The sequence below is a fragment of the Phenylobacterium sp. genome (assembly GCF_016793225.1).
Lineage (GTDB): Bacteria > Pseudomonadota > Alphaproteobacteria > Caulobacterales > Caulobacteraceae > Phenylobacterium.
Genome location: NZ_JAEUMN010000048.1, coordinates 1 through 51,132 on the forward strand (window position 1 = coordinate 1; position 51,132 = coordinate 51,132).

A 51,132-nucleotide genomic window follows, 5' to 3' on the forward strand; every position below is an offset into this window, starting at 1 on the left:
CACGATGGACGACGTGACGATGAACCACATCTTCCTCAAGGACTGGGCCGACTACGCCGCCATGAACAAGGTCTACGCCGAGTACTTCCCGGGCGAGAAGCCGGCCCGGTTCTGCATCCAGTGCGGACTTGTCCGACCCGATTTCCTGGTCGAGATCGCCACCATCGCTCACATCGGAAAGCGCTAGGTCCGTGACCGTCACCGCCAATGGCCGCACGGCCGAACACGACGTCGACCCGATCTTCCTCCAGCGCTGGTCGCCCCGGGCGCTCACCGGCGAACCCATGCCGCACGAGGCCCTGATGAGCCTGTTCGAGGCGGCGCGCTGGGCGCCATCGGCGTTCAACGGCCAGCCCTGGCGGTTCGTCTACGCCCACCGGGACACCCCGGCCTGGGACGACCTCTTCGGACTCCTGGTCCCGTTCAACCAGTCCTGGGCCCAGCGGGCGTCGGCGCTGGTCTACGTGCTCTCCGACCGCTTCCGCAGGACGCCGGGGCAGCCGCCGGCGCCCGTGCGCACCCATGCGTTCGACACGGGCGCGGCCTGGTCCAACCTCGCGCTGCAGGCCGCCAGGATGGGCTGGGTCACCCACGGCATGGCCGGGTTCGACGTGGCGCGGTCCTACGAGGCCCTGGGCGTCAGCCCGGAGGACTACGAGGTGCACGCCGCGATCGCGATCGGCCGCCTGGGCGACCCCGCGATTCTCGACGAGGCCTACCGGGCGCGGGAGGTCCCCAGCGGCCGCAAGGACTTCGCCGAGTTCGTGTTCGAGGGCCGGCTGGCCGGCGGCTGACCTCAGCCCGGGCTCCATCCCGGCGGCGCGAGGTCGAAACCCTCGAAGCGGAATCCCGGCGAGACGATGCAGGCGACCAGGCCCCAGCCGTCCGTCGCCGCGGCCGACTGCCACTCGTCCTTGCGGACGAGATGCTGGGGGACCTCGCCGGGCCCCGTGCCCAGGGCCACCGTGGCGACCGAGGCGCCCCTGGCCGTGGAGAGCCGGACCGGCGCGCCGCCCTGGTGGATCCACAGCTCCTCGGCGTCCACGCGGTGCCAGTGCGACCGCTCGCCCGGCGCCAGCAGGAACAGGATCGCCGTGGCCGCCGCCCGGCCGTCGGCGTCGGCGCAGGCCTCGGCGCGCCAGGTCTCGCGATACCAGCCGCCCTCCGGGTGCGGCTTGAGGTCCAGGCGCTGGATCATCTCGGCGGCGGTCGTCATGGGGCCAGAGGACCGCAATCCGCCGCGCCGCGCCAGCGGGAGCTTGACCGCGCGGCCGGCGTGCGGCGGGCTTCCGCCATGGGACGATTCCTCGCCAGCCTGGCCTTGGCCCTCGCCGTCGCCGCTCCCGCGACCGCCGCGCCGCCCGACCTCTCGAAGATGGGAGCCGCCGAGCTCTCGGCCTTCCTCCGGTCCTTCCCCAAGGGCGGCGAACTGCACAACCACCTGGGCGGCGGCATCCCGGCCGAGGACCTGCTGGCGTGGGCCGTCGAGGACGGCCTGTGCGTCGACGCCGTCGAACTGGCGATCCGTCCGACCTGCGCCGGCGAGAACCTGCGTCCCGCGGCGGACTACCAGGGCAACGAGGCCCTGCGCTCGGCGCTGATCGACAGCCTCACCACGCGCGCCCCGGGGTTCCGGGGGCGTTCGGGCCACGACCAGTTCTTCACCGCCTTCGGCCGTCGGGGCATGAGCCCGCTGCGCGCGGGCGACGGCCTGGCCGAGACCCTGGAGGGGCTGGCGCGCCAGAACACCTTCTACGCCGAGCTGATGTTCACGCCGCAGTTCGTCGCCTCGCGCGCGGTCGGCGCCCGCGTGGGCTGGAAGGGCGATCCCGCGGCGACGAAGGCGGCGCTGTCGGCGGCCGGCCTCGAAGGCCTGGTTCCCGCCGCGCGCGCCGACGCCGACCGGGTGCTGAACCGCGCCCGCGAGGTCATGAAGTGCGACACACAGCAGGCGAGGCCGGGCTGCCAGGTGACGGTCCGCTTCCTGTTCCAGGCGATGCGCGAAGGTCCGCCCGAGCAGACCATGGCGCAGCTCCAGCTGGGCGTCGCCACGATCGCCGCCGACAACCGGTTCGTCGGTCTGCAACTGGTGGCGCCCGAGGACAGCTTCGACGCCACCCGCTACTACGACACCCACATGCGGATCGTGGCCGAGCTGACGGACCAGGGCCGCCGGACGCCCGTGGCGCTGCACGCCGGCGAGGTCACGCTGAAGCTGGTCACGCCCAAGTCGCAGAGCCATCGGGTGCGCGACGCGGTGTTCGTGGCGGGGGCCCGCCGCATCGGCCACGGCGTGGCGCTGCCGCAGGAGACGGACGCCGACGCCACCGCCGCGGAGATGGCCCGCCGGGGCGTTCTGGTGGAGGTGCAGATCCTGTCGAACCAGGTGATCCTCGAGGTCGATCCTGCGGACCATCCCTATGCGTGGCTGCGGAAGAAGGGCGTCCCGGTGGCGCTCTCGACGGACGATTCCGGCATCACCCGCACCGAGCTCTCGGGCGACTACGTCGCCGCGGTTCGCAACGGCGCGACCTACGCGGACCTGAGGACGGCGGCCCGCAACGCCATCGCCTTCAGCTTCCTGCCGGGGGAGGGCCTGTGGCTGGATCCCAACGGCTATCGGCGGCCGGTGGCGGCCTGCGCGGGGCAGGTGGGCGCCGCCGAGCCGAAGGGCGCCTGCGCGGCCTTCGTCGCCGGCAGCGAGAAGGCCCGCGAACAGTGGCGGCACGAGCGCCTGCTGCGCGAATTCGAGGCCCGGTTCTAGCGCCCGGGGGGCTAGCCGCCCGCGCCGCGCTGGAAGCTCTCGACGAGACTGCCGCAGACCAGGCGCCAGCCGTCCACCAGGACGAAGAAGATCAGCTTGAAGGGCAGGCTCACGACCACGGGCGGGAGCATCATCATGCCCATGCTCATCAGGACGCTGGCCACCACCAGGTCGATGACCAGGAAGGGCACGAACAGCAGGAAGCCGATCTCGAACCCGCGCTTCAGCTCGCTGATCATGAAGGCCGGCGTGACCACCCGCAGCGGCGTGTCCTGCACGTTCGCCGGCCGCTCGATGCGCGACAGGCGCACGAAGAGGGCGAGGTCCTCCTGCTCCACCTGCGAGAGCATGAACTGCTTCACGGGGCCGCCGGCCGCGTCGAACGCCGCGGGCAGCTCCATCTGCTGGTCGAGGAGCGGCTTGACGCCCTCGTTGTAGGACCGCTCGAAGGTCGGCCCCATGACGATGGCGGTCAGGAAGAGGGAGAGGGAGATCAGGACGGCGTTGGGCGGGCTCTGCTGCAGGCCCAGCGCGGTCCGGAGCAGGGACAGGACCACCACGATGCGCACGAAGCTGGTGGTCATGATGACGATGGACGGGGCGAGCGACAGCACCGTCAGCAGGCCGACCAGCTGCACCACGCGTTCGGTGAGCCCGGCGCCGGTGCCGAGGTTGACGTTCAGCGTCTGGGCCATGGCCGCGACGGGCAGGGCCATCCCGACCAGCCCGGCCAGCGCGGAGATGAGGAACGCCCGCCGCCAGTCCCGGGCGGGCAGGGTGCGGAGGGCGTGCAGGAAGCTCATCGCGCTTCGCCCCGCGGCAGCTCGGCCAGCACCCGGCCTTCGCCCAGCATGACCAGGCGCTCGACCCCGTCGCACTCCACGATGATCAGGCGCCGGGTGGGATCCAGGACCAGGCTCTCCACCACCTTCAGGCGGCGTTCCTTCTTCGGCGTCTGGAGCCGGGCCACCGCGTCGGGCCCGTAGCGGCGCAGCGCCACGGCGGCGAGGCCGATGAGGCCCAGGGTCAGCGCCAGCGCGAAGGTGGCGCGCAGGAGGCTCGGGAAATCCATGAAGACGCTACGCTCTCGAGTGCGTCCGCAGTTCGCGCCTGAGTCTCTTAAATGCGGATTAACCCTGTTTCTTCAGGATCGGCCCCCATGAACCTGGCCGAAATCCCGCTCTTCTCGATGCTTCGTGGCCGGCTGGGGTACCTCAGCGAACGCCAGAAGGTCATCGCGCAGAACGTCGCCAACGCCGACACGGCCCGTTACACGCCCGAGGATCTGAAGCCCTTCAGCTTCGACGCCAAGGTGCAGATGGCGCGCGCCGGTCAGACGGCCGGCGGGGTTGCGCCGATGGCCGCGACGCAGGCCGGCCACCTGGCGCCCAAGTCCCAGCCCCGCGGCCTCGGCTCGCAGTGGAAGACGACCAAGACGCCCGACTCCGAGACCACGCTCAACGGCAACTCCGTGGTGCTGGAGGAGGAGATGATCAAGATGAGCGACGCGCGGCTGCACTACGACGCGGCCATCAGCTTCTACCAGAAGTCGCTCAACATGCTCCGCCTCGCGGCGAAGCCGCCCGGCCGCGCCTAGGAGCCCGCTAGATGCCCGAGATCAAGCCCACCGGCGGCGTCGCCCAGTCCATCGCGGCCTCGGCCCTGCGCGCGCAGCAGGCGCGGATGCGGATCATCGCCGAGAACCTGGCCAACGCCGACACCACGTCGAAGACGCCGGGCGGCGATCCCTACCGCCGCCAGGAAGCCATCTTCGAGCCCACCCGCATCGGCGGCGCCAAGGGGGTGCGGATGAGCAAGGTGGAGCCGGACACCAGCGCCTTCCGTCAGGAATACGACCCCGGCCACCCCTCGGCGGACGACAAGGGCTACGTGAAGCTGCCCAACGTGAACAGCCTGGTGGAGGCTCTCGACATGCGCGAGGCCCAGCGCGCCTACGAGGCGAACCTCAACGTGATCGAGACCAGCCGCGCGCTGCAGCTGCGCACGCTGGACCTCCTGAAGAAGTAGGGGCCTAGGCCATGATCACCCCGCTCGCCGCCGCCAAGGCCTACGCCAGCGCCCAGAAGGCCATGGGCGTCGAGGACGGCCTGGGCATGGGCTCGGCCGCCGCGCCCGCTCAGGGCGGCTTCGGCGACCTCGTGAAGGCCGCCATCAGCGACGCCTTCTCGGCGTCCAAGACGGCCGAGACGCAGATGGCCGCTCAGGTGGCCGGCAAGGCCGAGCTCATCGACGTGGTCACGGCCATCTCGGCCGCCGAGGCCAGCCTCGAGACCGTCATGGCGGTGCGCGACCAGGTGATCTCCGCCTACCAGGAAATCATGCGCATGCCGATCTGAGGCCGGCGCCGCGGCGGCGTCTCGCCGCCGACCGGCGCCTACCGGATCTCGGCGCAGGCTACGCGCGCCCCCGCGCCGCCGATGGGCTGGCTCTTGTGGTCGTCGGCATTGGCGTGAATCACCACGGCCGAGCCGTCGGCGTCCTTCAGCCTGTCCAGGGTCACCAGCGTCGTGAACACCTCGGCCGCGGCGGCTCCGTCGGCGCCGGCGTGGATGTTCGGCAGGTCGCCCAGGTCGTTCGCGGCGGGGTTCAGCAGGCCGTGGACCGCCGCCTCGGGCCCGTGGACGTGCGCGCCCGCCGTCGTGAAGTCCGACTTCGAGCAGTCGGCCTTCTCGTGGAAGTGCAGGCCGTGCCAGCCGGCCGTGAGACCCTTGGCCTCCACCTTCATCAGCACGCCCTTCGGCGCCGCCGTCAGCGTGACCGACCCAATCGTCTTCCCGGCGCCGTTCTTCAGGTCGGCCGAGGCGGTGGCCGGCGCCTGGGCCGAGGCGGACGAGGCGACAAGCAGGGCGGCGAGGACGGCGGGAAGGCGCATGGGAGAACTCCTTGGGTGTCGGGGAAGTCTAGACTGCTCGGGCGAGGCAACCCAAGCCGTGCTAGGTCTGTTCCATGGCCGTGCCCGCGATCCGCCTGTCCGACGTCGCGCTCCGCTACCCGAACGGCGTTTCGGCGCTGGAGGATATCGACCTCGAGGTCGCGCCGGGCGAGTTCGTCGCCCTGGTCGGCGGCTCGGGCTCGGGGAAGACGTCCCTGCTCAAGACCGTGAACGGGCTGGTCCGGCCGGCGACGGGCCAGGTGGCGGTGTTCGGGGAAGGCGTGGCGTCCACGCCGCCGCACGTCCTGCGCCGCCGGATCGGCTATGTGTTCCAGGACATCGGCCTCTTCCCCCACCTCACGGTGGCCGAGAACATCGCCATCACGCCCAAGCTGCTCGGCTGGGACCCGGCGCGCCGCGCCGCGCGCGCCGCCGAGCTGCTCGAGCTGGTGGCCCTGCCGGCGGACGTGGGCGGGCGGCCGCCCGCCGCGCTTTCGGGCGGCCAGCGCCAGCGGGTGGGCGTCGCCCGCGCGCTCGCCGCCGAGCCGCGGCTGATGCTGATGGACGAGCCGTTCGGGGCCCTCGATCCCGTCACCCGCGACGCGCTCGGCGGCGAGTACCGCGCGCTCCACGAACGGCTCGGCCTGACGACGCTGATGGTGACGCACGACATGACCGAGGCCGTGCTGCTCGCCGATCGGATCGTGGTCCTGCAGTCCGGCCGCATCCTCGGCGACGGACGGCCCGCGGCGCTGCTCGACGCTTCGGCCCATCCGCACGTGCGCGACCTTCTGGAAGCGCCCCGCCGGCAGGCCGAGCGCCTGCGGCAGCGGCTCGGCGCGTGAGGCCGCACTGATGGACCCCCAGCTCGCCGCCGCCTTCGAGCGCCTGCCCGAGTACCTCGCGTGGCACGTGCTGCTGTCGGTGAGCGCCCTGGCCCTGGGGCTGGCGATCAGCCTGCCTCTGGCGGTGGCGGCGGCGCGGCGGCCGCGCCTGCGTTGGCCCGCCCTCGCGTCCGCCAGCCTGATCCAGACCATTCCCAGCCTGGCGCTCCTGGCGCTCTTCTATCCCCTGCTGCTGGCGCTTGCCGCGCTGTCGGAGAGCCTCTTCGGGCGCGGGTTCTCGGCCCTCGGCTTCCTGCCGTCGCTCCTCGCGCTGACGCTCTATTCGGTGCTGCCGATCCTGCGGAACGGCGTGGCCGGGATCACCGGGGTGGATCCTGCCATCGTCGAAGCGGCCGACGGCGTGGGCATGACGCCGCGCCAGAAGCTGCTGCAGGTGGAGCTGCCGCTCGCCGCTCCGGTCATCATGGCCGGCGTCCGCACGGCCGCCGTCTGGACCATCGGCGCGGCCACCCTGGCCACGCCGGTGGGGCAGACCAGCCTCGGCAACTACATCTTCGCGGGCCTGCAGACCGAGAACTGGGTGTCGGTGCTGTTCGGCTGCGCCGCGTCCGCCGTCCTGGCGCTGACCGCCGACCAGCTGATCGGCCTTGTCGAGACGGGCGTCCGCAGGCGCCGTCGCGCGTTCGTCGTTGCGGGGGCCGTGGGCCTGGTCGCGGGCGCGGCGGTGGCCATGGCGCCGCTGGTGACGCGGCTCGAGGGGGGGCGCAGCTATGTGGTCGGCGCCAAGAACTTCTCCGAGCAGTACATCCTGGCCGAGCTGATGGCGGTGCGCCTCGAGCGCGCCGGCGCCGCCGTGCGCCGCAAGGAGGACCTGGGCTCCGCGGTCGCCTACCGGGCGCTCGCCGCCGGCGAGATCGACGTCTACGTCGACTATTCGGGCACGCTGTGGACCGCCGTGCTCGGGCGCAGCGACAACCCCGGCCGCAAGGCGGTCCTGGATCAGCTCACCGCGGAACTCGCGCGCCGCGACGGCGTGCGGGTGCTGGGCTCGCTGGGCTTCGAGAACGCCTACGCCTTCGCCATGCGCCCGGACCGGGCGCGGGCGCTGGGAGTCGCCTCGCTCGACGACCTGGCCCGCGTCGCGCCGCGCCTCACGCTGGGAACCGACGTGGAGTTCCTGTCACGGCCCGAGTGGAAGGCGGTGGAGGCCGCGTACGGGCTGCGGTTCCGGAACAGCCGCTCGTTCCAGCCCACCTTCATGTACCGCGCTCTGGGCTCGGGGGACGCGGACGTCATCAGCGCCTTCTCCTCCGACGGCCGGATCGCCGCGGACCGGCTGGTGGTCCTCTCGGATCCCCGGGGCGCGATCCCGCCCTACGACGCGGTGATCCTGGTGTCCCCGAAGGCGGCCGGCGACCGGCGGCTCGTCGAGACGCTGACGCCCCTCGTCGGATCCATATCCGTCGAAGCCATGCGGGCGGCCAACCTCCTGGTGGATCGCGACACCGCCAAGATGACGCCCGCGCAGGCCGCGGGGACGCTCGAGCGGCGCTGAATCGCGCGGGCGGGCCGAAAGATCACGCCTGGGAGGCGAAGGCGGTTGCCGAAGCGTCACGCAGTTCCTCTAAGTCTGGGTGACGATCCCGGCCATGTGGCGGCCGGGGCAGGGGCCGACTGCGGCCCGGATTTGTGGGGGTAGGACATGAGGTTCACACGGCTTGCCGGAGCGGCGCTCGCGATGTCGCTCGCCATGGGCGGCACGGCCCTGGCTCAGGGGACCATCAACAGCGTCGGCGACGGGTTCTCGGCCGGCGTCGGCGCGAACGGCGAGCTTTACAATCCCGGCGATGGGACGGGCTTCCGGCGCAACGGCGACGGCTATGATCCGATCTCTCCGGGCACGCCGCGCGATTCCTGGGGGATCGCCGTGGTCGGCGGCGGCGGCGCCTATGGCGACCAGGCCTTCTTCGGCTCCTCCAACATCGTCGGCACGACCTCGGTCTTCAGCGGCGCAGGCGCCCTCGTCACCACCACGACGAGCCTGGGGCTCACTGTCGAGCAGGACTACAGCTTCGTCTCCGGCGGCAACATCCTGCGCATCCTCACCAGCGTCACCAACACCGGCGGCGACCTGGGCGAGGTCCTCTTCCAGCGCAACGTCGACTGGGACATCGCCCCTAACGAGACGGATGAGCGCGTGACCGGCCCCTACGGGGCGTTCGGCGCCGTGGTGGATTCGAGCTACCTGGGTTTCGAGGATCCGGATCCCAACACGCCCTATGGCTTCAGCTGCTTCGCGGGCTGTGACGCCACGGGCGATCTCGGGGGTGGGATCAAGATCAGCCTGGGCAGCCTCGCGGGCGGCGCGACGGCGCGGTTCGTCTACTACTACGGCCTCAGCGACGCGGGGCAGTCGACCGAGGACCTGATCGCCGAGGGCCAGGCGGCCGGCGCCCGCTACCTGATCGCCGGCGCCAGCCAGGGCGGCGAGAACTCGGCCTTCATCGGCGTCGGCGCCGTGGTGCCCGAGCCCGGCGTCTGGGCCATGATGATCCTGGGCTTCTTCGGCCTCGGCTCCATGCTGCGCCGCCGGCAAACCGCGGCGGCCTGACCGCCGGGCGTGGGCGACCTAGCCTTTCGTTAACCATGACGGGCCAAGAGTGAGCAGCCGCGGCGTGCGCCGCGGCGTGCTTGCTTCCCGTGAGGTTTCCGCATGAACGGCGCCGAAGTTCTGGACGTCGGACGCGACGCCATCTGGCTCACGATCCAGCTGTCGGCCCCGGTCCTGATCGTCGGCCTGATCGTCGGCGTCGGCATAGGCCTGCTCCAGGCGCTGACGCAGATCCAGGAGCAGACGCTGGTCTACGCCCCGAAGATCGTCGCCATCTTCGTCTCGCTGCTGCTCTTCCTGCCCCTGATGGGCGCCCTGATGAGCGGCTTCATGCGCAACATCGCGGCCCGCATCGCCGGCATGTAGGGCGGCGCGGCCGTGGAATCCTACGCCACAGCCCAGCAGGTCTTCGCCGCCGGCCTCGTCTTCGCGCGCCTGGGCGCCATCGTCATGCTGCTGCCGGGCATGGGCGAGACGTTCATCCCGCCGCGGATCCGCCTGGCCTTCGCGCTCGCCTTCACGCTCATGCTGTTTCCCCTGCTCGCGGGATCCGTGCCGCCCCTGCCGGCGGACGCGGCGGGGCTCTTCGGAGCGGTGATCAAGGAAGTGCTGATCGGGCTGATGATCGGCGGCATCCTGCGCCTGTTCATGAGCTCGCTGGCCACGGCGGGCGAGATCGTCTCGCTGCAGACGACGCTCTCGTTCGCCCAGACCGCGAACCCGTCCCAGGCGCAGCCGTCGACCACGCTCAGCACCTTCCTGGGCCTGATCGGGATCACCCTGATCTTCGCCACCGACCTGCACCACCTCTTCGTGGCCGCGATCGTCGAAAGCTGGGACCTGTTCCCGTTCTCGCGCGACGTGCCGATCGCCGACGCCGGGCAGCTGGCGATCCAGACGGTGGGCCGGTCCTTCGCGCTGGGCCTGCAGCTCGCGGCGCCCGTCGTGGTGTTCTCGCTGGTCTTCAACATCGCCACCGGTCTGGTCGGGCGGGTGATGCCGCAGTTCCAGGTGTTCTTCGTCGCCACGCCGCTCAACGTGCTCCTCGGCCTGTCGGTCTTCGCCCTCAGCCTGGGCGTCGTCGGCGTGGTCTGGGTGGACCGCTATCGTGACCTCATCGGGCTCTTCTCCCGATGAGCGAGGGTCCCGATCGCGAGTCCAAGACAGAAGAAGCCACCCCGCGAAAGCTCGAACAGGCGCGGGAGAAGGGCGACGGCGCCAAGACCATGGACCTGGCGTCGTTCGCGACGCTCAGCGCGGCCGCGGCGGTCGTGATCATGGCCGGCGGCTGGCTCTCGCGCGACATGGCGGCCCAGCTCACGCCCTTCATCAGCCGTCCGGACTCGATCCCGCTGGAGGGCGGCGGCGGCGTGGCCGTGCTCCGCCACGCGGTGATGGCCGGCGCGCCCGCCCTGCTGGCGGTGATGGCCGCCACGGCCGTCGCGGGGGTCGCCGCCAATCTCCTGCAGGGCGGCCTTCACCTCACGCCCGAGAAGCTGAAGCCCGACTGGTCCAAGGTCGCGCTGGACAAAGGCTTCGTGCGCCTCTTCGGCCCCGACGGGCTGATGCAGTTCGCCAAGTCGGCGGTGAAGGTGGTCGTGATCGCCCTCCTGGCCTGGTGGGTGCTGAAGCCGGCGGCGGCCGAGCTTTCCTCGCTCTCGGCGCTCGATCCGGCGGCGATGCTCCCCTACAGCATCGACGTCCTGAAGCGGCTCGTCTTCGCCGTCGCGGCGCTGACCCTGGTGGTGGCCGCCGGGGACTGGCTGTGGCAGCGCCAGCGCTTCCTCACCCGCAACCGCATGACCCGCGAGGAAGTGAAGGAAGACTACAAGCAGACCGACGGCGATCCGCACGTGAAGGCGCGGCAGCGCCAGCTCCGGCATGAGCGCGCCCGGCGGCGCATGATGCAGGCGGTGCCCGACGCGACGGTGGTGATCATGAACCCGACCCACTACGCCGTGGCGCTCCAGTACGAGCAGGGCGAGCACGCCGCCCCGATCTGCGTGGCCAAGGGCCTCGACTCGCTGGCGCTCAAGATCCGCGAGATCGCCGAGGAGGCCGGCGTGCCGGTCATCGAGGACCCGCCGCTCGCCCGCGCCCTCTACGCGGCGGTCGACATCGACGACATGATCCCGGCGGCCCACTTCGAGGCCGTCGCCAAGATCATCGGCTTCATTCTCGGCGCCGGTCGCGACCGCGCCGCGCGAGCCGCCCGATGAGCCTTCGGACGCCGGCCTGCGCCCGGGCGGGCGCAGGCGACGCTTTCGCCCTTTTCCGGGTTCCCGGGCCCTTGTGAGACAATGCAGATCACCGATTCGCCGGAGGCGCCGACGCTCGCCATGGCCGAGCCGCCGTCCAAGACCCGCAAGACCGATCCGCTGATCGCGCTCGCGGTCCTGTTCTTCCTGCTGGCCGTGGCCTTCGCCGCGGCCCCGCTGCTGAACGCCGGACCCGAGACGCTGGCCGGCTCGCTCCTGCTGTTCGGCCTGGCGGGCGTCTGCTGCCTGGGACTGTTCGTGCTGCGCGGCGCGCCGGACGAGCCGGTGGAGCCCGAGGCGGGGGCGGAGGCGTTCCTGGCCGCGCTCGACGAGCCGGCCGCGGTCGCCGCGCCGGACGGACGGCTGCTCACCGCCAACCCGGCCTGGCGCGCGTCGATGGGTCCGGCGCCGCGCCTGCCCAAGAGCGGGGCCGCCGCGTCCAGCCTCTTCGCCGCCCTGGCGACGGCCCGGCGCGGGGACCTCGGGCGGGCCGCGATCAGGATGGGCGGCCAGGAGCACGAGGCGCTGGTCTCGCCGATCGGGCCGCGCCGGTTCCTGGTGCGACTGACGGGCCGCGGCAGCGGTCCTCTGGCGCTGCCGTCGTCCGCGATGGAAGTGCTGAACGCCGTCGCCTCGGCGAAGGCGCCGCCGCCCAGGGTGCTGGACGCCTTCGCCGCGGCCTCGCCCTTCGGCGCGGCCCTGCTGGAGGGCGAGGACCCGTTCGAGGCCCGGATCGTGGAGGCCAACCCGGCCCTCGCGGCGGTGGCGAAGGGTGGGGAGGCGGGCCAGGTCTTCGGCGACCTGATCGAGCCGGCCAGCCGCCTCGACGCCGCGTTCCGCCTGCACGAGGGCCGCGCCGGCCCGGCGCCCCTGGAGGTGCGCCTGGCGCACGATCCCACGCGCATCGCACACCTCTACCTCTCCCAGAGCAGCGGACGCTGGGTGGCCTATCTCGTCGACGTGTCCGAGCAGAAGCAGGTCGAGCTGCAGCTCAGCCAGAGCCAGAAGATGCAGGCCATCGGCCAGCTCGCCGGCGGCGTGGCGCACGACTTCAACAACCTCCTGACCGCCATCCTCATGCAGCTGGACGTCCTGTCGACCCGCCACCCGGTCGGCGACCCCAGCTACGAGGGGCTCAACGAGATCAAGCAGACCTCGATGCGGGCGGCGGACCTCGTCCGCAAGCTGCTGGCCTTCTCGCGCAAGCAGACGGTCCAGCGCGAGATCCTCGACGTCGGCGAGATGATCTCGGAGTCCGAGGTGCTCCTGCGCCGGCTGCTGCACGAGGACATCAAGCTGGTGACGGACTACGGCCGGAACCTGCCCCATGTGCGCGCCGACCGCAGCCAGCTCGACACCGCGATCATGAACCTCGTCGTGAACGCCCGCGATGCGATCCGCAGCCACGGCGGCGGGACGATCCGCATCCGCACCGCCCGCGTCACGCAGGAGGAGGCCCGCAACCTGGGCTATCCGTCCGCGGTGGGCGACCAGGCCATGGTCGAGGTCGGGGACGACGGTCCGGGCATCCCGCCCGACGTCATGGACAAGATCTTCGACCCGTTCTTCACCACCAAGCCGGTGGGCGAGGGGACGGGGCTGGGCCTGGCCACGGTCTACGGCATCGTCAAGCAGTCCGACGGTTGGATCGCGGTGGCCTCGAAGCCCGGGGAGGGGGCGGCGTTCCGCATCTTCCTGCCCGTCCACATCGCGCCCGCCCAGGCGGCGCCCGCCCCGCAGGCGGCCGCGCCGAAGCGCCCCGCCGCGCGCGACCTCTCGGGCGCGGGCCGGATCCTCTTCGTGGAGGACGAGGACGCCGTGCGCGGCGTGGCGGCCAAGCTGCTGCGCGCGCGGGGATACGAGGTGATCGAGGCGGCGTCCGGCGAGGAAGCCCTGGAGTACGCCGAGACCCATGCCGGCGAGATCGACCTGATGATCTCGGACGTGGTGATGCCCGGCATGCAGGGACCGGACCTCCTGAAGCAGGCGCGCCAGTACCTGGGCGCGGCGCCGGTGATGTTCATCTCGGGCTATGCCGAGAGCGAGTTCTCGGACCTGCTCGAGGGCGAGCGCAACGTCTCGTTCCTGCCCAAGCCGATCGACATCAAGACCCTGGCCGAGCGCGTGAAGCAGGAGCTGCAGAAGGCCGCCTGACCCGCGGGGGTCGGGCGCGTGCGGCTTGCCAACGCGGCGGCTGCGGGCCATGGAGCCGGGATGTCCCAGCCGCCCGCCGAGCCCCGACGCTTCACCTTCGAGCAACTCTTCGAGCTGGCCTCCGCCGCCACCCGCGACGGGCGCTTCGGCGACGCCGAGGGCCTCTACCGCGCCCTCATGAAGGGCTCGCCGCCGCCGGCGGTGCCGCTGAACCTTGGCCTCGTCCTGGAGGACCAGGGCCGCTACGCGGACGCCGAGGCGCTCTACCGGGCCGAGCTGGCCAGGCGGCCGGGCGATCCCGAGTTCGAGCGGCGGCTGGGCTATCTGGCCCTTCGCGACGGCCGCCTCGCCGAGGGCTGGCCCCTTTACGAGCGCCGCATCCGGCCGGGCCAGCGCAAGCCCCAGTTCAGCTTCCCGGAGTGGACCGGCCAGCCCGTCGGCAGCCTGCTGATCGTGCTGGAGCAGGGCCTGGGCGACCAGATCATGTTCGCCCGGTTCGTCCGCCCCCTCGTCGAACGCGGGATCGACGTGACGTTGACCTGCCGCTCCAGCCTCACCCGCCTGTTCGAGCACCTGGGCGTCCGCCTGCTGAGCGGCGAGGGCCGTGTGGAGATCCCGCCGCACGACGCCTGGATCCTCGCCGGCTCGCTGCCCTGGCGTCTCGGCGCGACGCTGGAGACCATCCCGCCCGCGCCCTACCTGCCGTCGAAGCCGGGCGGCGTCGGGATCGGCTTCGTCGGGAAGGGCAGCGCCGAGCACGTCAACGACCGCAACCGCTCGCTCCCCGACGACCTGGCGGCGCAAATCCTGGCCTGGCCCGGCGTCCGCAGCCTCGCGCCCGAGGACACCGGCGCCCGGGACTTCGAGGACACCCGCCGCATCATCGAGGACCTCGACGTGGTCGTGAGCGTCGACACCGCCGTCGCCCACCTGGCGGGCGCGATGGGCAAGCCCTGCTTCCTGATGCTGCCGTTCAATGCCGACTGGCGCTGGCTGCGGGACCGCCGGGACACACCCTGGTATCCGTCCGTGACGATCTTCCGCCAGGCGAAGCCGGGCGACTGGGCCGGCGTGCTGGCCGAGGTAAAGGCGGCCCTGGATGCGCGGGCGTGACGCCGTGAGGCCGCCCCGGCCACCCGTCCGCCGTGTGGCCGGCCGCGCGGTCGGCGCCTCGGCGACCGGGGCGGAGGCCGTGGGCTCGGCCGGCCTCGGCGCCGCGATCGTGGGCGCCGTGGCGCTCGGCGCGGCGGCGCTGGGCGCGCTCGCCATCGGGCGCCTGGCGATCGGACGCCTCACCGTTCGCAGCGTGCGCATCCGCCGCCTGGAGGTGGACGAACTCACGGTGGGCCGCCTGACGGTCCGGGAGGCCGACCAGCCCTTGCGCCGCAGGTGATCCCGCGCGACCCTGCCGCCAACAGAAAGAGCGGTATGGGAGGACGGCGATGGCGGGCTTCAATGCGAACGGGACGCTGAAGGGCAGGGTGGCGGTGGTCACCGGCGCCAGCCGCGGCATCGGCGAGGCCATCGCGGTGCGCCTGGCCATGGAGGGCGCCAAGGTGGTCGCCTCGGCCCGCACCGCCGAGCCCGGCGAGAGCAAGCTGCCGGGCACGCTGCACGCCACCGTGGACCGCATCCGCGCCTTCGGCGGCGAGGCCATGGCGGTCAAGGCCGACCTGTCGGACGAGGCCGATCGCGTCCGCCTCATCGACGAGGCGGTCGCCGCCTACGGCCCCGTCGACATCCTGGTCAACGACGCGGCGGTCACCTTCTTCATCCCCGTCGAGACGTTCCCCAAGAAGCGCTTCGACCTGATGATGGAGGTCCAGGTCTGGGCACCGTTCCACCTCTCGCAGCTGGTCCTGCCCTCGATGCGCGAGCGCAAGCAGGGCTGGATCGTCAACATCTCGTCGGGCGCCGGCATCCATCCCAAGCAGCCCTACAACCGGCGGGGCGGCGGCACGGTCTACGGCATGTGCAAGGCGGCGCTGGAGCGCTTCACCACCGGTCTCGCGTCCGAGGTCTACGACGACAACATCGCCGTGAACGTGGTCTCGCCGGGCCTGGTCGACACGCCCGGCGTGGCCGTCCATGGCCTGATCAACGAGCAGACCAAGGACCGCGTGCAGCCGATCGAGTACATTGCGGAAGCCGTCTACCAGCTCTGCAAGGGCGACCCGAAGACCATGACCGGCCGCATCGACTACGCCGCGCCTTTCCTCGAGGAGCTGAACCTCAAGCCCAGCGAGCTGGCATGATCGAGCAGACTGTCGACATCCCCACGAAGGACGGGGCGACCACCACCTTCATCGTCCACCCCGAGCGGGGCGGGCCGCATCCGATCGTGCTCTTCTACATGGACGCGCCCGCCATCCGCGAAGAGCTGCGCGACATGGCGCGCCGCATCGCCGCCGTCGGCTACTACGTGATGCTCCCCAACCTCTACTACCGGCGCGGCGTCCTGGAGCTGGCCGACCTGCCGCCGCTGCCCGAGGCCGAGGCGCGGGCGCGCATGTTCGACCTGATGGGCTCGATCAACATCCCGATGGTCATGTCCGACACCGACGGCCTGCTGGACTTCGCCGACCGGGACGCCGCCGCGAGCCCCGGCAAGGCGGGCGCGATCGGCTACTGCATGAGCGGCCAGTACGCGATCAACGCCGCGGCCCACCATCCCGAGCGCATCGCCTGCGCCGCCTCGCTGTACGGGGTGCAGCTGGTCACCGACCGGCCCGACAGCCCGCACCTGGCGGCGCAGAAGACCCGCGCCGAGCTCTACTTCGCCTGCGCCGAGCACGACAGCTACGCGCCGCTCGAGATGGTCGAGGCCCTGGACGCGGCGCTGAAGGGCCGCGCCGACGCCGAGGTCGAAATCTACCCCGGCGCCCACCACGGCTTCGCCTTCCCCCAGCGCGGCGCCGTCTACGACAAGCCCTCCGCCGAACGACACTGGGAGCGCCTCTTCGCCCTGTTCCAGCGGAACCTCGGCTAGGCGGCGCCCCTCATCGCTGCGCGACGCTGATGAGAAGACCCAAGGCCCGATGCTCCCCCCATGGGGGAGCTCGCGAAGCGAGAGGGGGTCCGGCGCAGGGACTGGCCAGCGATGTGCGGCGTGGCGCCTTCCGGCGCCGCGGCGGAAACCCCCTCCCCATCGTCGCTGCGCGACGCTGGACCTCCCCCAGAGGGGGAGGACCCTGGGGATGATGCTCCCCCTCTGGGGGAGCTCGCGAAGCGAGAGGGGGCATTGGGGCGAAGGTCCTGCCGGCCACCCCCTCCCCGCCGCCGCTGCGCGCCGCCGGACCTCCCCCGAGGGGGGAGGAGCCTGGGGATGATGCTCCCCCCATGGGGGAGCTCGCGAAGCGAGAGGGGGTCAGCGCAGGGGCTTGTGTTCTTCTTTTGTTTCCACCATCGTCCAGCCATGGACGCCGCCCGCCCTGTCCGCGACCGTGCCTGGGTCTACCGCCGCGCGCTCAGTCTCCCGGAGGTCATTCTCTGGAAGGCCCTCAAGGGCCGCAGGGCAGGGGGGCTGCATTTTCGGCGGCAGCATCCTCTGGGCCCCTACGTCCTCGACTTCTATTGCGACGCCCTGAAGCTCGACGTGGAGGTGGACGGCCAGGGCCATGGGTTCGGAGACCGACCGGCCCGCGATGCAAGGCGTGACGCGTGGCTGAGAAGCCGCGGTGTTCGCACGCTGAGGCTCTCGGCCGCCACGGTGTTGCGCGATGTGGATGACGCTGTCCGCACCATCCTGGCCGCCGCTGCGGCAACCTCCTCCCCATCGTCGCTGCGCGACGCTGGACCTCCCCCAGAGGGGGAGGACCCGACGGTGTGATGCTCCCCCTCTGGGGGAGCTCGCGAAGCGAGAGGGGGCATTGGGGCGAAGACCCTGGCGGCCACGCTCGCCCGGGACGGAACCCGACGGGTCTTTACTGACCTTGGGGCGCCGGTTGGCCAATGCGGTCCAGGAGGACCCCATGGCCGATCAACCCATCCTGCTCACCGACAGCCCCGCGCCCGGCGTGCGGCGGCTGACCCTGAACCGTCCCGAGAAGCGCAACGCGCTGTCGAACCAGCTCCGGGGCGAGCTGTTCGCCGCGCTGGAGGCCGCCGACAAGGATCCGGAAGTGCGGGTGATCGTGCTGCGCGGGGCGGGCAAGTGCTTCTCGTCGGGCTACGACCTGGCCGGCGTGGGCGAGCTGCCGTTCCACACCGCGGGCGCCCAGGGCCAGTGGGCGCGGCACGTGGTGGAAGGCTGCTTCCGCATGTGGGACCTGGCCAAGCCGATCATCGCCCAGGTGCATGGCTGGTGCCTGGCGGGCGGCTCGGAACTCGCGTTCGCCTGCGACCTTGTCTACATCGCCGAGGACGCCCAGGTCGGCTATCCGGCCGTGCGTACGATGAGTTCGCCCGACAACCAGTTCTACCCGTGGCTCATGGGCATGCGCGCGGCCATGGAGCTGATGCTGACCGGCGACTCGATCTCGGGCGTCGAGGCCGCGCAGCTGGGCTTCGCCAACCGCGCCTACCCGGTGGAGGACCTGGAGCCGGCGGTGACCGCCATGGCCGAACGGATCGCCAAGGTGGACCCCGAACTGGCGCAGCTGAACAAGCGGCTGGTGCACCGCCAGATGGAGGCCATGGGCATGCGCGCGGGCCTGCGGGCAGGCACCGAGCTGCACGCGCTGGGCTGGCACACCAAAGCCAGCCGCGAGTTCATGGCCAAGATGCGCGAGGGCGTGAAGCAGGCGCTGGACACGCGGGATTCGGCGTTCGGGGACTATCGCACGAAGGAGGGCTGACCCCCTCTCGCTTCGCGAGCTCCCCCAGCGGGGGAGCATCATCCCCAGGGTCCTCCCCCGTTGGGGGAGGTCCGGCGGCGCGCAGCGCCGGCGGGGAGGGGGTGGCCGGCAGGACTTTCGGCCCCATGCCCCCTCTCGCTTCGCGAGCTCCCCCAGCGGGGGAGCATCATCCCGGGGTCCTCCCCGGTTGGGGGAGGTCCAGCGGCGCGCAGCGCCGGCGGGGAGGGGGTGGCCGGCAGGACTTTCGGCCCGCTGCCCCCTCTCGCTTCGCGAGCTCCCCCAAAGGGGGAGCATCCTCGACCCGAAGACCCTCCCTCTCGGGGGAGGCGGCGCGCAGCGCCGGCGGGGAGGGGGTGCGCATGGCCCTGCCGCCTCAGGCGCCGTCCGGACCCCGCCGCTTGTGCTTGATCCAGGCCCGCGAGGCCTTGTGGCGGCTGGCCCAGAGCCTGCGGTTCTCCTTGGCCGCCGCAGGGTCCTCGCGCCGATGCTCGTAGGCCAGTTCGGCCTGCAGCTTCTCGTATGCCGCCAGCCGCTCCGCCGGCAGCTCGCCGGACGCGATGGCCGCGCGCACCGCGCAGCCGGGCTCGCCCTTGTGCCGGCAGTCGGCGAAGCGGCAGGCCGCCGCCAGCGCCTCGACGTCCTCGAACGTCGCCGAGACGCCCTCGTCGGCGTTCCAGAGGCCCAGCTCCCGCATCCCCGGCGTGTCCAGGATCAGCCCGCCGGACGGCAGCAGGACCAGCTCGCGATGCGTGGTCGTATGGCGGCCCCGGGCGTCGTCCTCGCGGATCTCCCGCGTGGCCATCCTCTCCTCGCCGGCCAGGGCGTTCACCAGCGTCGACTTGCCCGCGCCCGAGGAGCCCAGCAGCACGGCGGTGCGGCCGGGCGCCAGGTGGGCGGCGACCGCGTCCAGCCCCTCGCCGGTCTTCGACGAGATGGCGAGCACCGGCGCGGTCACGGCGATGGCCTCCACCTCCGCCACCTGGGCGGCGGCGTCGTCGGCGATGTCGGCCTTGGTCAGCACGACCACCGGGTCGGCGCCGCTCTCGTAGGCGGTGGCGAGGTAGCGCTCGAGGCGGCGCAGGTTGAGGTCGGCGTTCAGCGAGGCGACCAGGAAGGCCACGTCGGCGTTGGCCGCCACCACCTGGGCGCCGCCGCGGGTCCCGGAGGCCTTGCGGATGAAGGCGGTCCGGCGCGGCAGCACGGCGTGGACGAGCGCCGTGGTCTCGCCGGGCCGGGCCTCGACGGCGACCCAGTCGCCGGCGGCCGGCCGCTCGGAGTCCGCGCTCGCGCGCATGAGCGCGCCGGAGGCCCGGGCCTCGATCTCGCCGTCCGGCGTCACGATGCGATAGCCGCCGCGCTGCTGCACGACGATGCGGCCGGGCACGAGGCCCTGGGCGGCGTAGGGTTCGAAGTCGGCCTGGAGGCGATCGCTCCAGCCGTAGGCGTCGAGTGCTGAGGTCAGCAACGGGGATGTCCTTGTTGTCGAAGGCCGCGGACCTTCCGGTCCCTGGGGCGTCGACCGCGGATCATCCCCGGATCACGGGGATCTGCCTTTCAGGCGACCGGCGGCGCGACGCAGCGAGGGGCTGCGCGGACAATGGGCGACATCGAACCTCTCCTCTGCTGGCCGTTCCGGACGCCGCGGACCTTGGCGGCCCGCCCGCTTCGCGTCAAGTTGGGGCATGGCCGACATCCAGGTGACCGACAACGCCGCGAAGAGCCGCTTCGAGGTGTCCCTCGACGGGGACACCGCCTTCGCCGACTACCGCCTCCAGCCGGGCCGGATGGTCCTGCCGCACACGGTCGTGCCGCCCGCCTTCGAGGGCAAGGGCGTGGCCAGCGCGCTCGCCCGCCATGCCTTCGGCGCGGCCCGCGAACGCGGCCTGAAGGTCGTCCCGACGTGCCCCTTCATGGCCGCCTGGGTGAAGAAGCACCCCGAGGCCCACGACCTGGTCGACGAGAGCTGCAGGGCCGAGCTGGGGATCTGAAGCCATGGTGACGTCGATCGCTCAGACTGTGGACGCCTGGTTCGAGACGGTGGACCCGAAGCGGGAGGCGGCGCTGCGCGCCGTGCGGGCCAGTGCGCTCAAGCACTTCGGCGAGCGCTCCGAGGCCATGCGCTACGGCATGCCGTGCTACACGCGCCCGGACGACGCGACCCCCGTCTTCGCCTTCAACAGCCAGAAGCAGTACATCTCGCTCTACGTGAGCCCCCGGGTGCATCCGCTCCACGCCGAGGCGCTGAAGGGCCTGGACGCGGGCAAGAGCTGCATCCGCTTCCGCCGGCCCGAGCAGATCGACCTCGACCTGCTGGACCGCATGCTCGCCGACAGCGCGAAGCTCTCGCCGGTCACCTGACCGGATCGGGGCCTCAGCCGGCGAGGCCGGCCCGCGGCCGCGTCCGCCGCAGCATGGCGCCCGCCCCCGCGAAGCCCAGGATCATGAGAGCCCAGGTCCCGGGTTCAGGCACATAGGCGCCGCTGAGGCTGTAGGCGCGGTTGTTGGCGTTCCCGCTCAGCGGCCCCCAGGCGCCGTTCGCGAACTGCCGCTGGTAGGCCAGGCCCGAGGCCGGCGTCGAAGCGCTCCAGCCGAACAGCGGGCTGAAGCTCGCCTGCAGCGAAACCGGGGACACCCAGTAGCGCACGCCGCCGGTCGCCAGGAAGTCCGTCGGCAGGGTCGCCGACCACTCGTAGACGTTCACGTTGTCGCCGGAGAAGACGTCGACTCCCAGGAGGGTGACGGTGACGTCCGCGGCGTCGATGTTCGCCGTGTAGAGGTTTGCGTCGGTGTCCGGCGTCGCGAGGTTGTCGGCGTAGAAGCCGACCTGCCAGGTCTCGGTGATCGGATCGGGCGCGGTTCCGGAACCGACGCCGTCCTGCCACACGAAGCCCCGCCACGTGACGGTCTGGATCCGCGCGTCGCGGCTCAAGGTGAAGTTGTCGAAGGTCTGGAAACCGTAGAGGCTTCCGTTCACGTCGCCCAGCGTCGACGTGCGGCAGGCGCCGGGCGGGCAGGCCTCGTTCGTACCCGCCTGCAGGTGCAAGAGTTCCGCCTGCGCGGGCGTCGACAGCGCCAGGAGGGCGAACCCGGCAACGAAAACGCCACGTAGAGCGGACGACATCGCGACCTCGTGGTTATGGCTATGGACCGAGCCAGACAGCCGCGACCGGACATGTCAAGGCGACTCCCCGCGAGGGGGTATTCGGGCGCGGGTGGGACGCTGGACGCGCCAGGGCAGGTCGGCCTCGCCGCGCAGGATGGCCTCCACCTCCGGCCGGTGCTTCGCGCCGCCCCGCTCGTGCAGCACGAGCGGGGGCAGCAGCTGCAGCGGCGCCTTGCCCGTCTTGATGGCGCGCACCAGCACCCGCTTGGCCGGCGCATCGGCGAACGGATGGATCGGCCGCACCTGGAACGAGCCGGCCTTGGCCGAGAGGTGCGACAGGAGGTCGGCGAGCCGGTCCGCCCGATGGATCACCGTGATGGAGCCGCCCTCGCGCACCGCCTTCAGCAGGAACTCGGCCCAGCCCATCAGGCCCTCGTCCGCCATCCAGGCCGCCGCCTTCTCGGGCGCGGGCGGTCGCAGTTCGGCGGGATCGTCGAAGAAGGGCGGGTTGGCCAGGGCCGCGTCGAACGGCGGCAGGCCGAGGTGCGAGAAACGCCGGCCCACGTCGCCTTCGATCACGTCCACGCGATCCGCGAGGGCGTTGAGGGCGACGTTCTCCCGGGCGAGGGCCAGCGCCTCCGGCTCCCGCTCGAGGCCGGTGAACCGGGCGCCCGGCCGTCGGACCGCTGCGGCCAGGAGGGCCGCGCCGGGCCCGCACCCGGCCTCCAGCACCCGCTGCCCGTCGGCGGCGTCGCAGGCGGCGGCCAGCAGGGCCGCATCCAGCCCCGCGCGATAGCCGCGCGCCGGCTGCCGCAGGCGAAGGCGGCCATCCAGCAGGCGATCCTCGGTGACGGAGTCCATCCGGGGCGGATCTCGGCGTGAGCGTCTGAACGTGTTCGGCGGGGGCCGCTTGACCGTGCCCTATCGCGTCACCATTGTCCCGGCAAACGGCGACCGGTAGGGCCCGGACGCTTTGGCAGGTAAGGAATACCCCGTCTTGGAAGCCGCCCAGGCCGTCGCCGCGCCGCCCTCGCTGGACCTGCTCCTCACGCTGGCCGGTCCCGACATGCGCGCCGTGGACCAGCTGATCCGACATCACATGGACAGCCCCGTGCCGGTGATCCCGGCGCTGGCGGACCACCTGATCGCGGGCTCGGCCAAGCGGCTGCGCCCCCTGCTGACCATCGCCGCGGCCCGGCTCTGCGGCGCGCGGGACGACGCCTGCCTCAAGCTCGCGGCGGCGGTGGAGTTCATCCACACGGCGACCCTGCTGCACGACGACGTGGTCGACTCCTCCGAGCTGCGCCGCGGGCGCGTCGCCGCGCACCTGATCTGGGGCGCCCCCGCCAGCGTGCTGGTGGGCGATTTCCTGTTCGCGCGCGCCTTCGAGCTCATGGTCGGCGCCGGGTCGATGCCCGCGCTGGAGGTGCTGGCCCGCGCCAGCCGCGTGATCTCCGAAGGCGAGGTGCTGCAGCTCACCCGCAGCCACGACTTGGACCTCAGCCAGGAGGTCTACATCGACATCATCAAGGCCAAGACCGCCGAGCTGTTCGCCGCCGCCGCCGAGGCGGGCGCGATCTCGGCCGGCGCGTCGCCCGAGCGCTGCCGGGCGCTGCGCAAGTTCGGCCAGGACCTGGGCCTCGCGTTCCAGCTGATCGACGACGCCCTCGACTACTCCGGCGACGCGGCCACCCTGGGCAAGAACCCCGGCGACGATTTCCGCGAAGGCAAGGTGACGCTGCCGCTCCTCTTCGCCATGGGCCGGACAGCGGCGTCCGAGCGCGACTTCTGGGTCCGCACGATCGACCGCCGCGAGCAGGAGCCCGCCGACCTCGATCACGCGCGCGAGCTGATGCGCCAGACGGGCGCGCTGGACGACACCCTGGCGCTGGCGTGCCGCTATGCCGACGCCGCCAAGGCGGCCATCTCCGAGCCCGGCTCCAACAGCTGGCTCCCCGCCCTCCAGGACCTCGCCGACTTCGCCGTGCTGCGCCGGGCTTAGGGCGGGTAGCTTGGCTCGTTCTCGGCGGAACGCGCCCTAGAAGCCGGTGAAGAGCCGGTCGAGGCCGCGCCGGATCGCATCCTCGTGGCCGGCCAGGGAGCCGCGGGTCCCCTTCAACCCGGCTCTCTCGAGGCTGAAGACCTCGCCCAGGGCGATGACGAGCCGCTCGCCGAGGAGGTCGACCTCCAGGTCCAGTGCGGACATTGTCCGCGCGGCGTCACGGAGCACCGGCGCGACCACCACGCTGTCCAGCTGGTGCAGGTGGTGCGATTGCAGCACGACGAAGTAGGGGGCGTGGGCCCGCGAACGTTCCGACGGATTATCGACGACGTCGAACTGCCGCACTCACCACTTCCGGAACTCGGCGCCCACTAGTCCGCGCTCACGTATGCGGCGGTTGTAGTCGGCGATGGCCTCGACGTTCTCCTCGGCCCATCTGGCCGCCCGCGCATCGGCCGCCGAGGCGTCGGCGCCCCTCAGGGCCGCGCGGAGCGCCGCTTCGATCACCGCCTCGACCTCGACCCCTGCCGCCTGCGCCTGCGCGAGGAGGTCCGGGTCGATCTTGGGTTCGAGCTTGCCCATGTCGGCAGCATAGCCTGCCGGCCGCCCGGCGTCAGCCGGCCAGGAACTGATGGCTCCAGGCGCGGCCGGAGACGCGCTCGAACCCCATCGCCTCCCAGAAGGCCTCGGCGTCAGGATTCCCGGCGTGGACGGTCACGAGCCGGCTCAGGCCCAGGGCTTCGGCCAGCAGAGCGTTGGCCAGCGCGCGGGCCACGCCCAAGCGCCTCGCCCGCGGCGACACGAAGAGGCGTCGCATGCGCCACGCTTCGCCCGGAGCCGCTTCGGGCTCGGGGGTGATGCCGCCGACGCCCACGAGAACCCCGTCCCCGAACGCCGCCAGGAGCGCGGTGAACATCTCGGGAGTTGCGGCGACCTCCGCGGCCAGTCGGCTCATGTGCCGATGGCCCTCGGCGTCGGCCTCCGAGCGCAGGGCGTCGAAGCCGTCCGGCAGCGCGTCGTCGAGCCGGACGAGCTGAAGCGTCATCAGCCCGGGCTGATCATCTTCTCGGGCCGCACCCACTCGTCGAACTCCTCGTTCGTGAGATAGCCGCCGCCGACGGCCTCCTCGCGGAGGGTGGTGCCGTTCTTGTGCGCCGCCTTGGCGATCTTGGCGCAGTTGTCGTAGCCCAGCTTGCCGTTGAGCGCCGTCACCAGCATCAGCGACCGCTCGAGGTTGGCCTTGATGTTGTCCTCGCGGGCTTCCGTGCCCACGACCATGTTGTCGGTGAAGCTGATGGCCCCGTCGGCCAGCAGGCGGCAGGACTGCAGGAAGTTGTAGGCCATCACCGGGTTGAACACGTTCAGCTCGAAGTGGCCCTGGCTGCCGGCGAAGGCCATGGCGGTCTGGTTGCCCATGATGTGGGCGCAGACCATGGTCAGGGCCTCGGCCTGGGTCGGGTTGACCTTGCCGGGCATGATCGAGCTGCCGGGCTCGTTCTCGGGCAGCGCCAGTTCGCCCAGGCCCGCGCGGGGGCCAGAACCCAGGAAGCGCAGGTCGTTGGCGATCTTGAACAGGGCGCCTGCCGCGGACGTCAGCGCGCCGTGGCTGAACACCATGGCGTCGTGCGCGGCCAGGGCCTCGAACTTGTTGGGCGCGGTCACGAAGGGCAGGCCGGTGATGCCCGCGATCTTCTCGGCGACCTTCTCGGCGAAGCCGATGGGCGCATTGAGGCCGGTGCCGACGGCCGTGCCGCCCTGCGCCAGCTCGTAGAGCCCGTAGAGGGTTTCCTTCACGCGCCGGACCGACATGGCGACCTGGTGCGCATAGCCGCCGAACTCCTGGCCCAGCGTCAGCGGCGTGGCGTCCTGGGTGTGGGTGCGGCCGATCTTGATGATGTGCGCGAACTCGTCGGACTTCGCCTTCAGGGCCGCGTGCAGGTGCTCCAGCGCCGGCATCACGGACCGCGCCACCTCCTCGGCCGCGGCGATGTGCATCGCCGTCGGATAGGTGTCGTTCGACGACTGGCTCATGTTGACGTGGTCGTTGGGGTGCACGGGCTTCTTCGAGCCCATCGCGCCGCCCATCAGCTCGATCGCCCGGTTCGAGATCACTTCGTTGGCGTTCATGTTCGACTGGGTGCCCGACCCGGTCTGCCACACCACCAGCGGGAAGTGGTCGTCGAGCTTGCCGTCGATGACCTCCTGGGCGGCCTGGACGATGAACTTGCAGAGCTCGGGGTCGAGCTTGCCGAGCTCCATGTTGGCCTCGGCGGCCGCGCGCTTGACGATGCCCAGCGCCCGGATGACCGGCTTCGGCTGCTTCTCCCACCCGATCTTGAAGTTGCCGAGGCTCCGCTGCGTCTGCGCGCCCCAGTACCGGTCGGAGGGCACATCGATAGGCCCGAAGGTGTCGGTCTCGGTGCGGGTCGCGCTCATCTGGATGGATCCCCCTCGCTCAGCGCCCCACGGTTTAACCGGCCGGAGGGAGACTGCAAGGCTGCGCGCGGCTATGGGTGCCCCGATGAGCGAGGAATGGGTCCAACACGGGAAGGTGCGCGCCCGCGAGGCCGAGGGTCTGCTCGAGATCACCGTCGATGGACTGACCACCCAGGCGAAGTACTACAAGCCTCTGATCTACGAGTTCTTCCGCAAGGCCTGGCGCGGCAGCCGCCCGGCCTGGGGCGAGTTCGCCGTGGAGATCGCGATGGACTACGTGGGGGAGGCCCCGTGGCTGGACCTCGACAACCTGGCCAAGGCGATCCTCGACGCCATCAAGGGCTACGCCTTCCATGACGACGCCCAGGTGGCGCGCCTGCTGGTGGAGCGACGGCCGGGCGAGCGGGAGCGGATCACCGTTCGGGTTTCGCGGCTGGGCTGAAACGCGAAAGCCGGCCGCGCCCGGGGGTGCTGGGGCGCGGCCGGCTCACGCAGAGCCGTCCGTGAGGCGGGCCGGCTCTAGCGGTACTGTTGCAGGCGCGTGGTGCGCAGGCCGGCCATCCCGTGGCGCTCGATCGAGCGCTGCCAGGACAGGAATTCGTCACTCGTCAACGAGTAGCGCTCCAGCGCCTCCTCGAGGCTGATCAGGCCGCCGCGGACAGCCGCGACCACTTCCGCCTTCCGGCGGATCACCCACCGGCCGGTGTTCGGCGGGGGCAGATCGTTCTTGGTCAAGGGCGCGCCCGTCGGGCCGATGACGTAGGTCTCGCCGCGGCTGTTCGTGCGCGTCTGCTGCTGTTGAAGCATGGGCTTTCTACCGCCTCACCATCACTGTTGGCGAGAAGGTGACACAGGGGCCCCTAACGGCCGCTGAATCGCCTTGGTAAAGAAAGGGCTGATCATGAGCTCCCCCATGTACCATTTTAATACAGTAGAGACTAAGTAAGATCATCAGGTGGAATTCAGCGCGAATTCTAGCGCTTGATGTTGATTAGTTCTTCCAGCATCTGATCGGCGGTCGTGATGATCTTCGAAGAAGCCGAATAGGCTTTCTGGGTCTGGATCAGGCCGGTAAACTCGGCGGAAAGGTCGACCGTCGAGGCCTCGAGGCTCGAGGGCGAGATCTTTCCGGCGCCGCCGACTCCGGCCTCCTTCACGATGAACTCACCCGCCGCGATGGTGGGGCGATAGGCGTTGCCGCTGATGGGCTGCAGTCCGTCCGGGTTGGGGAAGGTGGCGACGCCCACCTTGGCGACCGTCCGGATCTGGCTGTTGTCGTAGATCGCCGAGATGATGCCGACCTCGTCGACCTCGATCGCCACGATGTTGCCGACGCCGGCGCCGTCCTGGTTGATCGCGTTCACCGTCGAGGTGGCCGAGTACTGGGTGATGTTGTCCAGATCCAGATCGATCGTCTGGGCGGCAAGGCCCAGCGAGGGCGCCCAGCGCGGATCGGCCCCGTTGGAGGCGTTCAGGGTCAGCGTCGGGGCGGCGCCCGCCGCGCCGAACAGCGTCGTGTTCGCGAGGTCGATCGTGCCATCCTGGTTGAAGAAGACCTGGCCACGCGCCAGCTGTCCCGGACGGCCGGCGACCGAAACGTCGGTGGCGGGGATCGAATAGATCTCGGCGTGCCACCGGTTGGGGTTGGCCGCGTCGTCCTTCAGGAACGCCATGGCGACCTTGCGCGCGCCGCCGGTGGAGTCGACGACGTTCATCTCGATCACGAAGTCGGGCCGCGTGCCGGTCGAGGGATCGTCGGCGTAGTCCGCCATCGAGGCGACCGTGGTCCCATTGTACGCGGCCTCGCCGGCCGAGACGACGCCACCCTTGTTGAGGTTGGCGCTGACGCCGATGTTGGCGGTCGGCGCCACGGCTGCGCCGAGGTTGCGCACGTTGATGGAGTTCATCAGCGACAGGTCGGACGGGTTGATGTTGAAGCTGCCGTCCGCCTGCACCGGCCAGCCCTGCAGGTAGAGCCGCGAGTCGTTCACGAGGTAGCCGTCGGCGTCGACGCTGAAGGAGCCGGCGCGGGTGAAGGACCGCGCGTCGGAGGCGGTCAGGCCCGCGCCCTTGTCGGCCACGACGAAGAAGCCGTCGCCCGAGATGGCCAGGTCGGTGGAGGATCCGGAGGCCTGGATCAGGCCCTGCTGGCTCACGAACTGGCGGTTCACCGCCTGCACGCCGCCGGCCGAGTACTGGCCCTTCACCGCCTGGGCGGTGACGACATTGGCGAAGTTCACCTGGTTGCGCTTGTAGGCGACGGTGTTGACGTTGGCGATGTTGTCCGAAATCGCCGCGAGCGCCGACGAGTTGGCGACCAGGCCGGAGACGCCGGCGCGGAGGGCTGAGTTGATCGACATGGCTTAGGTTCCGTTCTCCTGACGCGGGTCCGCCTGCTGCGGGGCCGGCCTCACTGGGCCGCCGCTGGAGGCGACGTTTCGTCGCCCGTGGTGTTGCTGTTTGAGCCGCCGGCCGATGACGAGGCGCTGTTCGAAGCGGTCGTCGCCGGCGCCGGCGGTTCGCGGATGAGGGTGATCTTCTCCCAGGGCACCTGGGCTCCGTTGATGGTGACGACGGTGCCGCCGTCGATCTGCTGGACGCCGGTGACGACGCCCTGGGCCGCCACCGTGGCCGGCACCGCGGAGCCTTCGCTGTCCTTGGCGGTAACGCGGAGCGAGTAGACGCCGTTGGCCATGGTCTGGCCGCCCGCGCCCTTGCCGTCCCAGGTGAAGGTGTGCTCGCCCGCCTTGTTGTCGGTCGGCGCGAGCGTCTGGACCACGCGGCCCTTCGAATCGAGCACTTCGATCTTCACGTCGCTGGCGGCGCGGTCGAGCTTGTAGACCCACTCGGCCTTGCCGTTCGCCAGGGCGGCCACGTCGGCGTCCGCCCGGACCTCCTTGCCGATCAGGCTCACGGCGGTGGCGATCCCCGATCCGGTGTTGGCGACCAGCTTCTTCAGGAGGTCGTTGGTGAGCAGCTGCTGCTCGACCCCGGTCATCTGCACGATCTGCTGGGTGAACTGGTTGGAGTCGAGCGGCGACAGGGGGTCCTGGTTCTTCAACTGCGTGGTCAGCAGCGCCAGGAAGGTGTCGAAGCTCTCGGCCAGGCGGTTGCGCCCGATGACGCTGGTGTCGGCGCCGGCGGCGACGGTGGAGACGGAATCGACCATCAGATCCTCACATCCACGCCGGAGTTCACGCCTCGGCGAAGGCGCAGCGCGCTGGCTCCGGCGACGTCCGCGGCCTCACCCGCGGTTTCGAGCGCGGCCCGGAAGGCCTGGCCCCGGAAGGCGCGGCCCGGCTCGCCCTGGTCCTGCCAGGCCTGGCCCTGATGGCGGCCCTGGTCGGCGACGTCGAAGGAGAGGCCGCCCGAGAGGTCGAAGCCCGCCTGCTCCAGCACGCGTTGCAGTTCCGCGGCGCGCGCCCTCAGCTCGTTGGCCGCCTGCGGATTGTCGAAGAGCATCGAGGCCGTGAGCTTGCCGTTGGCGCCGATCTCGAGGCGAACGTCCACCCGGCCCAGGCCCGCCGGATCCAGCTCGAGGTCGAAGCGCGTGGCGCGCTCCTCGAGCTTCCTGACGATCTGCGCCGCGAGGTTCGCCACGGTCTCGGGCGAGCCGCGGACCCCGTGGGCCGTGTGCGCCGCCGTCGCAGACGACTGGGCGGCGGCCCGGGACTCGGCCTGCGGCGCCGGATCGACGGTGTCGGCGGATCCAATGTCGTCGCCGACAGGCCGCTCGGCGGCCTCGGCCGGCGCAGTGGTGGCGGCCGGCTTGGCGGCGGCCTCGGCGGCCTTCGCCTGCATGGGCTTCGCCGCCGTCTCGGCGGCGCCGGGCGCGTCCAGCGACTCGGAGCGCGCCGAGCCGCCCTTGCGCTCGGACCGCGCCGCCTTGGGCGCCGGCTCGGCGCGAGGCGTCTGGGCGGGAGGAGGCGTGGCCTGGGCGAGCTGAGCGGCCCCTGTCGGGGTCGCCTCGGGCGCCGAAGCGGGGAGGGGTGCGTCGGGCGCAGCGTCCGCCGTCGCGGCCTTGGACGCCAGGTCCGCGCGCGGGTTCGCGTTCTCGAGCGCGGGCGCCGCGGGGGAGGCGGGGGCCTTGTCGCGGCCAAAGGCGGGCGGCGGTGCGGCCCGGGCGTTCCCGCGCTCGCCGTCGGTCTGGACCGCCAGACCCGGAGGCGTGGCGCCGGCGGCCGGCGGCTCGGCGTCCGGCGTCGCCTCTGCGGCGACGGCCTCCCCGGCGGGCGCCGGTTCCGCCATGGGCGCGAAGATCGCGACCGAGCGCAGCGCCTGCCGCTGCACGGCCTGCCCATCGCCCGGAGCTTCGGACGGCCCGGCGGTCGGCGCGCCCTGAGGGGGCGCCGGCGCCGTCAGGGCGGCGGCCAGGGCCGAAGGGTCCACTGCAGGCGCGGGGATCAGCTCGGCGGAAGCGCCCTTGCCGTCGGCATTCGCCTCGCCCTTGGACCCCTCCTCCTCGGCCGAGGCGTCGGCCGCGCCGGACGGCGATCCGGCGACGGTCGGGGTGACGGCGCCGCCCGCGGGGAACAAGGCCGCAAGCAGGGCTTCGAAGCCGGCGAGGCCGCCTGCGCCGGGAGGCCGGCCCGCGGCCTGGCCGGCCGGGCCGGGGCCGGCCGTCGCGGCGGGCTGCGCTGTCGTGATGCTGGACGCGGTCATGGCTTTCGGAAGCCGGAGCTTCGATCTCGAGGGGAGCGCGTCCTGCGCCGGGGTCTTCGGTCGACACCCTGAGCAACCCCCGGGCCAACGTTGCAAGATACTGATTCAAAAAGAGAAAGATGGATTCCGGCGGCGCTGCACGCCGGCGCGACGGCGGAATTTGCCGGGCCGTTCGGGGCCGCGGTGGGTCGATCCGTGCCGCCCTAGCAGCGACAAGCCGGTCCGCGACGGCGTCCTGGCGACGGGCCCCTCGCGGGCGCGCGGCCGTACGTTCGTTCGAACTGGCCCGCCTCTTGCGCCTGTCCCACCGACATCGACCGGGCCTCGGAGGGCCCATGTTGAATCTGTTGAGAAAATTCCGGCCTGACGCGTGCGCGTTCACCTTTGTCCCGGCAGAATCCGCCGGGTCGAGCGTCAGCCTTTGCCGGGCGGAGCCTTAATCCATGTCGCTCACGGCCACCCTGCGCACCGCCTCCTCGGGCCTCAACGCCGCCCAGGCGGCCCTGCGCGCGACGTCCGACAACATCGCCAACGTCAACACCCCCGGGTACGTCCGCAAGGCCGTCAACCAGCAGCCGCTCGTTGTCGCCGGCGTCGGCGCCGGGGTCACGATCGAGGGCGTCCAGCGGATCACCGACCAGTACCTGCAGGGCGCGTCCCTTTCGGCGGCGTCCGACAAGGAGCGCTGGAGCGCGGTCGCCCAGTACCTGGACAACGCCCAGAGCCTGTTCGGCGACCCGTCGGCCGACGGCTTCTTCTTCAGCCGGCTGGACAAGATCTTCGGAGCCTTCGCCACGGCGGCGGACGATCCGTCGTCGACGCTCCTGCGCAGCCAGGCCCTGGGCAACATCGAGGACTTCCTGACCGAGGCGGGGCGGATCAACAGCCAGATCGTCTCGCTGGGCGACACGGTGGAGACGCAGATCTCCGCCGGCGTGGACCGCGCCAATGCGCTGCTCGAGCAGATCTCGAAGCTGAACACCGACATCAAGCGCGCCAGCCTGGTGAACGCCGACGCCTCGGGCTCGGAGAACATCCAGAGCCAGCTCCTCGACGAACTCGCCGGGCTGATGAACATCCGCGTGGCGCCCCGGGCGGGCGGCGGCGCCGACGTGCGTTCGGTCGAAGGCGTCCTGCTGGCCGGCGACGAGCCGGCCCGGCTCACCTACAACTCCACGGCGTCGACCCCGGGCTACATCACCGCGCGACCGGCCGGCAGCTCCACCGACCAGCCCATCCAGCTGACCAGCGGCGAACTGCGCGGCCTGACCGAGCTGCGCGACGTCGAGCTGCCGAAGCTCTACGACCAGCTCGGCGAGTTCGTGAGCCGCGCCGTCGATCAGCTCAACGCGGCCCACAACGACGCGGCGGCCTATCCGGCCCCGGCCACGCTGTCGGGTCGCAACACCGGGCTCGATCTTCCGACGGCCGTCAGCGGCTTTTCGGGGACCTCGACCATCGCGGTCGTGAACGCCGCGGGCGTCCTGCAGCGGACGGTGGCCATCGACTTCACCGCGGGCACGATCTCGGTGAACGGCGGGGCCGGAGCGGCCTTCACGCCGGCCACCTTCCTCGCCGGGCTCAACACCGCCCTGGGCGCGCTGGGCTCGGCCACGTTCAGCGGCGGCGCCCTGACCGTCAACGCGACGGCGCCCAACGGCCTGGCGATCGACGAGGGGACGTCGCAGAAGACGGGCCGCGGCTTCTCGCACTTCTTCGGCCTCAACGACCTGGTGAAGGCCTCGGGCTTCACCAACTACGCGACCGGTCTCCAGGCGGCCGACCCGCACGGCTTCACCCCCGGCGGCGTCATCAACCTGCGCCTGTCCAGCGCCGACGGACGGCCGATCCGCGACGTGTCGGTCTCCGTGCCCGCCGCGGCGACCATGACCGACCTCCTGAACGCCCTGAACAACAACGCCAGCGGCGTGGGTCTCTACGGCGCCTTCTCGCTCGACGCGAACGGCGTGCTCAGCTTCGCCGGGGGCGCGCCGCTGGACGCCCAGATCTCGGTCATCAACGACAACACCGCCCGCGGCGTCGGCGGTCCGTCGATCAGCCAGCTCTTCGGCATCGGCGCGCAGGAGCGTGCGGCCCGGGCCGGCCGGTTCCAGGTCAGTTCCGCGCTGAACTCGGATCCCACCAAGGTGGCGGTCGGCAAGCTCGACGTTTCCGCCGCGGTCGGCCAGGTCGCGATCCGGCCCGGGGACGGCCAGGGCGCGCTGGCCCTGTCCGCCGCGGGCGAGATCCCGGTCCTCTTCCAGGCCGCCGGCTCGCTGGGCCAGGTCACCATGTCCGTCTCGCGCTACGCCTCTGAGTTCGGCGGGGCCATCGGCCGCGGCGCCGCTTCCGCCGAGACCCGCAAGGCCAGCGCCGAGGCCGTCGCCTTCGAGGCCAACACCCGCCGCCAGGCCGTCGAGGGCGTGAACCTCGACGAGGAACTGGTGAACCTCACCACCTACCAGCAGGCCTTCAACGCCTCCGCCCGCATGATCCAGGCCGCCAACGAGCTCTTCGACGTGCTCGTGAACATGGTCTGAGGAGACTGAACGATGGTCACCCGCGTCACCACGCCCGGCAGCTACTCGGCCGTCCTGAACAACCTCCTGGCCGCCCAGCAGCGGCAGCTGGAGGCCGGCAACAAGGTTTCGACCCAGCGCAACGGGCAGGACCTCAAGGACTACGCCCGCTCGTCCGAGCTGATCACCGCCATGCGGTCGGTGCAGACCCGCCTCGGCGTCTACCAGGACCAGAACAAGCTCCTGGCCGACAAGCTCACGACCCAGGACACCGCCCTGATCCGGGTGGCCGATGCGGCGCAGTCGGTGCGGCAGGTGTTCTCCGAGGCGCTGGCCTCGGGGCGCGTCGACACGCTGGTGGAGGACGTGCAGGCGCAGTTCAGCGCCGCGATCGAGGCCATGAACGCCCGCTACGGCGGCAAGTACCTCTTCGCCGGCGGCCAGGTGGACACCCGGCCGGTGACGGCGACCACGCTTTCCGACCTGACCTCCGGGCCGCCGATCGCCAGCTTCTTCGCGAACGACGACTTCAAGGTCACCGCCAAGCTGGACGAGGCGACCAACGTCACCATCGGCTTCCTGGCCGACGACATCGGCACGTCCATGCTGACGGCGTTCCAGGCGTTCCAGGCCTTCAACCAGGGCCCGTCGGGACCGTTCGCCGGCGCCCTCACGGACGCCCAGCGCACCTTCCTGGAGGGACAGCTGGCAAGCTGGGAGACCGTTCGCGAGGACGTCACCCTGCTCGCCGCGCGCAACGGCACCAACCAGAAGCGTCTCGACACCATCGCGGCCGACCTGGAGGGACGGCAGAACACCCTGGCCGGCATGCTGGGCGACATCACCGACGCCGACATGGCCGAGGCCGCGGCCCAGCTGCAGCAGGCGCAGCTCTCGGTGCAGTCGGTGGCCTATGTGTTCCAGGCCCTCCAGCAGTCGTCGCTGCTCAACATCCTGAAGTGAGCGCAGCGCGTCCCGGCCGGGGCGCGGCCGGCGAGGGCGAAACCCGCCGGCTCTCGAAAACGCCAGCCCGAGCCGCTACATAGCCGCCATGCCAGCATCCGCGCTCGCACCCGACCGTCTGAGCGACGGCCTCGTGGAGGCCGCGCGCGAGGCCGTGCGCCTGCCGCCGGGAACCCGCATCGTGGCGGCCATGTCGGGCGGGGTGGACTCCACCGTCACCGCGGCGCTGCTGGCGCGCGCCGGCTATGACGTGGTGGGCGTGACGCTGCAGCTCTACGACCACGGCGCGGCGATCCAGAAGAAGGGCGCCTGCTGCGCGGGCCAGGATATCCACGACGCGCGGACGGCCGCCGAGGCGATCGGCATCCCCCACTACGTGCTCGACTACGAGAGCCGCTTCCGCCAGCAGGTGATCGAGGACTTCGCCGACAGCTATCTGCGCGGCGAGACGCCGATCCCGTGCATCCGCTGCAACCAGACGGTCAAGTTCCGCGACCTCCTGGACGTGGCGCGCGAACTGGGCGCCGAGGCGATGGCGACGGGCCACTACGTGCGGCGCGAAGAGGGCCCCGCCGGGCCGGAACTGCACCGCGCGGCCGATCCGGCGCGGGACCAGTCCTACTTCCTGTTCGCGACCACGGCCGAGCAGCTGGCCTATCTGCGCTTCCCGCTGGGCGGGCTGCCGAAGCCGGCGGTCCGTGCGGCGGCGGCCGAACTCGGGCTCGCGGTGGCCGAGAAGCCGGACAGCCAGGACATCTGCTTCGTGCCGGAGGGCCGCTACACCACGGTCATCGACCGGCTGCGGCCGCAGGGCGCGGAGCCGGGCGACATCGTGCACCTGGACGGCCGCGTCCTGGGCCGCCACGAGGGGGTGACCCGCTACACCATCGGCCAGCGCCGCGGCCTGAACGTCGCGGTGGGCGATCCGCTGTTCGTGGTGCGCATCGACGCCGACGCCCGGCAGGTGGTGGTGGGCCCGCGCGAGGCGCTGCTGACGCGGGCGCTGAGCCTGAAGGAAACCAACTGGATCGGGGACGGTCCCTCCCTCGAGGACGCGGTGAAGCGGCAGCGCCCGGTCCTGGCGCGCGTGCGTTCCACCCGCGAGCCCGCCCCCGGCCGCCTCGGCGTCGTGGAGGGACAGCCCGGCGTGGTCTTCGCCGCCCCCGAGGAAGGCGTCGCGCCCGGCCAGGCCTGCGTGCTCTACGCGCCCGAGGACGACACGCGCGTGCTGGGCGGCGGCTTCATCGCCGGGACCGTGCGCAACCTGTGACCCCCTTTCCCGCGCCGCGGGAAAGGAAGATGCTCCGGCCATGGACGCCCGCCAGCTCGTGGACATCGCCTGCGACGAGGATCCCCGCGCGCCCTGCCTCTGGCTGCCCTCGGACCTGTTCCCGGAGTTCTGCGCGGCCATCCGGCAGACGCCGAACGTGGCGGGCGCCGTGATCTACCGGAACAAGACGATCCGCGACGGCGGCCCCTACTGCGACGTCACCACGCGCCGCCCGTGACGCGGGGGGCGCGCGCGACTATATCGCGGGCATGAGCCAGACCTCCGACCCCGTCGTCATCGCCTCGTACGCCCGCACGCCCATGGGCGGCTTCCAGGGCGTGCTCTCGGGCGCCAAGGCCACCGAACTGGGCGCCGCCGCCGTGCGGGCCGCGGTCGAGCGCGCCGGCGTCGCGCCGGATGCGGTGGAGCAGATCGTGATGGGCTGCGTGCTGCCGGCGGGCCTGGGCCAGGCGCCGGCGCGGCAGGCGGCGCTGGGCGCAGGCCTGCCCAAGTCGGTGGAGGCCACCACCGTCAACAAGATGTGCGGCTCGGGCATGCAGGCCGCGATCCTGGCCCACGACGCCCTGGCGGCCGGCAGCGCCGACATCATCGTCGCGGGCGGGATGGAGAGCATGACCAACGCCCCGTACCTGATGACCAAGCATCGCGGCGGGGCGCGGATCGGCCACGACACCATGTACGACCACATGTACCTGGACGGCCTCGAGGACGCCTACGAGCCGGGCCGGCTGATGGGCAGCTTCGCGGAGGAGGCGGCGCGGTCGTACCAGTTCACCCGCGAGGCGCAGGACGAGTACGCGATCGGGTCGCTGACCAAGGCCAAGGCGGCGATCGAAGGCGGCGCGTTCGCCCGCGAGATCACCCCGGTGACGGTGAAGGACCGCAAGGGCGAGTCGACGGTCGACACGGACGAACAGCCGCTGAAGGCCGACCCGGCGAAGATCCCGACCCTGAGGCCGGCGTTCGCCAAGGACGGGACGATCACGGCGGCGAACGCCAGCTCGATCTCGGACGGCGCCGCGGCCCTGGTGATGACCCGCGAGAGCGTGGCGCGGAAGCTTGGGATGACCATCGTCGCGCGCGTGGCGGGCCATGCGGCCCACGCCCACGAGCCGGGGCTCTTCACCACCGCGCCGGTCCCCGCCGTGCAGAAGGCGCTGAAGCGGGCGGGCTGGAGCGTGGCGGACGTCGACCTCTTCGAGATCAACGAGGCGTTCGCCGTGGTGGCGATGATCGCCGAGCGCGACCTCGGGATCGACCGCGCCAGGCTCAACGTCAACGGCGGCGCCTGCGCGCTGGGCCACCCGATCGGCGCCTCGGGCGCCCGCATCCTGGCGACGCTGCTGGCGGCGCTGCAGGCGCGTGGCGGCAGGCGCGGCGTGGCCAGCCTCTGCATCGGCGGCGGCGAGGCCACGGCCATGGCGGTGGAGTTGGCCTAGAGCCTCACCCGTTCAGACGGAACCGTCTGAACGGGAAAATGAGTCTCTAGATCAATAGCTTGAGCGCGTTCGGATCCGAAAACCGGTTCCCACTTTTCGGAACGCGCTCTAGAGCGTCGTCCGCCGCCGCCGAGCGCGCGCCGGGATCAGGCCGCGGTATCGAGGCGGCGGGCCACCGCTTCCAGCTGGTCGAGCATCACGCCCCAGCCGTCCTCGAAGCCCATCTCCGCATGCTGCGTCTTCTTCTCCAGCGTGGGATGACCGACGCGGGCGGTCAGCAGGGTCTTGCCGCCGGCGTGCGGCTCGAACGTGATGACGGCGGTCATCATGCCCTCGGGATTGGGGACCCAGCCCTCGGTGAAGGCGTCGGTGAAGACGATCTTCCGGCCGGGCGTGAGCTCAAGGAAGACGCCGTCGTTCGGGAAGACCTCGCCGTCCGGCCCATGCATGGTGATGCGGCTGGCCCCGCCCGGCCGCAGGTCCAGCGTCTGGGCCTCGGCGCGCCAGGGCTTGGGGCAGAACCACTCGGGATAGGTCGAGCCGTCGGTCCAGGTCCGGTAGAGCGCCTCCGGACTGGCGTCCATGATCCGCGCGAGAACCAGCTCGCGCTCGTTGTTGGGGGCGATCGGGGCGGGAACGGCCATCGGATACTCCTTCGACGGTGCAGGTTGGGGTTCACCCCGAGGACGAACGGAGGCCGTCCGTCCCGACGACGCGCGTGCGCGCTACCTCTGGCCCCCGCCGGCCATGGCCGTCATCTTCTCCATGTTGATGGTCATTTCCGGGCCGCCCGGGATCTGGACCTTCACGTCGCCGCCCTGCATCCCCGCCGGGCAGGGCCCCTCCCACTTCGCGGTGAGCGTCATCTCCTGCGCGCCGTTCGCCTGCGGCATGGACGACCCGGTGGTCGTGGACGAGGCCTTGACCACGTAGGACGTGTTGAAGTCGCCGGTGACCGAGCCGTTCGAGACGGTCTTGCCGGCGGCCCCCATGTCGCACTCGGACGAGAAGCGCCAGCCGCCGGGCGCCGGCGTGAACGTCTGCTTGGCGCACATCTCCTTGCCGGCCGCCTGGCCCCAGACGGTCATCTTGGCGTCGGTGTCCTCGTCGAGGCAGACCTTCATGGTCTGGTTCACGCCGCTGGAGGCGATGGTGTGCGTCCACAGGCCGGGCTTGCGCTTGGGCGGCGCCGTCAGCGGGGTCGCGGCGGCCTGGGCGGCCGGGGCCGCGTCGCCGGTCTTCGCGGCCTCTTCCTTCTTCCCGCAGGACGCGAGGCCGACCGCAATGATCGCAAGGCTCGTTCCTGCAATGGCGACTCGTCGCATCTTGATCCCTCCCGGCACGTTCCCACGTCTTCAGGGACGACCCTAACGCGGACAGGAGACCGATCAATGTCCCAACTGCGCGACACGGGCGAGCGTTACGAGCACGACGAACAGGGCCTGACGTCCTACGCCGACTACCGCCTCGCGGGCGACCGCATGTACATCGACTATGTGTTCAGCCCGGTCCCGCTGCGCGGGTCCGGCGCCTCGGGCCGGCTGATGGAGGGCGTGGCGGCCGACGCCCGCCGGCGCGGCCTGAAGATCACGCCGATCTGCGGCTATGCCGCCGCGTGGCTGCGGCGGAGCGAGGAGTTCCGCGACCTGGTCGCGTAGCGGTCCGTACGCGACGCCCGGTCATCCCGGCGAATGCCGGGATCCAGATGGTAGGGCTCGGAAGCGGGTTCCGTCCGCTCGGCGCCCTTCCCATCATGACCTTGCACGTGGATCTGGGTCCCGGCATTCGCCGGGACGGTCGGAAGCTGTTGACGGAGGCGTCTGAACGGGGCGCGCACCTGGATCCGAAAAGCGGTTCCCGCTTTCGCAACGCGCTCCTGCGATCAGCCGAAGCGCTTCCAGGCGGCCTGCCGCGAGACGCCCAGCGTGTCCCCGATGGCCGCCCAGCTGACGTCGCGCTCGCGCAGGATGTCGGTGATGTCCCGCATCGCCTGGTCGACCCGCTCGCCGGCGGTGTCGTAGCCCTTCAGGATGGCCAGCAGCTGGTCGGTCGAGAGCTGCTCCGGGACGTTGATCGACGCCGGTTCGAGCTGGTCCGGGTACTGGGCCATGATGCTGTCGCAGAGCTTCACGCATTCGTTGCAGATCAGCACCCCCGGTCCCGACACCATCTTCGCCACCTGGGTCTGCGGCTTGGCGCAGAACGAGCAGTGGAACATGCGGGCGGGGGCTTCGGCGGTCCTGGCCATGGCGCGGCTCCTGTCAACCAGATGTTGACAGTCAACCTCGCATTGACATCTCTGTCAACCCGCCGTTGACGCGGTCAGATCGCGCCGACGGTCTTCAGCCGCGCGCGCGGGTGCACCTCGTTCTGGCTCAGCACGGGCGTCTGGCCGCGGAAGCGTTCGATGATCGAGCGGACGTAGGGCCGGATCGTGGGGCTGGTGAGCAGGACCGGGCTGTCGCCCGCGAGCGCCGCGCGCTCGAAGGTCTCGCGGACGCCGCGGATGAATTCCTGCAGGCGCGAAGGCGCCAGCGCCAGCTGCTTGTCGTCGCCCGTCCCGACCAGCGCGTCGGCGAAGGCGTTCTCCCACTCGGGCGACAGCGTCACGATGGGCAGCGCCCCGTCCTCGCCGCGGTATGCGTAGCAGAGCTGGCGCGCGAGCCGGGCGCGGACCTGCTCCACCAGCATGGTGATCGAGGTGGTGTGGGGCGCCGCCTCGCCGATCCCCTCCAGGATGGCGCCCAGGTCGCGGATCGAGACGCGCTCGCGCAGCAGCGCCTGGAGCACGCGCACCACCGTGGTGGCGGTGACCACGCTGGGGATGAGATCCTCGCTGAGCTTCTTCTGCTCGGCCGGCAGGTCGCGGATCAGCTTCTGGACCTCCGCATAGGTGAGGAGGTCGGGCATGTTCTCCTTGAGGATCTCGGTCAGGTGCGTGGTCAGCACCGTGGCGGGATCGACGATGGTGTAGCCGCGGAACGTGGCCTCCTCGCGCAGGGCGTCTTCGATCCACGTCGCCGGAAGGCCGAACGCGGGCTCCTTCACGTGCTCGCCCGGCAGCTCCACCTGTCCGCCCCGGGGGTCCATGGCCATCAGCTGGCCGATGCGCACCTCGCCCGACCCGGCCTCCATCTCCTTGATGCGCAGGGCGTAGCCCATGGAAGGCAGGCGCATGTTGTCCAGGATCCGCACGCTGGGCATGACGAATCCGAAATCGGCGGCGAGCGTGCGGCGCAGGGCCTTGATCTGGTCGGTGAGCCGGCGGCCCTCGAGGTCGTTGATCAGCGGCAGCAGGCCGTAGCCCAGCTCGATCTTGATCTCGTCGATGGCCAGCGTCTGGGAGATCGGCTCCTCGGTCTCCTCCTGGGCGGGCGCGACCTCGACCTCCACGGGCTCCGCGGCCTTCTGGGAACGTCGCCAGGCCAGCACGCCCGCGCCCAGGGACAGCGCGGCGAAGGGGATGATCGGCATGCCGGGGATGATGGCCAGGACGCCGGCCGCCGCCGAGACCATGCCCAGGCTGATGGGGTTGGTGGCCAGCTGGGTGACCAGCGCCTGGTCGGCGGAGCCCTCCACGCCGGCCTTGGAGACCAGGAAGCCGGCGGCGATCGAGATGATGAGCGCGGGGATCTGGCTGACCAGCCCGTCGCCGATCGACATGATGGTGTAGGACGCGAACGCCTGATCCAGCGGCACCGAGTGCTGCAGGACGCCGATCAGGATGCCGCCGATGACGTTGATGGCCAGAATCACGAGGCCCGCGATCGCGTCGCCGCGCACGAACTTCGAGGCGCCGTCCATGGCGCCGAAGAAGGTGGACTCCTGCTCCAGCTCCTTGCGTCGCTTCTTGGCCTCGTCCTGGTCGATCAGGCCGGCCGAGAGGTCGGCGTCGATGGCCATCTGCTTGCCCGGCATCGAGTCCAGGGTGAACCGCGCGGCCACCTCGGCGATCCGTCCCGAGCCCTTGGTGATGACGACGAAGTTCACCACCACGAGGATCGCGAACACGATCACCCCGATGGCGAAGTTGCCGCCCATCATCAGCTTGCCGAACGTCTCGATGACGTGGCCGGCGCCGTGGGCGCCCTCGTGCCCGTGGCTCAGGATCAGCCGCGTGGTCGCGATGTTCAGCGCCAGCCGGTAGAGCGTCACCACCAGCAGCACGGTCGGGAAGGCGGTGAACTCGAGCGGCTTCTTGATGAGCAGCGAGGTCATCAGGACCAGGACCGACGACGCGATCGAGATCGAGAGCAGCACGTCCAGCAGGAACGCCGGGATCGGCAGGATCAGCAGGACGACGATGCCGATGACGCCCAGCGCCAGCGCAACTTCGCCGCGCGCCACCCAGCCCCACATGTCGCGCGCGCTCGGCGCGTTCGAAAAGCGCGAGGGGGTGACGTCGGTCACGGCTCAGAATCCTCGATGGCCGGTGTCGCGCGGGGTCATGCCGCGCTCGCGCCCATCTGCGGCGCCGGCACCGGGACCCCGGCCTCGGTGTACTCCTTCAGCTTGTTGCGCAGCGTCCGGATCGAGATGCCGAGGATGTTGGCCGCGTGCGTGCGGTTGCCGAAGCAGTGCTCGAGCGTCTCGATGATGAGCTGCTGCTCCATCTCGGCCACCGTCTGGCCGACGAACGAGCGGGTGGCGATCTCGGCGGCGCTGGCGGCGGCCTGCGCGGTGCGGGCATGCGCGTCCGCCGGGGCCAGCGGCTGGCCGTCGGGCAGGCGGATCGCGGTCTCGTCGATCTCGGGCCCCGAGGACAGCAGGACCGCGCGATGCATGGCGTTCTCGAGCTCGCGCACATTGCCCGGCCAGCGGTGGGCGGCCAGCCGGCGCTTGGCCTCGCCGGACAGCGGCTTTTCCGCCATGCCATTAGCCTGGGCGTACTTGCGGACGAAGAACTCGGCCATGGCCACGACGTCGGCCGGGCGCTCGCGCAGCGGCGGCAGGCGCAGGTTCACGACGTTCAGGCGGTAGAGCAGGTCCTCGCGGAACGTCCCGTCCTTCACCGCCTGGGCCAGGTCGCGGTTCGAGGTGGCGAGGATGCGGATGTCCACCTTCACCGGCTTGGCGCCGCCGACCCGGTCGATCTCGCGCTCCTGGATGGCGCGGAGCAGCTTGGCCTGCAGGCGGGCGTCCATCTCGCTGATCTCGTCGAGGAGGAGGGTCCCGCCGTTGGCCTCTTCGAACTTGCCGATGCGGCGGGCCAGCGCGCCGGTGAACGCGCCCTTCTCGTGACCGAAGAGCTCGCTCTCCAGCAGGTTCTCGGGGATGGCCGCGCAGTTGACGCTGATGAAGGGCTTGCTGGCGCGCCGCGACTTCTGGTGGACGTAGCGAGCCACCACCTCCTTGCCGACGCCGCTCTCGCCGGTGATCAGGATCGAGGCGTCCGAGGGCGCCACCTGGTCGGCCAACTGGATCACCGCCTGCATCGACGGATCGCGCACCACCATGGGGCGGTTGTCGTCGCTGACGGCCGCCAGCACCGCGGCGATCAGCTCGGCTTCGGGCGGAAGCGGGATGAATTCCTTCGCGCCGGCGCGGATGGCGTCCGCCGCGCGCTTGGGATCGGCCGCGATGCCGCAGGCCACCACCGGCGCCCGGATCCGCTCGGCCTCGTTGGCCGCGATCAGGCCCGCGATGTCGAGGTCGTAGTCCACCATGAGCAGGTCCGCGCCCTGGCCCGCGCGGAGCGCGTGCGTGGCGGCCTCGATGGTCTCCACGTGGCTGACCTTGGCGCCCGCGCTCATCGCCATCTTCACGGCGGTGGAGAGCTGTCCGCTCAGTTTTCCGACGACCAGAAGCCGCATCTTCCTACTCCTTCACACGCTCAGGCTCAGGCCTGGGCGTCGCCGTCCTTGATGATTTCCGTCATGGTCACGCCGAGGCGATCGTCGACGATCACGACCTCGCCGCGGGCGACCAGGCGGTTGTTCACGTAGATGTCGATCGCCTCGCCCACCTTGCGGTCCAGCTCGAGCACCGACCCCTGGGAAAGCTGCAGCAGCTGGGCCACCGACATGCTGGACCGTCCCAGCACCGCCGAGATGGCCACGGGGACGTCGAACACGGTGGCGAGGTCGCCGGCGCTCTTCTCCTCACCCGCAATGTCGGGCAGCGCGCCTTCCTCGGGCGAGAATTCGTCGAGCTTCAGGTCGTCGTCCGCCATGGGTCTAGCTTTCTGAACCGGGGATCAGGGGTTCGGCGTGCAGACCCTCGGCGGCCAGCGCCGCCTCGAGGGTCTGCGACACGCGCTCGGCGGCCTGCGCCGGATCGAACGCGGCCTGTCCGTCGCCGAAGTCGAGGGTGAAGGCGTGGGGGCCAAAGGCGCCGTCCGGCTTGACGACCACCGCGCCCTCGAAGCCGAGGCCGCGCGCGGTTTCGTCGAGCTGGCCCATCAGCGCCTCCGCGAGCGCCGGCTCGGCCGAGACCACCAGCCGCGGCTGGGCGTCGATCTCGCGGGCCAGGGTCTCCAGCGCGGCCTGCACGGGCGCTGCGGGGAACCGGGCGAGCGCCGCGTCGGCGATCGCGCGGCCGCAGGCGAGCGCCAGCGCGGCGGAGCCCTGCCGGTGCTCGTGCGCCACCTCGGCCAGCCGGGGCAGGGCCTGGCTGCAGGCCGCGACGCTGGCCAGGGCCGCGCGTTCGCCCTCGGCCCTCGCGGCCGCGCGGATCTGCTCGACCTCTTCGGCCGGGTACAGCCGCTTCGGGCGCGGCGCCACGAACGCGATCGAGCCCTGGGCGTCGAACTCGGTGTCGAAGGCGAATTTGGCGGGGGCTTCCGACATCAGTAGATGAGCTCATCGTCGGAGTTGGAGCCGGCGAGCATGATCTCGCCCTTGTTGGCGAGGTCCTTGGCGATCTGCACGATCGCCATCTGCGCCTGGTCGACGTCGCGCAGGCGGACCGGGCCCATGCTCTCCATGTCGTCGCGCATGATCTTGGCGGCGCGCTCGGACATGTTGGAGAAGAACATCTCGCGCAGCGCGTCCGAGGCGCCCTTCATGCCGAGGGCCAGCTGGTCCTTCTCGACCGCGCGCAGCAGCGTCTGGACGCCGCCCGGGTCGAGCTTCGACAGGTCCTCGAACACGAACATGAGGGCGCGGATGCGCTCGGCCGCCTCGCGGTTGCGCTCCTCGAGCGCGGTGATGAAGCGGGTCTCGGTCTGACGGTCGAAGGCGTTGAAGATGTCGGCCATCATCTCGTGGCTGTCGCGCTTCGAGGTGCGCGCCAGGTTCGACATGAACTCGAGCCGCAGCGTCTGTTCGATCTTGTCCAGGATCTCGCGCTGCACGGGCTCCATGCGGAGCATCCGCATCACGCATTCCAGGGCGAAGTCCTCGGGAAGCGAGGCCAGGACGCGGGCGGCGTGCTCGGACTTGATCTTCGAGAGCACCACCGCGACCGTCTGCGGGTATTCGTTCTTCAGGTAGTTGGCGAGCACGGCCTCGTTCACGTTGCCGAGCTTGTCCCACATGGTCCGGCCCGCCGGACCGCGGATCTCCTCCATGAGGGCGTCGACCTTCTCGCCCGGCATGATGGAGGCGAGCAGCTTCTGGGTCTGCTCGAACGACCCCATGATGGCGCCGGTCCCGGCCATCCCGGCCACGAACTCGACGAGCAGGTCCTCGACGACGGCCGCCGTCACGTTGCCCAGGCTGGCCATGGCCTGGGAGATCTCCTTGATCTCCTCCTCGTCCAGCGCCTGCCAGACGTGCGCGTGGTCCTCGCCGAGGGCGAGCAGGATCACGGCGCACTTCTCCGCCCCGTTGAGGCGGGAGGCGTCGACGACGTTCTTGCCGCTGCCCCGGGGCGCCATCAGGCCGTCTCATGCAGCCAGGAGCGGAGGATCGAGACGGACTCGTCCGGATGCCGCTCCACGAATTCGGAGACCTTCTTGACGGCGCTCTGGCGCACCTGACCGTCCACGCGGGCGATGTCGATGCGCGCGGCGCCGTCGTCCTGCGGGCCGGCGATCGCCAGCTGCTGCATGCTGCCGTCGGAGGAGATGGCCATCTGCTGGCCGTCGGGCGTCACCATGATGCGGGTGACGGTGGGGGCCGCCGAGCCGGCGTCGGCGTCGCCGCCGCCCTTGCGCTTGCCGCCGCCGGCGCCGAGCAGGGGACGGGCGACGAAGAAGATCATCAGGATCCCGACGATGGCGAGAACCGCCAGCTCCACGGCCCGCATGATGTCGTTCTTGTCGAAGCCCATCAGCGGGTTGGCCGCCTCGGTGCCGCCCTCGGTGGCGGCCGTGGGGAAGCGCACGTTGATGACGCTGATCTGGTCGCCGCGGTCCTGGTTGAAGCCCACGGCCGAGCGGACCAGCTGCTCGATCTGCTGCATCTCCTGGGCGGACCGGGGCGTGTAGGCGCCCGGCTTGCCGTCCTTGCCGACCGCGGTCGCGCCGTCGACGGCCACCGCCACCGAAAGCCGCTTCACCGTGCCCGGCTCCTCCACCTTCGTCGTGACGGTCTTGGAGATCTCGTAGTTGGTGGTGGAGTCCGCGCGGCCGCTCGACGAGGAATTGGCGTTCTCGTCGGCGCCCGGTCCCCCGGGGATGTTGGCCGCCACCGAGGCCGCGCCCGATCCGGTCGAGTCGTTGTCCCGCGAGTTCTCCTCGGTGGTCGATTCCGAGCGGATCACCTGGCCGTCCGGATCGAAACGTTCCTCCTGGGTCGTGACCCGGGCGAGGTCGAGGTCGGCGGTGACGTTCACGCGGGCCTTGCCTGCGCCCACGATGCCTTCGACCAGCGTCTTCACCTGCTTGGCGATCCGCTGCTCCACCTCGGACTTGCGGCCGTCGGCCTCGGCGGCCAGGCCGACCTCGCCGCCCGACAGGGTCCGGGCGCGCTGGTCGACCACGGTCACGCGGTCGGGCTTCAGGTTGGGCACGGCGCCGGCCACGAGGTTCTGCATCGCCCGGACCTGGTCGGCGCTGGGCTCGCGGCCGCCGACGCCGATGGTGACGGCCGCGCTCGGCTGCTCGGCCTCTTCCTCGAAGAGCTGGCGCTTGGGCAGCACCAGGTGGACGCGGGCCGAGGTGACGCCGTCGAGGCTGAGGATGGTGCGCGCCAGTTCGCCCTCCAGGGCGCGCTGGCGGTTCAGCTGCTGCACGAAGTCGGTCTGGCCCAGCGCATTGGCCTCGTCGAAGATCTCGTAGCCCACCGAACCGGCCGTCGGCAGGCCCTTGGAGGACAGCATCAGCCGCGTCGAGGCCACCTGGTCGCGCGGGACCATGATGGTCGAGCCGTCGCCCTTGACCTCGTACTTGACGCCGGCCTGGTCGAGCGCCGTCGTGATCGACCCCGCCTCCTTGAGGTCGAGGTTCGAGTAGAGCAGGGCCTTCGGCTGGCCCAGGCCCATGAAGATGGCGGTGAAGACCGCGACCGCGCCCGCGGCGATCCCGAGGAAGGCCGCCAGCCGGCCGACCCCGAACCTCCGCACCATGGCCGCGATCTGATTCAAGACGCCTCGCCCCCAAACCCGGCGGCGCGCGGCCACGACCGGCCCCCGCCAACAGGTAGGCAGGAATTTCCCAGTCCAAGGTTAAGGGCCGGTTTAAACTTGGCTGTAGCCGGACCCCTGTCGGTCGCGGCACGGCGCCGCAGGAGGGCCGGTCACGGCCGCCCGCGGACGTTCCCGGATCGAAACGCGCGCGAGCCTTCTAGCGGCTCCACGGCTCCAGGGCGCCGTTCAGCGCGAGGAGCACGGAGAACGCGGTGTAGACGACCACGGTGGCGGTAAAGAACAGCTTGCGGGTCGCGGTCCAGGAGTCCACCCGCCGGCCGCCCTGCCAGATCGCCGGAAGGGCGGCGATGGTGACCAGCGTCAGCGCCGCCGCCACGAGGGCCGACGCCGAGGCCGTGATCACGAGCGGGCCCGGCCAGCCGTACATCACCCGCTGAATGTCCGCGGCCCCTGCGCCGAACGCGCCGAACAGGACGAACGCGGCGATCCAGAGGCCTGCCTGGATGTTCTGCACCAGGGCGGCCCGGGCCTGGATCTGGTTCTGCCGCAGCTCGCGCCGGTTTCGCAGGATCAGGCCGACGAGCGTGGCGATCGCCGCCAGTCCGGTCAGGGCCGCGACGGCGCCCAGCGTGGCGGGACGTTCCGTGACGCCGGATCGGACCAGGGTCTCGGTGTTGCTCCATCCCCTGAAGCTGGTGGCCCGGCCGTCCTCGATGTGGAAGGCCAGGCGCTCGTCGTCGTCCGCGGCGATGAACCGGCCCTGGCTCGCGGGGCCTTCGGGCGTGTACGCCTTCGTCTGGCCGTCGCGGGTCACGAGCAGGCGACCCCCGCGCGTCACCGAGACCTCGGCGCCGCCGACCAGCAGGCCGACGAAGCCCTCGAGGCCGCCGTAGGCCCGCCGGGTGGTCAGGTAGTGGCCGGCGAAGATGTCGCCCGCCTCGGCCAGGTCCCGCGTCCCGGCCCGCGGGAAGGGGGCCGGCGGCGCATAGAAGTGACGCACGATCGCCGCCGGCAGCGGTCCGGCCACGTCGCGTCCCGTCTCGGTGTTGGTGGTCACGAAGACGCCGAGGCCGAGGTCCGGGACCAGGGTCATGTTGGACATGAAGGCCAGCGTCGCCCCGAGATGGCCGTAGCCCCTGCGACCGCCCGGCAGGTCCATGGTCATGAAGCCGTGGGCCCAGCCGTTGATCCCCTCCGGCGTCGCCCGGAGCGGCGTGCGGAACGCGCGCGCCGCCTGGGGACCATAGATGGTGACCCCGTTCCAGGCGCCGTTCCCCAGCAGCATCAGCATGTACCGGCTCATGTCGCCGGCGGTGGACGACGCCGACCCGGCCGGCGCGATCTGGCCGATGTACTCGTAGTCGTCGGGCATGAAGCCCGCGGCGCGCCAGCCGTAGCCCTGCGCCGCCTGCGCGCTCAGGGTTTCGGGCATCGGTGCGGGCAGGCCCCGCCGCGCCTCCCGCGGTTCGCGGAAGGTGGTGTGGCGCATGCCCAGGGGGACGAAGATCTCGTCCTCCGCCAGGCGCTCGAACGTCTTGCCGGAACCGAAGGTCGCCGCCGCGCCGGCCAGGGCCGCGCCGTAGTTCGAATAGCTCGAGACCCGTCCCGCCGCGCGCACGCGGTCCGGGCGCTCCTGCCGCAGATAGAGATCCAGCGGGCGCACCCGGCGCGGATCGTTCTCGAACAGCTGGCCCAGGGCGCGATCCTCGAAGCCGCCGGTGTGGTCGAGCAGGTTGGCGACCGTCACGCGGCCCGCCTTGCCGGTCAGCCGGACGCGTTCGGGCAGGTACAGGTTGACGGGGCGGTCCAGTCGCAGACGGCCCGCCTCGACCCCCTGCATCACCAGGATCCAGGTGAAGGTCTTCGAGATCGACCCGATGCGGAAGAGGCTGCGGTCCGGATCCACCGGCCGGCGCGGCGAGAGGTCCGCGAAGCCATAGCCCTTCTTCAGGATCACCTGGCCGTTCTGGACAACGGCGACGGACGCGCCCGCGACGTGCTCGCGCGCCATGGCGTCGGTCATCCACCCGTCCACGAAGGCCTCCAGCTCGGCCGGGTCCAGCGCCTGGCCCGCCGCGAGACGGGCGCCGTTGGCGTGGCGGGGGAGGGCGGGCGCCGCGGCCAGTCCCGTCTGCACCCTGGGCGCGGCCGGCGCGGCGCTGGGCCGCGGGGGCGCCTTGGCGGCGGGTCGAGCCTGGGCGTAGGGAACGGGAGCCTCGGGCAGCGCGGCCTCCTGCGCCCCCGCCGCCGGGGCGACAAGCAGTGCGAGCGCCGCCAGGACCGCCTTGAAGAGGCTGGGATTCAAGGGCCGAACTCCGCTCGAGGAGGATTGACCATATCATCTGGGTTGAGTCGCGGGGCCCGTCTCCCGCCTGGGCCGCAGACGGACCGTACGGGGCCACACTTGCCAGGCGAACAGGATGGCGGCGCTCCTCGAACGCTGTATTCTCGCGGGCCCCTGGGAAGGGCGGAGGCCTGAATGTCCCTGAAGTCCGTCATCATCGCCGGCGCCGCATGCGCGCTCGTCGCCTCGTCCGCGGAGGCCGCGGGACGGTTCGTCAACGGCAGCTTCGAGGACGGCTTCACCGGCTGGGTCTATGACGAGGAACAGGTCCACAACCCGGGCGAAGCCAACCACCTCGCGGAGTCGGGCGAGGTCGACCAGAGCTACGGGCCGGTCGACGGGACCTACATCGCCACGATCCAGGCGAACTTCACCGACACGCCGGTGGTGCTGAGCCAGACCTTCACCACCGAGGGCGGCCTCTTCTCCGGGTCGGCGGCCTTCCTGGGCGAGGATTTCCTTCCCTGGAACGACTCCGGCTACGTGCGCCTCTACCGGCTGGGCGACGGCGGAGTGTCGGCGACGAGCTTCGACGACGGCGACGGCTACGAGCAGCTGTTCTACGCCGACATCGCGGGGGTCGGAGACTGGGGCTACACGCCCTGGACCCGGTTCTCGATCCGGCTGGGGGCGGGGACCTATCGCGTCGAGGCCGGCGTCATCGACCGGAACGACGACCGCGAAACCAGCCTCCTGATCCTGGACGACTTCGCCATGGCCGTGCCCGAGCCGGGCGCGTGGGCGCTGATGCTGACGGGCTTCTTCGGGCTCGGGGCGGCCTTGCGCCGGCGGCGCGCGGCGCTCGCCTAGTCGCGCTTGGGCGCGCTCTCGAAGGCGTAGAGCGGCAGCATCGGGCGCAGCTCGGGCCCGACCCAGACCTGCGGCTCGCTGGGCGGGCTCATCCGGGTGGCGATCTCGCGGGTCCGCACGCATTCCCGGGTGGCGTTCGCCAGGCCGGCGAAATCGCGGGTGTTCGGCATGGACGAGAGGAAGCAGTCGTCGAAGTAGGGGTACTTGTTGTCCTGGCCGCAGCCGAACGAGGTGCGGTCGGGACGGGCGGCGGTGAGCACCATCCGGTTCGGCTTCGCCAGGGTCGGCACGAAGACCCCCGAGAAACAGGCCGAGATCACCACCACGGTCGGCCGTGCGCCGCAGGTCTGGTCCAGCATCGTGGCCAGCGTGCCCGGGCGCAGGATCGTCTGGTCCACCTGCGCGCCCTGCGGCAGGCCGTGCGAGGTGAGATAGAAGAGGCAGCCGCCGCTGGTCCGCTGCGACAGGTCGGCGAGGGCGTTGTAGATGCCCCGCTGCTCCGCCTTCTCGGGCTTGGTGTCCTGGTAGCGTTCGGGCCGGACGGAGAACTGGCGGATGTTGTTCTGCCGGAAGCCGGCCCGCCCCAGCGCCAGCGTCACGTCGCGGCGCGCGTTGTCGAAGCCCTCCGTGGGCCCGCCGTCGCTGGCGTGCCAGTCGCCCGCCACAACGACCGCCGACCAGTCTGCGAAGGCCGAGGCTGCGTGGGCCGCGCTGACGCCCGCCGCCGACCAGACCATGGCGGTCAGGGCAAGCAGCCGGGCGGCGGTCCGCATCATTTCTTGTAGTTCGAGAACGGCGTCGGGATTGCCGTCCCGGTCGCCTTCGCCAGCGTCCGGCCCTCGGGATCGAACAGCTCGCCTTCGGTGAAGGCGACCTGGCGGCCCCACTTCACGACCTTGCCGACGCCGCGGATCTTCCCGGGCTGTCCGGGGCGGAAGAAGGTGGTCTTCATCTCCAGCGTCGGCGCGACGGCCGTCATGCCGGACGCCACCATGCAGGCCACGCTCATGCACTCGTCGAGCATGGCGCAGAGGTAGCCGCCCTGGATCTGGCGCATGGGGTTGAGCAGCAGTTCGGCCTTGGCCTCGAACTCGACCTCCACCGAGCGCTCGGCCTGGTTCACCGCCACCATCCTGAAGCCCAGGGTCTGGGACCCGGTCGGCTGGTTCTTGGTGCGCAGGAAGCGCTGCAGGATGGCCTCGTCGGTGAGGGCCTCCGGCTCGCTCGCGACGTCGGTCATGCGGTCTACTTCTTCCGGAACTGATCGAGGGAGACGACGGTGGCTTCGCCCTTCGGAGGCGCAGGCGTCTCGGCCTTCGCCTCGGCGGGCTTCTCGGGCGCGGCCTTGGCCTCGGCCGGCGCCGAGGGCGGCGGCTCGAACTGCAGCAGGAACTGCACCGAAGGATCGTAGAAGCGGGTGATGGCGCCGTACGGGACCGAGAGCCGCTTGGGCTGGCCGCCGAACTGCAGGGTCACCGAGAAGAACGTCTCGCCGGGGGCCAGGTCCCAGTACTGGTGCTGCAGGACGATGGTCATCTCGTCGGGATACTTCGACAGCAGGTCCTGCGGCCCCGAGACCCCCGCGGCGTCGGTCTTGAAGGTGATGTAGAAGTGGTGCGAACCCGGCAGCCCCTCGGGCGCGGCGGCGCGCTTCAGCGCAGCCTTGGCGACGCCCCGCAGCGCGTCCTGCGCCAGGGCCTCGTAGTTCATCAGATCCTGGACCGGCGGATCCTGAGCCATACCCACTCCGACAACCGAACGCCTGAAAGGT

At 71.3% G+C, this 51,132-nt stretch carries 58 protein-coding genes; 30 read left to right on the plus strand and 28 right to left on the minus strand.

All coding sequences use genetic code 11. From position 1 onward, the window contains the following. Both JNK30_RS05140 and JNK30_RS05145 read left to right on the plus strand, forming a co-directional pair. The coding region (locus JNK30_RS05140) for a Rid family hydrolase (protein ID WP_293480816.1) at positions 1-187 on the plus strand (187 nt) is incomplete at its 5' end. A gap of 4 nt (positions 188-191) precedes the next feature. Next, positions 192-794, plus strand: a complete 603-nt coding sequence (locus tag JNK30_RS05145) for a nitroreductase family protein (protein ID WP_293480817.1) — start codon at positions 192-194, stop codon at positions 792-794. 2 nt (positions 795-796) lie between these two features. Here the strand turns inward: JNK30_RS05145 and JNK30_RS05150 are convergent, their stop codons facing one another. Continuing rightward, positions 797-1,216, minus strand: a complete 420-nt coding sequence (locus JNK30_RS05150; RefSeq protein ID WP_293480819.1) for a cupin domain-containing protein — start codon at positions 1,214-1,216, stop codon at positions 797-799. Between the two features lie 78 nt (positions 1,217-1,294). Between JNK30_RS05150 and JNK30_RS05155 the strand changes: the two genes are divergently transcribed. Next, positions 1,295-2,764 (plus strand): adenosine deaminase, encoded by a 1,470-nt coding sequence (locus tag JNK30_RS05155; RefSeq protein ID WP_293480821.1) that lies wholly within the window; start codon positions 1,295-1,297, stop codon positions 2,762-2,764. A gap of 11 nt (positions 2,765-2,775) precedes the next feature. Here the strand turns inward: JNK30_RS05155 and fliP are convergent, their stop codons facing one another. Together fliP and JNK30_RS05165 are read right to left on the minus strand one after the other, a co-directional pair. After that, entirely contained in the window at positions 2,776-3,567 is a 792-nt protein-coding gene (gene fliP, locus JNK30_RS05160) for a flagellar type III secretion system pore protein FliP (RefSeq protein WP_293480823.1), read from the minus strand. Then, a complete protein-coding gene (locus JNK30_RS05165) occupies positions 3,564-3,836 on the minus strand; it encodes a flagellar biosynthetic protein FliO (RefSeq protein ID WP_293480824.1) in 273 nt (90 codons plus the stop codon). Before JNK30_RS05165 ends, fliP begins: the two co-directional genes overlap by 4 nt. An 87-nt stretch (positions 3,837-3,923) precedes the next feature. Between JNK30_RS05165 and flgB the strand changes: the two genes are divergently transcribed. Genes flgB through fliE form a run of 3 tightly spaced genes read left to right on the plus strand, consistent with a single transcriptional unit; the run spans position 3,924 to position 5,121 of the window. Further along, positions 3,924-4,361 (plus strand): flagellar basal body rod protein FlgB, encoded by a 438-nt coding sequence (flgB, locus tag JNK30_RS05170; RefSeq protein ID WP_293480826.1) that lies wholly within the window; start codon positions 3,924-3,926, stop codon positions 4,359-4,361. Between the two features lie 11 nt (positions 4,362-4,372). Continuing rightward, complete coding sequence (gene flgC, locus JNK30_RS05175) at positions 4,373-4,792, plus strand: flagellar basal body rod protein FlgC (protein WP_293480828.1); 420 nt, start codon at positions 4,373-4,375, stop codon at positions 4,790-4,792. An 11-nt stretch (positions 4,793-4,803) separates the two neighbouring features. Next, a complete protein-coding gene (gene fliE / locus JNK30_RS05180; protein ID WP_293480830.1) occupies positions 4,804-5,121 on the plus strand; it encodes a flagellar hook-basal body complex protein FliE in 318 nt (105 codons plus the stop codon). 38 nt (positions 5,122-5,159) lie between these two features. On the opposite strand, the gene JNK30_RS05185 is transcribed toward fliE, so the two are convergent. Then, positions 5,160-5,657: a superoxide dismutase family protein gene (locus JNK30_RS05185; protein WP_293480831.1), complete on the minus strand. Its 498-nt coding sequence runs from the start codon at positions 5,655-5,657 to the stop codon at positions 5,160-5,162. 74 nt (positions 5,658-5,731) lie between these two features. On the opposite strand from JNK30_RS05185, the gene JNK30_RS05190 reads away from it, so the two are divergent. From JNK30_RS05190 to JNK30_RS05250, 13 genes are all read left to right on the plus strand, one after another. Continuing rightward, positions 5,732-6,502 (plus strand): ATP-binding cassette domain-containing protein, encoded by a 771-nt coding sequence (locus tag JNK30_RS05190; protein ID WP_293480832.1) that lies wholly within the window; start codon positions 5,732-5,734, stop codon positions 6,500-6,502. 10 nt (positions 6,503-6,512) lie between these two features. Continuing rightward, complete coding sequence (locus JNK30_RS05195) at positions 6,513-8,057, plus strand: ABC transporter permease/substrate-binding protein (protein ID WP_293480834.1); 1,545 nt, start codon at positions 6,513-6,515, stop codon at positions 8,055-8,057. Between the two features lie 147 nt (positions 8,058-8,204). After that, positions 8,205-9,113, plus strand: coding sequence for a PEP-CTERM sorting domain-containing protein (locus tag JNK30_RS05200; protein WP_293480836.1), 909 nt, complete (start codon positions 8,205-8,207; stop codon positions 9,111-9,113). Positions 9,114-9,215: 102 nt separating this feature from the next. Further along, positions 9,216-9,479: a flagellar biosynthesis protein FliQ gene (gene fliQ, locus JNK30_RS05205; RefSeq protein WP_293480838.1), complete on the plus strand. Its 264-nt coding sequence runs from the start codon at positions 9,216-9,218 to the stop codon at positions 9,477-9,479. Positions 9,480-9,491: 12 nt separating this feature from the next. Then, positions 9,492-10,250, plus strand: a complete 759-nt coding sequence (fliR, locus tag JNK30_RS05210; RefSeq protein WP_293480840.1) for a flagellar biosynthetic protein FliR — start codon at positions 9,492-9,494, stop codon at positions 10,248-10,250. After that, complete coding sequence (gene flhB, locus JNK30_RS05215; RefSeq protein WP_293480842.1) at positions 10,247-11,332, plus strand: flagellar biosynthesis protein FlhB; 1,086 nt, start codon at positions 10,247-10,249, stop codon at positions 11,330-11,332. Before fliR ends, flhB begins: the two co-directional genes overlap by 4 nt. A 120-nt stretch (positions 11,333-11,452) precedes the next feature. Further along, positions 11,453-13,525: a cell cycle histidine kinase CckA gene (gene cckA, locus JNK30_RS05220; protein WP_293480914.1), complete on the plus strand. Its 2,073-nt coding sequence runs from the start codon at positions 11,453-11,455 to the stop codon at positions 13,523-13,525. 60 nt (positions 13,526-13,585) lie between these two features. Beyond that, positions 13,586-14,638, plus strand: coding sequence for a tetratricopeptide repeat protein (locus JNK30_RS05225; protein ID WP_293480844.1), 1,053 nt, complete (start codon positions 13,586-13,588; stop codon positions 14,636-14,638). A gap of 34 nt (positions 14,639-14,672) precedes the next feature. Then, positions 14,673-14,918, plus strand: coding sequence for a hypothetical protein (locus tag JNK30_RS05230; protein WP_293480846.1), 246 nt, complete (start codon positions 14,673-14,675; stop codon positions 14,916-14,918). Positions 14,919-14,967: 49 nt separating this feature from the next. Then, the gene (locus JNK30_RS05235; protein WP_293480848.1) at positions 14,968-15,780 is read left to right on the plus strand and encodes an SDR family NAD(P)-dependent oxidoreductase; all 813 of its coding nucleotides are present in this window, start codon (positions 14,968-14,970) and stop codon (positions 15,778-15,780) included. After that, entirely contained in the window at positions 15,777-16,514 is a 738-nt protein-coding gene (locus tag JNK30_RS05240; RefSeq protein ID WP_293480849.1) for a dienelactone hydrolase family protein, read from the plus strand. The genes JNK30_RS05235 and JNK30_RS05240 overlap by 4 nt, the downstream gene beginning before the upstream one ends. Before the next feature lie 426 nt (positions 16,515-16,940). Then, positions 16,941-17,354 (plus strand): endonuclease domain-containing protein, encoded by a 414-nt coding sequence (locus JNK30_RS05245; RefSeq protein ID WP_293480851.1) that lies wholly within the window; start codon positions 16,941-16,943, stop codon positions 17,352-17,354. A 142-nt stretch (positions 17,355-17,496) separates the two neighbouring features. Beyond that, positions 17,497-18,321, plus strand: a complete 825-nt coding sequence (locus JNK30_RS05250) for an enoyl-CoA hydratase-related protein (RefSeq protein ID WP_293480853.1) — start codon at positions 17,497-17,499, stop codon at positions 18,319-18,321. Positions 18,322-18,694: 373 nt separating this feature from the next. On the opposite strand, the gene rsgA is transcribed toward JNK30_RS05250, so the two are convergent. After that, positions 18,695-19,786: a ribosome small subunit-dependent GTPase A gene (gene rsgA, locus JNK30_RS05255; RefSeq protein ID WP_293480854.1), complete on the minus strand. Its 1,092-nt coding sequence runs from the start codon at positions 19,784-19,786 to the stop codon at positions 18,695-18,697. A gap of 217 nt (positions 19,787-20,003) precedes the next feature. On the opposite strand from rsgA, the gene JNK30_RS05260 reads away from it, so the two are divergent. After that, positions 20,004-20,309, plus strand: coding sequence for a GNAT family N-acetyltransferase (locus tag JNK30_RS05260; protein ID WP_293480855.1), 306 nt, complete (start codon positions 20,004-20,006; stop codon positions 20,307-20,309). Between the two features lie 4 nt (positions 20,310-20,313). Then, positions 20,314-20,679, plus strand: a complete 366-nt coding sequence (locus JNK30_RS05265) for an iron chaperone (protein ID WP_293480857.1) — start codon at positions 20,314-20,316, stop codon at positions 20,677-20,679. 13 nt (positions 20,680-20,692) lie between these two features. Here JNK30_RS05265 and JNK30_RS05270 read toward each other — a convergent pair whose 3' ends face one another. After that, a complete protein-coding gene (locus tag JNK30_RS05270; protein ID WP_293480859.1) occupies positions 20,693-21,442 on the minus strand; it encodes a PEPxxWA-CTERM sorting domain-containing protein in 750 nt (249 codons plus the stop codon). A 54-nt stretch (positions 21,443-21,496) separates the two neighbouring features. Next, positions 21,497-22,285 carry a methyltransferase domain-containing protein gene (locus tag JNK30_RS05275; protein ID WP_293480861.1) on the minus strand — a complete coding sequence of 263 codons (789 nt, stop codon included), beginning with the start codon at positions 22,283-22,285 and terminating at the stop codon, positions 21,497-21,499. A gap of 172 nt (positions 22,286-22,457) precedes the next feature. On the opposite strand from JNK30_RS05275, the gene JNK30_RS05280 reads away from it, so the two are divergent. Further along, the gene (locus JNK30_RS05280; RefSeq protein ID WP_293480916.1) at positions 22,458-23,426 is read left to right on the plus strand and encodes a polyprenyl synthetase family protein; all 969 of its coding nucleotides are present in this window, start codon (positions 22,458-22,460) and stop codon (positions 23,424-23,426) included. Positions 23,427-23,462: 36 nt separating this feature from the next. Here the strand turns inward: JNK30_RS05280 and JNK30_RS05285 are convergent, their stop codons facing one another. Genes JNK30_RS05285 through fumC form a run of 4 tightly spaced genes read right to left on the minus strand, consistent with a single transcriptional unit; the run spans position 23,463 to position 25,862 of the window. Further along, positions 23,463-23,771, minus strand: coding sequence for a CcdB family protein (locus JNK30_RS05285; RefSeq protein ID WP_293480863.1), 309 nt, complete (start codon positions 23,769-23,771; stop codon positions 23,463-23,465). Beyond that, on the minus strand, positions 23,772-24,008 hold the full coding sequence (locus tag JNK30_RS05290; protein WP_293480865.1) for a type II toxin-antitoxin system CcdA family antitoxin: 237 nt from the start codon (positions 24,006-24,008) through the stop codon (positions 23,772-23,774). A gap of 31 nt (positions 24,009-24,039) precedes the next feature. Then, entirely contained in the window at positions 24,040-24,471 is a 432-nt protein-coding gene (locus JNK30_RS05295; RefSeq protein WP_293480867.1) for a GNAT family N-acetyltransferase, read from the minus strand. Further along, positions 24,471-25,862: a class II fumarate hydratase gene (gene fumC, locus JNK30_RS05300; RefSeq protein WP_293480868.1), complete on the minus strand. Its 1,392-nt coding sequence runs from the start codon at positions 25,860-25,862 to the stop codon at positions 24,471-24,473. Before fumC ends, JNK30_RS05295 begins: the two co-directional genes overlap by 1 nt. A gap of 85 nt (positions 25,863-25,947) precedes the next feature. On the opposite strand from fumC, the gene JNK30_RS05305 reads away from it, so the two are divergent. Beyond that, on the plus strand, positions 25,948-26,304 hold the full coding sequence (locus tag JNK30_RS05305) for a RusA family crossover junction endodeoxyribonuclease (RefSeq protein ID WP_293480870.1): 357 nt from the start codon (positions 25,948-25,950) through the stop codon (positions 26,302-26,304). Positions 26,305-26,381: 77 nt separating this feature from the next. Here JNK30_RS05305 and JNK30_RS05310 read toward each other — a convergent pair whose 3' ends face one another. The 4 genes from JNK30_RS05310 to JNK30_RS05325 form a co-directional block, all read right to left on the minus strand. Beyond that, positions 26,382-26,669: a DUF1153 domain-containing protein gene (locus JNK30_RS05310; protein ID WP_293480872.1), complete on the minus strand. Its 288-nt coding sequence runs from the start codon at positions 26,667-26,669 to the stop codon at positions 26,382-26,384. Positions 26,670-26,836: 167 nt separating this feature from the next. Continuing rightward, entirely contained in the window at positions 26,837-28,222 is a 1,386-nt protein-coding gene (locus tag JNK30_RS05315) for a flagellar hook protein FlgE (protein WP_293480874.1), read from the minus strand. A gap of 50 nt (positions 28,223-28,272) precedes the next feature. Beyond that, positions 28,273-29,031: a flagellar hook assembly protein FlgD gene (locus JNK30_RS05320; RefSeq protein WP_293480876.1), complete on the minus strand. Its 759-nt coding sequence runs from the start codon at positions 29,029-29,031 to the stop codon at positions 28,273-28,275. Beyond that, positions 29,031-30,524 carry a flagellar hook-length control protein FliK gene (locus JNK30_RS05325; RefSeq protein WP_293480878.1) on the minus strand — a complete coding sequence of 498 codons (1,494 nt, stop codon included), beginning with the start codon at positions 30,522-30,524 and terminating at the stop codon, positions 29,031-29,033. The genes JNK30_RS05320 and JNK30_RS05325 overlap by 1 nt, the downstream gene beginning before the upstream one ends. 443 nt (positions 30,525-30,967) lie before the next feature. Between JNK30_RS05325 and flgK the strand changes: the two genes are divergently transcribed. The 5 genes from flgK to JNK30_RS05350 all read left to right on the plus strand — a co-directional run bounded on the left by flgK (position 30,968) and on the right by JNK30_RS05350 (position 36,736). After that, positions 30,968-33,064, plus strand: coding sequence for a flagellar hook-associated protein FlgK (gene flgK / locus JNK30_RS05330; protein WP_293480880.1), 2,097 nt, complete (start codon positions 30,968-30,970; stop codon positions 33,062-33,064). Positions 33,065-33,076: 12 nt separating this feature from the next. Further along, the gene (locus JNK30_RS05335; RefSeq protein ID WP_293480882.1) at positions 33,077-34,006 is read left to right on the plus strand and encodes a flagellin; all 930 of its coding nucleotides are present in this window, start codon (positions 33,077-33,079) and stop codon (positions 34,004-34,006) included. Between the two features lie 88 nt (positions 34,007-34,094). Beyond that, on the plus strand, positions 34,095-35,276 hold the full coding sequence (gene mnmA / locus JNK30_RS05340; protein ID WP_293480884.1) for a tRNA 2-thiouridine(34) synthase MnmA: 1,182 nt from the start codon (positions 34,095-34,097) through the stop codon (positions 35,274-35,276). A gap of 40 nt (positions 35,277-35,316) precedes the next feature. After that, positions 35,317-35,514 (plus strand): hypothetical protein, encoded by a 198-nt coding sequence (locus tag JNK30_RS05345; protein WP_293480886.1) that lies wholly within the window; start codon positions 35,317-35,319, stop codon positions 35,512-35,514. A 31-nt stretch (positions 35,515-35,545) separates the two neighbouring features. Continuing rightward, the gene (locus JNK30_RS05350; RefSeq protein ID WP_293480888.1) at positions 35,546-36,736 is read left to right on the plus strand and encodes an acetyl-CoA C-acyltransferase; all 1,191 of its coding nucleotides are present in this window, start codon (positions 35,546-35,548) and stop codon (positions 36,734-36,736) included. A gap of 146 nt (positions 36,737-36,882) precedes the next feature. On the opposite strand, the gene JNK30_RS05355 is transcribed toward JNK30_RS05350, so the two are convergent. Together JNK30_RS05355 and JNK30_RS05360 are read right to left on the minus strand one after the other, a co-directional pair. Continuing rightward, a complete protein-coding gene (locus tag JNK30_RS05355; protein ID WP_293480890.1) occupies positions 36,883-37,380 on the minus strand; it encodes an SRPBCC family protein in 498 nt (165 codons plus the stop codon). An 81-nt stretch (positions 37,381-37,461) separates the two neighbouring features. Beyond that, positions 37,462-38,061 (minus strand): DUF3617 family protein, encoded by a 600-nt coding sequence (locus JNK30_RS05360; protein WP_293480892.1) that lies wholly within the window; start codon positions 38,059-38,061, stop codon positions 37,462-37,464. Positions 38,062-38,127: 66 nt separating this feature from the next. On the opposite strand from JNK30_RS05360, the gene JNK30_RS05365 reads away from it, so the two are divergent. Then, positions 38,128-38,394, plus strand: coding sequence for a GNAT family N-acetyltransferase (locus JNK30_RS05365; RefSeq protein ID WP_293480894.1), 267 nt, complete (start codon positions 38,128-38,130; stop codon positions 38,392-38,394). Between the two features lie 224 nt (positions 38,395-38,618). On the opposite strand, the gene JNK30_RS05370 is transcribed toward JNK30_RS05365, so the two are convergent. The 8 genes from JNK30_RS05370 to JNK30_RS05405 all read right to left on the minus strand — a co-directional run bounded on the left by JNK30_RS05370 (position 38,619) and on the right by JNK30_RS05405 (position 48,512). After that, on the minus strand, positions 38,619-38,984 hold the full coding sequence (locus JNK30_RS05370) for a ClpX C4-type zinc finger protein (RefSeq protein WP_293480896.1): 366 nt from the start codon (positions 38,982-38,984) through the stop codon (positions 38,619-38,621). 74 nt (positions 38,985-39,058) lie between these two features. Then, complete coding sequence (gene flhA / locus JNK30_RS05375; RefSeq protein WP_293480918.1) at positions 39,059-41,095, minus strand: flagellar biosynthesis protein FlhA; 2,037 nt, start codon at positions 41,093-41,095, stop codon at positions 39,059-39,061. Positions 41,096-41,181: 86 nt separating this feature from the next. Continuing rightward, the gene (locus tag JNK30_RS05380; protein ID WP_293480898.1) at positions 41,182-42,549 is read right to left on the minus strand and encodes a sigma-54 dependent transcriptional regulator; all 1,368 of its coding nucleotides are present in this window, start codon (positions 42,547-42,549) and stop codon (positions 41,182-41,184) included. Between the two features lie 26 nt (positions 42,550-42,575). Further along, positions 42,576-42,908: a flagellar motor switch protein FliN gene (gene fliN / locus JNK30_RS05385; protein WP_293480900.1), complete on the minus strand. Its 333-nt coding sequence runs from the start codon at positions 42,906-42,908 to the stop codon at positions 42,576-42,578. Positions 42,909-42,912: 4 nt separating this feature from the next. Beyond that, on the minus strand, positions 42,913-43,524 hold the full coding sequence (locus JNK30_RS05390) for a flagellar assembly protein FliH (RefSeq protein ID WP_293480902.1): 612 nt from the start codon (positions 43,522-43,524) through the stop codon (positions 42,913-42,915). Beyond that, positions 43,524-44,555 (minus strand): flagellar motor switch protein FliG, encoded by a 1,032-nt coding sequence (gene fliG, locus JNK30_RS05395; protein WP_293480904.1) that lies wholly within the window; start codon positions 44,553-44,555, stop codon positions 43,524-43,526. Before fliG ends, JNK30_RS05390 begins: the two co-directional genes overlap by 1 nt. Further along, complete coding sequence (fliF, locus tag JNK30_RS05400; RefSeq protein ID WP_293480906.1) at positions 44,555-46,186, minus strand: flagellar basal-body MS-ring/collar protein FliF; 1,632 nt, start codon at positions 46,184-46,186, stop codon at positions 44,555-44,557. Before fliF ends, fliG begins: the two co-directional genes overlap by 1 nt. 217 nt (positions 46,187-46,403) lie before the next feature. Further along, positions 46,404-48,512, minus strand: coding sequence for a serine hydrolase (locus JNK30_RS05405; protein ID WP_293480908.1), 2,109 nt, complete (start codon positions 48,510-48,512; stop codon positions 46,404-46,406). Between the two features lie 174 nt (positions 48,513-48,686). Here JNK30_RS05405 and JNK30_RS05410 point away from each other — a divergent pair, with 174 nt between their 5' ends. Beyond that, positions 48,687-49,361: a PEP-CTERM sorting domain-containing protein gene (locus JNK30_RS05410; protein ID WP_293480910.1), complete on the plus strand. Its 675-nt coding sequence runs from the start codon at positions 48,687-48,689 to the stop codon at positions 49,359-49,361. Here the strand turns inward: JNK30_RS05410 and JNK30_RS05415 are convergent. From JNK30_RS05415 to JNK30_RS05425, 3 genes are read right to left on the minus strand one after another with little or no spacing between them, the layout of a single operon-like run. Then, positions 49,358-50,137, minus strand: a complete 780-nt coding sequence (locus tag JNK30_RS05415; RefSeq protein WP_367118732.1) for a C13 family peptidase — start codon at positions 50,135-50,137, stop codon at positions 49,358-49,360. The two genes, JNK30_RS05410 and JNK30_RS05415, sit on opposite strands and share 4 nt — an antisense overlap. Further along, on the minus strand, positions 50,134-50,601 hold the full coding sequence (locus JNK30_RS05420) for a PaaI family thioesterase (protein WP_293480911.1): 468 nt from the start codon (positions 50,599-50,601) through the stop codon (positions 50,134-50,136). The genes JNK30_RS05415 and JNK30_RS05420 overlap by 4 nt, the downstream gene beginning before the upstream one ends. 5 nt (positions 50,602-50,606) lie before the next feature. Beyond that, positions 50,607-51,101, minus strand: a complete 495-nt coding sequence (locus tag JNK30_RS05425; protein ID WP_293480913.1) for an SspB family protein — start codon at positions 51,099-51,101, stop codon at positions 50,607-50,609. Between the last annotated feature and the right edge of the window lie 31 nt (positions 51,102-51,132).

Bases quoted from the DNA above. Each gene is read 5' to 3' on its own strand.
- mnmA (WP_293480884.1), top strand. From the start codon at position 34,095: ATGCCAGCATCCGCGCTCGCACCCGACCGTCTGAGCGACGGCCTCGTG.
- JNK30_RS05415 (WP_367118732.1), bottom strand. From the start codon at position 50,137: ATGATGCGGACCGCCGCCCGGCTGCTTGCCCTGACCGCCATGGTCTGG.
- JNK30_RS05305 (WP_293480870.1), top strand. From the start codon at position 25,948: ATGAGCGAGGAATGGGTCCAACACGGGAAGGTGCGCGCCCGCGAGGCC.
- JNK30_RS05355 (WP_293480890.1), bottom strand. From the start codon at position 37,380: ATGGCCGTTCCCGCCCCGATCGCCCCCAACAACGAGCGCGAGCTGGTT.
- JNK30_RS05150 (WP_293480819.1), bottom strand. From the start codon at position 1,216: ATGACGACCGCCGCCGAGATGATCCAGCGCCTGGACCTCAAGCCGCAC.
- JNK30_RS05295 (WP_293480867.1), bottom strand. From the start codon at position 24,471: ATGACGCTTCAGCTCGTCCGGCTCGACGACGCGCTGCCGGACGGCTTC.
- JNK30_RS05200 (WP_293480836.1), top strand. From the start codon at position 8,205: ATGAGGTTCACACGGCTTGCCGGAGCGGCGCTCGCGATGTCGCTCGCC.
- JNK30_RS05270 (WP_293480859.1), bottom strand. From the start codon at position 21,442: ATGTCGTCCGCTCTACGTGGCGTTTTCGTTGCCGGGTTCGCCCTCCTG.
- flgC (WP_293480828.1), top strand. From the start codon at position 4,373: ATGCCCGAGATCAAGCCCACCGGCGGCGTCGCCCAGTCCATCGCGGCC.
- JNK30_RS05325 (WP_293480878.1), bottom strand. From the start codon at position 30,524: ATGACCGCGTCCAGCATCACGACAGCGCAGCCCGCCGCGACGGCCGGC.
- JNK30_RS05225 (WP_293480844.1), top strand. From the start codon at position 13,586: ATGTCCCAGCCGCCCGCCGAGCCCCGACGCTTCACCTTCGAGCAACTC.
- JNK30_RS05410 (WP_293480910.1), top strand. From the start codon at position 48,687: ATGTCCCTGAAGTCCGTCATCATCGCCGGCGCCGCATGCGCGCTCGTC.
- JNK30_RS05290 (WP_293480865.1), bottom strand. From the start codon at position 24,008: ATGGGCAAGCTCGAACCCAAGATCGACCCGGACCTCCTCGCGCAGGCG.
- fliG (WP_293480904.1), bottom strand. From the start codon at position 44,555: ATGGCGCCCCGGGGCAGCGGCAAGAACGTCGTCGACGCCTCCCGCCTC.
- JNK30_RS05240 (WP_293480849.1), top strand. From the start codon at position 15,777: ATGATCGAGCAGACTGTCGACATCCCCACGAAGGACGGGGCGACCACC.
- JNK30_RS05345 (WP_293480886.1), top strand. From the start codon at position 35,317: ATGGACGCCCGCCAGCTCGTGGACATCGCCTGCGACGAGGATCCCCGC.
- fliF (WP_293480906.1), bottom strand. From the start codon at position 46,186: ATGGTGCGGAGGTTCGGGGTCGGCCGGCTGGCGGCCTTCCTCGGGATC.
- flgB (WP_293480826.1), top strand. From the start codon at position 3,924: ATGAACCTGGCCGAAATCCCGCTCTTCTCGATGCTTCGTGGCCGGCTG.
- JNK30_RS05365 (WP_293480894.1), top strand. From the start codon at position 38,128: ATGTCCCAACTGCGCGACACGGGCGAGCGTTACGAGCACGACGAACAG.
- JNK30_RS05315 (WP_293480874.1), bottom strand. From the start codon at position 28,222: ATGTCGATCAACTCAGCCCTCCGCGCCGGCGTCTCCGGCCTGGTCGCC.
- JNK30_RS05185 (WP_293480831.1), bottom strand. From the start codon at position 5,657: ATGCGCCTTCCCGCCGTCCTCGCCGCCCTGCTTGTCGCCTCGTCCGCC.
- JNK30_RS05335 (WP_293480882.1), top strand. From the start codon at position 33,077: ATGGTCACCCGCGTCACCACGCCCGGCAGCTACTCGGCCGTCCTGAAC.
- JNK30_RS05165 (WP_293480824.1), bottom strand. From the start codon at position 3,836: ATGGATTTCCCGAGCCTCCTGCGCGCCACCTTCGCGCTGGCGCTGACC.
- flgK (WP_293480880.1), top strand. From the start codon at position 30,968: ATGTCGCTCACGGCCACCCTGCGCACCGCCTCCTCGGGCCTCAACGCC.
- JNK30_RS05370 (WP_293480896.1), bottom strand. From the start codon at position 38,984: ATGGCCAGGACCGCCGAAGCCCCCGCCCGCATGTTCCACTGCTCGTTC.
- fliE (WP_293480830.1), top strand. From the start codon at position 4,804: ATGATCACCCCGCTCGCCGCCGCCAAGGCCTACGCCAGCGCCCAGAAG.
- JNK30_RS05380 (WP_293480898.1), bottom strand. From the start codon at position 42,549: ATGCGGCTTCTGGTCGTCGGAAAACTGAGCGGACAGCTCTCCACCGCC.
- fliN (WP_293480900.1), bottom strand. From the start codon at position 42,908: ATGGCGGACGACGACCTGAAGCTCGACGAATTCTCGCCCGAGGAAGGC.
- cckA (WP_293480914.1), top strand. From the start codon at position 11,453: ATGGCCGAGCCGCCGTCCAAGACCCGCAAGACCGATCCGCTGATCGCG.
- JNK30_RS05155 (WP_293480821.1), top strand. From the start codon at position 1,295: ATGGGACGATTCCTCGCCAGCCTGGCCTTGGCCCTCGCCGTCGCCGCT.
- JNK30_RS05420 (WP_293480911.1), bottom strand. From the start codon at position 50,601: ATGACCGACGTCGCGAGCGAGCCGGAGGCCCTCACCGACGAGGCCATC.
- JNK30_RS05310 (WP_293480872.1), bottom strand. From the start codon at position 26,669: ATGCTTCAACAGCAGCAGACGCGCACGAACAGCCGCGGCGAGACCTAC.
- flhB (WP_293480842.1), top strand. From the start codon at position 10,247: ATGAGCGAGGGTCCCGATCGCGAGTCCAAGACAGAAGAAGCCACCCCG.
- JNK30_RS05190 (WP_293480832.1), top strand. From the start codon at position 5,732: ATGGCCGTGCCCGCGATCCGCCTGTCCGACGTCGCGCTCCGCTACCCG.
- flhA (WP_293480918.1), bottom strand. From the start codon at position 41,095: ATGTGGGGCTGGGTGGCGCGCGGCGAAGTTGCGCTGGCGCTGGGCGTC.
- JNK30_RS05390 (WP_293480902.1), bottom strand. From the start codon at position 43,524: ATGTCGGAAGCCCCCGCCAAATTCGCCTTCGACACCGAGTTCGACGCC.
- fliQ (WP_293480838.1), top strand. From the start codon at position 9,216: ATGAACGGCGCCGAAGTTCTGGACGTCGGACGCGACGCCATCTGGCTC.
- JNK30_RS05360 (WP_293480892.1), bottom strand. From the start codon at position 38,061: ATGCGACGAGTCGCCATTGCAGGAACGAGCCTTGCGATCATTGCGGTC.
- fliP (WP_293480823.1), bottom strand. From the start codon at position 3,567: ATGAGCTTCCTGCACGCCCTCCGCACCCTGCCCGCCCGGGACTGGCGG.
- JNK30_RS05265 (WP_293480857.1), top strand. From the start codon at position 20,314: ATGGTGACGTCGATCGCTCAGACTGTGGACGCCTGGTTCGAGACGGTG.
- fumC (WP_293480868.1), bottom strand. From the start codon at position 25,862: ATGAGCGCGACCCGCACCGAGACCGACACCTTCGGGCCTATCGATGTG.
- JNK30_RS05235 (WP_293480848.1), top strand. From the start codon at position 14,968: ATGGCGGGCTTCAATGCGAACGGGACGCTGAAGGGCAGGGTGGCGGTG.
- JNK30_RS05245 (WP_293480851.1), top strand. From the start codon at position 16,941: ATGGACGCCGCCCGCCCTGTCCGCGACCGTGCCTGGGTCTACCGCCGC.
- JNK30_RS05260 (WP_293480855.1), top strand. From the start codon at position 20,004: ATGGCCGACATCCAGGTGACCGACAACGCCGCGAAGAGCCGCTTCGAG.
- JNK30_RS05195 (WP_293480834.1), top strand. From the start codon at position 6,513: ATGGACCCCCAGCTCGCCGCCGCCTTCGAGCGCCTGCCCGAGTACCTC.
- JNK30_RS05275 (WP_293480861.1), bottom strand. From the start codon at position 22,285: ATGGACTCCGTCACCGAGGATCGCCTGCTGGATGGCCGCCTTCGCCTG.
- JNK30_RS05320 (WP_293480876.1), bottom strand. From the start codon at position 29,031: ATGGTCGATTCCGTCTCCACCGTCGCCGCCGGCGCCGACACCAGCGTC.
- JNK30_RS05250 (WP_293480853.1), top strand. From the start codon at position 17,497: ATGGCCGATCAACCCATCCTGCTCACCGACAGCCCCGCGCCCGGCGTG.
- JNK30_RS05350 (WP_293480888.1), top strand. From the start codon at position 35,546: ATGAGCCAGACCTCCGACCCCGTCGTCATCGCCTCGTACGCCCGCACG.
- JNK30_RS05425 (WP_293480913.1), bottom strand. From the start codon at position 51,101: ATGGCTCAGGATCCGCCGGTCCAGGATCTGATGAACTACGAGGCCCTG.